This is a genomic window from Ruegeria sp. HKCCD6119, assembly GCF_013110585.1.
Lineage (GTDB): Bacteria > Pseudomonadota > Alphaproteobacteria > Rhodobacterales > Rhodobacteraceae > Ruegeria.
The window spans coordinates 1-56479 of sequence record NZ_WVQV01000008.1; the positions used below are offsets into that span (position 1 = coordinate 1).

Consider the following 56479-nt stretch of genomic DNA (forward strand, 5'->3'; position numbering starts at 1 on the left):
CACCTTCTTCCTTGCGGCGCTTCTGCATCGCCCAAGCCAACGAGGCCTCGACCGGCGAGGTGCTCTGGTCGATGTCATTGCCATAGAGGCACAGCCCGGCCTCAAGCCGCAGGCTGTCGCGCGCGCCCAGACCCGCCGGTTCGCACTCCTCATGCGCCAGGAAGGCCCGTGTGATCTCGATCGCCTTATCCTCGGGGATCGAGATCTCGTACCCGTCCTCGCCGGTATAGCCCAGGCGCGAGATACGGCATTCAACGCCGTTGATATCGGCCACGGTGGTTTCCATGAACTTCAGATCGCGGGCAGCGGGGCAGAGTTCCCCGACTACATCTTCGGCCTTGGGGCCTTGCACGGCCACCAGCGCGCGGTCGAAGATCTCGGTCACCTCAACCCCGTCCAGATTGTCGCGCATATGCGGAATGTCCTGATGGCGCAGCGCCGCGTTCACCACCACAAAGTAGTGATCCCCCGCATTCGACACGATCAAATCGTCCATGATCCCGCCTTCGGCATTGGTGAAGAACCCGTACCGCGCCTTGCCTTCCTTCAGCGTCGCATAGGCCTGCGGGCACAGAGCTTCCAGCTTCTCACCCACATTCTCACCGCGCAGGATCACCTGACCCATGTGAGACACATCAAACAACGCCGCCTTCCCCCGGCACTGCTTATGCTCTCCCATGATCCCCAAAGGATACTGAACAGGCATCTCCCAACCCGCAAAATCAACCATCTTGCCGCCAAGCTCGACGTGAAGGTCATACAAGGGCGTGCGCTTCGGTGTGGTCATGATCCGGTCAACTTCCGATTATCCAAAGGTCAAAATGCATAACCGTCAGTCTGCCCCAAGCCGCATAGAATGCAATGATTCCACCCGGTTTTTAGTGAAACACCGATCCGTAGAAGAGGCGGTATACAGACGCATGCACCATGAATGTTCCTATAGGAAACTTTTTTCCGTTAGGCAACAATCCTTGTTTCCATCGCGTGAATTCCCTGGCGTCCGACCGGATACCAGAGGGAAGGATTTCACCGTCGATACATACCTTCTTCGGGATTTCTCGGCGCAAAGTGACGTTCAGACAGAGAGGGACCGCACCGCACGCACCAGAACTTCGAGCCCGGCAATCAAATCGACCTCTGCCGTATCTTCTGCAAAATCATGGCTGATACCGTCGATCGAGGGCGTGAACAGCATCGCGACCGGCATCAGGCGAGACACATTGGTGGCATCGTGCAAGGCCCCCGAGGGCATCCTGCGCCACCGACCCGGTGCGACCTGTTCTGCACCGCGTTCAAGAGCGCAGCGCAAGGTCGGATCCATGGCAACGGGATCCAGCCCCAGCATGGGGCCGTAATCCAAGCTCATCCCCATTTGCTCAGCGGTTTCTTGTGCTGTCGCCCGAATGATCTCCTCCATCCGGGCCAAACGGTCTGCATCAGCATCGCGCCATTGCATCGAGAACCGAACCCGTCCCGGCACGATGGACGAAGCGTTTGGATGCAGGTTGACCCGCCCGATGGTCCAGACCGTCTGCGGCGTGACGACATTGCGAAACCTCTCATTGAGCCGGGTGTTGAACAGGGACAGGGCCTGAAAGGCGTCGCGGCGCAGGTGCATGGGGGTGGTGCCGGCGTGATTCTGCTGACCTTCGAATGTGATCGACATATCGCGGATGCCAACGATATCGGTGACGACTCCGATTTGGTCTCCGGACGCGTCCAGAGAGGGGCCCTGTTCGATATGCATCTCTATGAAGCCATTGAAACGGGACGGGTCCACGAATCCGTGGGACAGATCTGCCATGGACGATCGGGCCTGGCCAAAGCTGACGCCCGCCCCATCGGTCAACACATCGGCTTTTTCCAGAGACAAACCGCCCGACCAGACAGCAGAACCTGTGGTCACGCCAAACCGCCCCTCTTCGTCCTGAAAGCTGACAACTGAAATGGGACGGTCGACGGAACGTGCAACTTCCAGTGCGGCGATGACGCCAAGGGCGCCGTCCAGCCAACCGCCTTCGGGCTGACTGTCGGAATGTGATCCCATCAACAGCGAAGGGCCGGACGCCAATCCGAACAGGTTTCCCACCGGGTCAAACTGCGGAGTCAGGCCTGCTTCACGCATACGTCCGGCAAGCCACTGGCGCGCAGCGATATCCGCGTCGGAATAGGCAGGGCGGACAACCCCCTTGCCCACTCCTGCGGCACCAAATGCACGCAACTTATGCAGGTCGGTCAGAAAACGCGTGTGATCGACGGTCATATACCCCTCCGGAGGTTTGTTCGGGGCGAACCATAGCCAGAAACAGAAAAGGAGCGAGGTTTTTTTCGACAGGCGTGAAACCCCTCTGGCACCAGAGGGGAACCTGCCCTAAGACTTCGGCGCAAGAGGGACCGACATGTCACATATCACATTGGTGCGTCACGGGCAGGCAAACACAACGGCGCGGGACGAGGCAAGTTATGACAGGCTCAGCGACTTGGGGCATCAGCAGGCGCGTTGGCTGGGGGCGCATCTGCGCGACACCCGCAGCCACTATGCCCGGGTCTATTGCGGCACCCTGACCCGTCACGCCGAGACAGCGGACAGCATGGGATTGCACGATCCAATCCGTGACGCGCGACTGAACGAGATCGAGTATTTCACGCTGGCGCAACTGTTCGAGGACCAACACGGCGTCGCGATCCCCACCGACCGCGAAGGTTTCGTCGAACACCTGCCCAGAACATTTGCGGCCTGGGCCAATGGCGAAATCAAGAACCCGCCGGAAACCTTCGAAGAATTCGAGACGCGCGTGCGCGACGCGCTGCACGAGATCGGGACCGAGGGCGGACCGGCCATCGTCGTGACCTCGGGCGGGTTGATTTCGATGGTGGTGCGGCAGGCGATGGGGTTGGATATCCCGTCAATGGCACGGGTGGCCCTTGCCATCATGAACACGTCGATGCATCGTCTGCATCCGATTGGCGCTCAGCTGAGCCCGGTTCTTTTCAATGCCGTTCCGCATCTGGAAGCCCCTGATCGGCAGTTCGCGCAGACCCACCTGTAACCAGATCGGAGACGCCTGATGCAGCTCTACTATGCACCCCGAACCATCTCGGTCGCTGTCGCGATCGCACTGGAAGAGGCCGGGCTGGAATACGAAGCGATCAAACTCGACTTCGCCGGGGGCGAACAGACGAAACCAGCTTACAAGCAAATAAACCCCAAAGGCCGCGTTCCGGCGCTGGTGGTGGATGGCGGCATCCTGACTGAAACCGGAGCCCTGCTGGAATTCGTTGCGGCCAAGGCCCCCGAGGCCGGGCTGGTGCCGGCTGATCCGGTGATGGCTGCCCGGATGCGCGAAGTGATGTTCTACCTTGCCTCGACCATGCATGTGAACCACGCGCACAAGCTGCGCGGGCACCGCTGGGCCGACAAGAAATCCAGCTGGAAAGACATGAAAGACAAGGTCGCGCAGACGATGACCGCGTCCTGCGATTATATCTCGTCGAACGGCCTGCGTGGTCCATTTGTGCTGGGCGAGGCGTTCTCGCTGGCCGATGCCTATCTGTATGTGGTGTGCAGCTGGCTGGAAGGCGATGGTGTGGACGTTTCGGCCTTTCCCAAAATCGTCGCCTTCCGTGAGGCGATGGAGGCACGCCCTTCGGTTCAGGCAGTGCGTGCTGCCGGAATGCTCTGACAAAAGGAAATAAGATGACACATCTCTGGGTCCGGGCAGAACAGCGCCCGAACGAAGAACGGGTTGGGCTGACGCCGGAAGGTGCCGCCGCGCTGATCGCGGCCGGCATCCGCGTGACGGTCGAGGAAAGCCATGCCCGCGCCATTCCACTGGACGGCTACAAGGAAGCAGGCTGCGAGATCGCGCCCGAGAATTCCTGGCCCGAGGCCCCGCTGGACGCGATCATCTTCGGCCTCAAGGAACTGCCCGAAGACGGTACACCCCTGCCCCACCGCCACATCATGTTCGGCCATGCCTTCAAGGGCCAGCATTCGGGCCGGGCTCTGCTGGAACGGTTCAAGGCGGGCGGCGGCACGCTATATGATCTGGAATACCTTGTGGATGAAGATGGTCGCCGGGTCGCCGCATTCGGCTATTGGGCAGGCTACGCGGGCGCGGCGGTGACGCTCAAGACCTGGGCGGCGCAGCAACGGGGCGAGATCTGCGGCCCTGTCGGCGTCTATCCCGGCAAGGACGCGCTGAACGCCGAACTTCTGGCAGAATTGGACGCCACAGGCGCGCCCCGGCCCCGCGCCATCGTCATCGGAGCTTTGGGCCGTGTAGGCACCGGCGCCGCAGACCTGTGTGAGGCGATGGGCGTCGCGGTCACCAAGTGGGACATGGCCGAAACCGCGCGCGGTGGGCCTTTCCCGGAAATCCTCGACCTTGATCTGTTCCTGAACTGCATCTTCGCGCGCCCCGGAACGCCTGTCTTCGTCCCGCGCGAGGCACTGACCGCCCCGCGCAAGCTGACCGCCATCGGTGACGTGGCCTGCGACCCGGACAGCGATTACAACCCGGTGCCCGTCTATGACCGCGCCACCACGTGGCAAGAACCCGCCCTGCGCGTGGCCGCCGACCCGGTGATGGACGTGATGGCGATCGACAACCTGCCGTCGATGCTGCCGGTCGAAAGCTCGGAAGACTATGCCGCGCAACTGCTGCCGTCCTTGCTGACTCTGACCGATCTGGACAGCGGTGTCTGGGGTCGGGCAGAAGCAACTTACAAAACGCATATTGAAGGACTCTGAACGATGACCATTCATTGGTGTGGCACCGGCCTCTCGGCCATTCCCGGCCTGCGTCGCCTGATCGAAGGCGGCCACAAGGTCACCGTGTGGAACCGGACCGTCGACAAGGCCAGGGCCGAGGTCGGAGACCTGACCGACGACATCCGCGCCTTCGACATCGACGCGCTTGGCGCCGTACTGGAGAAGGGCGATGTGATCGTCTCGATGCTGCCGGGCGACTGGCATGTACCGCTTGCGGACCTGGCGATTTCGAAACAGGCCAATTTCGTCTCGTCCTCGTATATCGCGCCCGAGATGCGCGCGCTGGACGACAAGGCGCGCGACGCCGGCGTCGCACTGGTCAACGAGGTCGGGCTGGACCCGGGCATCGATCACCTGATGGCGCATGCGCTGGTGGACGACTACCGCGCCTCCGACGCCTTCGACCCGAAAAACCACCTGAGCTTCATTTCCTATTGCGGCGGCATTCCCAAGAACCCCAACCCGTTCCGCTATAAATTCAGCTGGTCGCCGCTGGGCGTGTTGAAAGCGCTGCGGTCGCCGTCGAAATCGATCCGCGATTACGCGCCGCTGGACGTTGCCCGCCCCTGGGATGCGATCAGCAGCTATGTCGCGCCGCTGCCCACACCGGAGAGCTTCGAGGTCTATCCGAACCGCGATTCGATACCCTTCATGGCGCAATACCATTTCGAGGATCACTGGCCGGTCAAGGAATTCGTCCGCGGCACGCTGCGTCTGAACGGCTGGGCCGACGCGTGGTCGGATGTGTTCACCGAGATCGAAACCCTGTCCGGCCCGGAAGGGGATGCGCGTCTGAAAGAGATGTCGGACCAGTTCTGGGAGGAAAACGCCTATGACGAAGGCGAGCCTGATCGTGTTGTGTTGTGCGTGGGATTGAAGGCCGAGAAAGACGGCGTCGAAGTCTGGCACAAGACCTATGTCATGGATGCCTGGGGCGACGAGCGTGGCACGGCGATGGCGCGTCTGGTGTCGATTCCGGTCTCACTCGCGGTCGAGGCCGTATTGAACCGCGCCATCCCGGCCGGTGTTCACGCGGCCCCCAGCGATCCAAAGCTGGTGCAGGGATGGATGGGTGAAATCGACAAGCTGGCCCAGCATCTGCAAATCGTCGATCACACGGCCTGAATGCAAAAAAGCCATTCCAGACTGCCTGGAATGGCTTTCATTGTTCCACTTTACGCATGTTGTCCTCGTTCGGGTTTCCCTCACCCGGACTTCAGATATACCGCTGGATGGTATCTTCGATATCACTGCGGTTGATGCCCAGCTCGGACAACTGATGATCGGTCAAAGCATTCAGATGCTGGGCTGCGCGGACAATATCAGGGCTGATCGAACGGATTCGCATGGCACGATCGAACAGCAAAAGCGCGCTGGCGGCCGGAGCCGGTTGGTTGGTGGGCGGTACGACGTCGAACATTCTGGTAACCTCGCTAACATGCTTTTGGGGATTGTCTCAGTTCACGCTGAATGCTTGATCACTGCCGGTATGGCTTGTTGTGATACACACTTTCATATGCGCGTCTTTTGATCTGATCCCGCTGGATGCCGATGTCGGCCAGTTGTACGTCATCAAGCTTTTCCAGATCCCGCACGGTTTTCGAAAAAATCCGGCGGCGGAAATGCTCGACCTTTGCTTCTGCATAGTTTGAAAACAGACCGTCAAGCAGGCCACCCCGGCCTTCGAATGTTTGTGTATGTGCCATGTCTTTCTCCTCCTGAACTCAATGTCTTTGTCTTCATGACATCAGATTTGGGAAGGCTGCCTTAACGTTGCCAAACCGGTTCATTAAGGTTTGTTAAGACTGTATTGGAGGGAAAGTTCGGGCTGGACCGGCGCGTTAATTGCAAACTTCGATCCAGGCCCGCGACATGTCTTTTCAGTGGCGGATCAAAATAATGCGAATATCGACCCGTCGCAGAAACCGCCCCTTTGCAGGCAAGTCACATCAGATCGTTTTCAACGTCCTCGGCTGATATCCCCAGCGCGTCCAGACCGTTCTCAAGGTGGTCTGACATGTGCGGAGTGCCGATCAGGTAGTCGGCACAGGGGGTCGAGGCCTCGGCCTTGGCAGTGGCAATCGCTTCGGCCAGATCCTCGGCGAAAAAGCTTTCGCGGCCGATCCACATGATGGCAACCAGTTCGGCTTGCTCGTCTTCGCTCATACGTTCGATGAAGGCGCGCATTTCACCTTCTGCCCGGTTCAGCTCGCGCCCCATCATGGCAATCTGAGCGACCTTTCTTGCCGATATTTCCAACATGCATCAGCTCCTCGTGTTCGCGGTTGTTGTGCCATCACAATCACCGAACGGGGGGCGAGTCTTTGATCTTACGCAAACAACGGCCCTCGTTCCGCGCACGCGAAATCGGCCGGTCCGGTACCGGTTGCCTACGAAACGGGCGAAAGGTGGCTTTTTTCAACCACAGCCTGAAAGCCTGCCAGACGATCAGTGCAAAGGTTCTCCGGGCGCCGAATGGCCGCCGCAGCAAGGACCACAGAATCACGCGGTTCGTCAGGGGTTGCCGCGGGCCGGTCAGCGTCGCGATCAGCCCACCATCAGCGCGCCCGTAATCAATCCAGACACCGACGCGATCCGCGCGATAGTCGAAGCGGAACGTATAGCTGCCTTCGATTTTCTGAAACGGTGAAACATGCATCAGCTTGTCCGCCACCACCCTGTCAGTCGGTTCGATGACCGAGAAATCGGGTTTGTGACACAGGTAACTGTGACGGGTGCCATAGGTATTGGTGACCTCGGCCACCACCGCATAAAGGTGATCGCTGTCGTCAAAACAGAACCAAAAACTGACGGGATTAAAAACGTGCCCCAAAACGCGCGGTTGCGTCAGCAACTTGAAACGCGCCGGTTGTTGCACCGACATTTCATCAAATCGCGCGCGGAGCCACTGGGCCCCTTCCCCGTGACCCGGCTCTCCCCCATGGTCGGTGGTGCGCCAGTTCGTGACATTCGCGCGATCAACCGAAAACAGCAAAGGGGTGTCCAGCTCTGCTTCGGGGTCCAACAGGATGTAATCGACCGAGTATCGGAATGCGTTTTCAATCGCACCCTTGCGCCCGTGATAGGTATGACCCGCGATATGGTCTATTTCCTGCGTCATCCGCTGCTTTCTGGCCTTCCCGTAAACGCCTTGAACTGCACTGATTTCCCTCAGATGGTGGCAATTCTGATACGGCAATTTGCACAATTTGGATCATAATGTCCCGATAAAGTGATCCGGCTTGGGGAACGCGCCGTAATGAGGTTATGTTTACCGAGATCGATACCGTGACCTTGGACGAACCTGCGGCTGAACCGGCCGCCCTTCAGCCTCGGCGCGAAAAGAAACGCATCAAGGGTAGACGGGTGAACGGAAGTAACGGCGGGCGCGAGACCAGAACCGAATGGGTGGATCACGTCAGGCGCATCCGCGACGCGCAGGACCAGGCGGCATTTGCCGAACTGTTCCAGCACTTCGCGCCACGGATCAAGGCGTTCCTGATGAAGTCAGGATCAGACGCCACGATGGCCGAGGAGTGTGCGCAGGAGGTGATGGCGACCTTGTGGCACAAAGCCCATCTGTTCGACCCGGCGCGGGCAACAGTGGCTACTTGGGTATTCACGATTGCTCGGAACAAGCGCATTGACGTTCTGCGAAAGCAACGCCGCCCTGAACCCGAAGAATTGTGGTGGGGTCCCGAGGCCGAGCCTGAGCAGGACGATGTCATCGCGCTGCAACAGGAAACCGCGCAGCTTCGCACCGCTTTGACAGCGTTGCCAGACGCGCAGAGAGAACTGATCGAAAAGGCGTATTTTGGTGATCTGAGTCACCGCGAAATTGCGTCTCAGACCGGGTTGCCCCTGGGAACGATCAAATCACGAATCAGGCTGGCGCTGGACCGCTTGCGCCATGCAATGAACTGAGATGAGTATGATGAGTAAGTCGATCAAACATCACCTGACAGATGACCTGCTGATGGCATACGCAGCAGGCAGTCTGCCCGAGGCATTCGACCTGATGGTCGCGACGCATCTGTCGCTCTGCGACCATTGCCGTGCGCGGGCGGAAAGTTACGATGCCGTAGGTGGGCATGTTCTGGAGGAACAGACTGTATCCATCGCCATGAGTGATACATCTCTGGCCGCGACTATGGCGTTGATCTCCAAAGGTGCGCCAGCGGCCAAACCGGCGCGTCCGAACTGTTCGGTATTGCCGGCCCCGTTGCAGGATTATGTCGGCGGTACGGTTTCAGATATCCGATGGAAACCGATCGGCATGGGTGTGAAACAGGCCATTCTGCCGACCACAAGCGAGGCCTCGGCCCGGTTGCTGTTCATTCCAGCCGGAACGGCTGTACCAGATCATAGTCACAACGGTATAGAATTGACGATGGTGCTTCAGGGCGCATTCTCGGACGAAGTGGATCGCTTCGCCCGTGGCGACGTCGAGATCGCGGACGAGGATTTGGAACACACGCCTGTGGCGGACATTTCGGAAGATTGCATTTGTCTGGCGGTTACGGATGCACCGTTGAAATTCACCAAGCTGATGCCGCGCCTGTTCCAACCCTTCCTGCGCATCTGAAATTGCCCGCGAGGGCCGCGAGCGGCGTGTTTGAAAGGAATGATCATGTTCGCAAGACTTGCTGTATGCGCCCTTCTCGTTGCTGTCGCGCCCGTCGTATCGGCCCAAATGTCGGCCGAGGTTCAGTTTCAGCCCGGCAATTTTGGCACCATGGTCAGCGGAACCATCTCAGGAGATGAGTACTTCGACTATTCGCTGGGCGCCAAAGCCGGGCAGGAGATGTTTGCCGATCTTCAGGTCAGCGACACCAATGGTAACGGCGTGATCTATTTCAACATCCTGCCGCCGGGCAGCGACGGTGTGGCGATTTATAACGGGTCGATTGACGGCAATACGGCTCGGATCACCCTGCCCGACGATGGAGACTATACGATCCGCGTCTATCTGATGGGCAATGACAGGGATACCGGAAAAACCGTGGGGTACAATCTGGACCTGTCCATCCAGTAGATTTCAACCTTCGTGACGAGCAAGGGGCACAACGCCGTTTTCGGCCTTGGTCTCGATTTCTTCAAAGTCGAAATTGTCCAAACGCTGCGCGCGGCGGCCAGCCTTTTCGGCGCTGATCTTGATTTCCGAGATATCCTTGGCCGCCTGCCCGAAATGACGATCCAGGTTCGAGACGCGATCACCCAGGCGGTCCACATCCTTGTGCAGCAACCCCAGCTCTTTGCGGATCGCGCCGGCCTGTTCGCGCATACGCGCGTCTTTCAGGATCGCCCGCATGGTATTCAGCGTGGCCATGCACGTCGTCGGGGACACGATCCAGACCCGCGCGGCGAACCCTTCACGCACGACATCAGGCAGACGCGCGTGCAGTTCGGCGTAAATCGCCTCGGAAGGTACGAACATCAAGGCGCCGTCCGCGGTTTCCCCGTCCAGGATGTATTTTTCGGAAATCGCCTTGATATGCACTTTCACCGCAGCGCCGAAGGCCCGCAGGCATCTCTCGACATCCGCCTTCGTCTGCGCAGCGGCCAACGCCTCGAAATCCTCCAACGGGAACTTTGCGTCGATCACGATCGGTCCCGGCGGGTTCGGCAAGTGAATCAGGCAATCCGCCCGCCTGCCGTTCGACAAAGTGGCTTGCAACGAATAACTGTCAGCGGGCAGCGCCTTGGACACGATATCGTTCAGCTGGATTTCCCCGAACATCCCGCGCCTCTGCTTGTTTGACAGGATATCCTGCAAAGACAGCACATCGCCTGACAGTTTGGTGATATTGTCCTGTGCCTTGTCGATGGCGGCCAGACGTTCCTGCAATTGGGTCAGCGAGGTCGCCGTCTGTTTCGACGAGCCATGCAACGTTTCTTTCATCCGTTCCTGCATCTCGGCCAGCGCACGCGCCGATTTCATCGCATTATCCGCCAACCGGTCATTCATCTGTTGCTGGACCGAAGCCAAACGCGCCTCGACCGTCTGAATCACCTGCATCTGCGCGTTGGCCTGAGTGTCTGAGACATGCTGAAGCCCGCCGCGCAACTGTTCTTGCCCCTGGCCCAGTTGCTGAACATGCTGACCCAGATGCGCCATCTGCCGCGCCAGAGGTTCCGCCATCCGGGCCGAGCGGTTGGCCGCCCGCAACGAAAGGAACAGCAGCAGCAGAATCAACGCCACCACGCCACCCACGGTCAGTATCACGGGATCATTCAACGCCATCTCAGTGCCTGCAATCTGGATCATGGGGGTCAGTTTGTTCTCGTTTTGTTTCTATCTTTTTAAACCGTGTTTGAAACCAGATCAACTGCGTCCGAACAGGCGTTCGATATCGCTGAGTTTAAGTTCCACATAGGTTGGTCGCCCATGGTTGCACTGGCCGGAATGCGGCGTCGCCTCCATCTCGCGCAGCAGGGCATTCATTTCCTCGGCCCGCATTCGACGGCCGGATCGGATCGACCCATGGCAGGCCACCCGGCTGAGGATCGCCTCGATCCTTGCCTGCACCATCTGGCTTTCACCCTGATCGGCGAGTTCATCCAGGATGTCGAGGATCATGGCGCGCGCATCGACTTCGCCCAGAATGGCGGGGGTTTCGCGTACGGCAATGGCGCTTCCGCCGAAGGGCTCGATGGTCAGGCCAAGGCGCGTCAAGTCATCTGCGACGGCCATCAGGCGGGCGCAATCCCCGTCGGACAATTCCACGATTTCCGGAATCAGCAGGGCCTGCGCCGCGACGCCATTCTCGGCCATCTGCGTTTTCAGCTTCTCATAAACCAGCCGTTCATGTGCTGCATGCTGATCTACGATCACCATGCCATCGGCGGTCTGGGCAATGATGTAATTCTCGTGCACCTGTCCGCGGGCTGCACCAAGCGGCAGATTCTGCGCCTGAGGCTGCTCCTGCATCTCGGCGACCTGCGCAACCGGGGTCGGCTCGACAATGCTGCCGCTATAGTCATTGGCCAGCTCGGCAAAACCCGGAGCCTGCGCGCGATACGCCGCCGTGCGCGCGGCAGGCGACGGACGATCCATCTGGTAAACCCGCGCCGGAGCAGGCTGTGCAGGTTCTGGCCGCATCGCGCCCAGCGTCGCATTCGCCACGGTCGAGGATGCCCTGTGCCCGGCTTCCGCCAAAGCATGACGCAGACTGGACACGATCAGCCCCCGCGCGACGCCGGGATCCCGGAACCGAACCTCGGATTTCGCGGGGTGGACGTTCACGTCAACCAGCGTGGGGTCGCAGTCGATGAACAACGCCGCAGCCGGGTGGCGGTCGCGGCTCAGGAAATCGAAATAGGCCGCCCGCAGCGCGCCGGTCAGCATCTTGTCGCGCACGGGGCGTCCATTGACGAAAAGATACTGTGTTACGGCAGCCCCCCGCGAGTAGGTCGGCAGGGCGGCATAGCCGTACAGCCGGATGCCATCACGCGAGGCATCAATCTGCAAAGCGTTTTCTGCGAATTCGCGCCCGATCACGCGGGCCAGTCGGGCGTGGAGCGCATCAAACAGATCTCCGTTCTCGCGATCCGCGCGGAAGGTCACGCGACCCTCTCCGCCGCCGGATACATCCCGCAGAGCGAATGTCACGGAAGGTTCGGCCATGGCCAGCCGTTTCACAATATCGGTGATCGCCTGCCCCTCGGCCCGGTCCGTGCGCATGAATTTCAGGCGGGCCGGTGTGGCGTAGAACAGATCGCGCAGTTCGACCACAGTCCCCGCGCGCAGGGCGGCGGGTTTGACCGCATCCATCTTGCCACCCGCGACGTGCACCTGCGCCGCATCCGCGCCGGGAACACGGCTGGTGATGGTCAGACGCCCAACAGCACCCAAGGATGGCAGCGCCTCGCCCCGAAAGCCGAAAGTGTGGATGTTCAGCAGGTCCGAACCGTCAATCTTTGACGTGGCATGGCGGGACAAGGCCAGCGGCAGATCTTCCGCCGCGATACCGCAGCCATCATCCGTGACCCGGATCAGGGTCTTGCCGCCATCCGCGATATCGATGGCGATCCGCGTGGCCCCGGCATCGATTGCATTCTCGACCAGTTCCTTGACCGCCGAGGCCGGTCGTTCCACCACCTCACCAGCCGCGATGCGGTTGATTGCGGCATCGTCGAGCTGCCTAATTACGGGGCGTTTTTCGCCGATATTGGGGTTTGTCTGCGCCATACCCCTACACCTAGCATAGTCGCGCACGATTCTGCCACCGGTTTGAACCGCAGATTCTAAAAGAGAGGGGGCGCCCGGGTATCCGCGAACGAGAACTCATTCCGGATCACCCGGACGTGCCAAGTGAGTGGTGTGTTTCAGCTAATTTGTGAGACCGCATGTATCACGCACCTGTCGGAAAATCTGTTTAAGATTCTCGGGCTCAGTTTCTTGGCAGAGATTGGCCGATGACGTGTGGGCCTGTGTGGCGAAAAAATGCCTGATCAGGCAGATATGCGCGCACCGATCCTGCCCCGGCAGGGTCCGAACATCGCTGCCGCCGCAAGAATCAGGCCTGACATCGTGGCGATCATACCCGCCGCGCTGACGGCATCCGCGCCGCCCAGCCACAGCGGGCCATAACCTGCCAGCACATAGCCCGACACCGCCGAGGCAATGGCGAACACAACGCTCCAGGCGATCTGCGCTTCCAGCCGGTTGGTCAACATCCGCGCCGCGGCAGGCGGGCAGATGAACATGGCGATCACGATGATCGAGCCCACCGCGTCAAAGGCCGCCACCGCCGCGATGGCCGCGGTGATGACCAATGACATGCCCAGAACGCCGGTGCGAATGCCAATGGTCCGGGCAAAGCCTTCGTCGAAGGTAGAGATCTTCAGCGGCCGCCAGAACAGCCAGGTGAACAAAGACACACCGAGCAGTGTCAGCGCTATGCGGGGTAATTCCGGGGGCAGCCCGGACAGCGCCTCTGTGTCCAGCAAGGACGACCATCCGGTGGCGTCCAGCCAGATCAGGCTTTCGAGATTGCCGTAAAGCGCATGTTCCACATCCAGATGCACCGTCGACGTATCCGTCTGCTCAAGCAGCAGGACGCCCACAGCGAACATGGTGGTAAAGACCACGCCCATGGCGGCCCCGGGTTCGATCTGACCCAATCGGCGAATGGCTTCGATCAGCACCACGGCCACAACGGCAGCGCCTGCCGCGCCCAGCATCATCGGCCAGGTCGATATCGTCCCTGTGATCAGAAACGCCACGACGATACCCGGCAGCACCACATGGCTGATCGCGTCTCCGATCAATGCCTGTTTGCGCAACACCAGAAAATTGCCGGGCAACGCGCAGGCAATGGCCGCAAACGTACCGATCAGCAACGGTGTCAGAGACAGAGGGACAAATTCTTCACCACTCATACCGGCACCCCCATTGGCCCGCCGATGCGGCGGTCTATCTCGGCGATCTGGTCGCGGGTCAGGACGGTTTCGATGTCCCGTAACCCGTCATAAAGCGCGGCTGTTGCCTCATGCGCCTGATCTGCGCGCACGATTTCCCAGCGCTTTTCGTCCCGCAACGCCTTGGCCGCGCGGGCTTTGCCGATATCGGTCGCAACGCCGTCCGCGCGCACCAGCCCAGCGCGGCGCAGCAAGCGCAGGGTCAGGGGCTCGTAGATCTTTTGCCCCTGCGCCAAGGCCAAAAGACCCTGACGAATATGCACCCGACGCTGAAAGCGTAAATGGCGCAGCACCGCCGCCAGAACGCCACGTATCGGTGCCAGAAACAAAGACACGACAAAAAAGGCAAAGCTGACCAGAACGATAATCGGCCCGGTCGGAAGGTTTGGCGCCGAGGCCGAAATGGCCGCGCCAATGTACCCCGCCAACCCGCCGGCCAATCCCGCAAGCAGAACCACATGGTCCGAGCGTTCGGACCAGAACCGCGCGGTCACGGCGGGAATGATCAGCAAAGCCACGATCAGAATCAGACCTACGATTTTCAGGCCGACCACGGTCACGGCCATGACCAAACCCATCATGGCCAGATCGATCCTGTGCACCGGCAACCCGCGTGCTGCGGCATATTCAGGATCGAAGGCCACAAGAATCATCGGGCGACGAATGATCATGACCAGCAGCAGCGTCGCAGCGCCGCCGACCGCAATGATCATCGCATCAGCCCAGAGCATCCCGGCAGTGGACCCCAAAAGGAAGCCTTCCAGCCCGGCCTGACGGCCTACGCCCATCGTCTGAATGACCGTCAGCAACACGATGCCAAAGCCGAAGAAGACCGACAGGACCGCTCCGATGGCGGCATCTTCGGCCAAACGCGTGTGACGCGTCAGCCAGTTCATGCAGAGAAGGCCGATCCAGGCCGAGATGGCCGATCCTGCCAACAGGCCCAGCAGGTTGCGCCCGTCTCCTCCCAGTGCGACCAATACCATGAAAGCCAGACAGACGCCCGGCAGGGTTGCGTGGCTGATTGCGTCACTGACCAAAGCGCGCTTGCGCAGAAACAGAAACGTCCCCGTCACACCGGCTGAAACACCCAGCAAAGTTGCACCGATGGCGACCAGCGTGGCGTTGTAGCCAAGTTGCAGGGTCAGAGCATCCCAAAGCATGCGTTACCCCAGCGCGCGCGATATCTGATCGATCTGCGCGGTTGCCAGTCGACCCCCATATGCTGATTGCAAGGTTTCCGCCGTGAAGGCCTCGGCCACTGGTCCCTCGGCCACCTTGCGGGTGTTGATCAGGAAGACATGGTCGAAATAATCGGTCACGGTCGCAAGGTCGTGATGCACCACGACAACCGTCTTGCCCGCCTCTTTCAGGGATTTCAGCACCGAGATGATGGCTTTCTCGGTGGCGGCATCGACACCTGCAAAAGGTTCGTCCAGAAGATACAGATCCGCGCCCTGCGCCAGCGCGCGCGCCAGAAAGACACGTTGTTGCTGCCCGCCGGATAGCTGCCCGATCTGGCGATCCGCGAAATCCCGCATTCCCACACGGTGCAAACAATCCATCGCGCACGCCTTGTGGCGGGCACGCACGCGGCCCAGCAAGCCAAGTTCGCGCGACAGGCCCATCAGAACCACGTCGATGACACGCGTTGGAAAATCCCAATCCACGCTGGCACGCTGAGGAACATAGGCAATGCGCGCGCGCTGCGTGTCCAATGGCTGGCCAAACACGGTCACTTGACCTGACAAAGGGGAAACGATGCCAAGCGCCGCCTTGAGCAATGTGGATTTCCCGGCCCCGTTCGGCCCGATGATCGCCGTCATCGCCCCGGGCTGTACGGTCATGTCGACTGAAAACACCGCAGGTTTCTGCCCGTATGAAACCGTCAGGCCGCGCAGGGCAAGGGGGCTGTCGGCCAACCCCTTGTCACCCACGGTCACGCCTTCATTGCTGATCAGGCCCAGCATCGATCAAAACCCCGCCGACAGTTTTCCGTCCATGCCACGATCTGGCACATCGCCACCCAAAGCACTGGCAATGACCGTGATGTTATGGTCCAGCATACCAAGATAGGTACCTTCATAGGTTCCTTCTTCACCCATGGCGTCCGAGAACAACTCGCCCCCCACGTGCACTTCATGACCCTTGGCGGCCGCGCCCTCGATCAGCGCGCGGATCGAACGATCCGAGACCGAGCTTTCGACGAAAACAGCCGTGATCTTGCGGTCAACCAGCAGATCGACCAATTCGCCTATCCGGTTCAGTCCTGCCTCGGACTGGGTCGAGATGCCCTGAATTCCCAGAACCTCGAACCCGAAACTTTCACCAAAATAACCAAAGGCATCATGGGCGGTTACAAGAACCTTGTTGTTGTCGGGAACGGACGCCAGAACTTGATCTGCATAGGCTGTCAGACGATCGATATCTGCCAGGTGGGCCTGCGCATTCGCTGCAAAAACCTCGGCCTCGTCAGGACGCACCTCGGTGAGGGCTGCCTGCACTTCAAGTACCACGTCCCGCCACAACTCGGGCGTCATCCAAACATGCGGATCATATTTGTCGGCGTAATCGTCATGGGCGCGCAGCTTCGACGTGTCGATACCTTCGGCAACTGCAACTACGGTTCGCTTGCGTTCAAGGTCACGGAAGAAATCTTCCATCTGCGCCTCGAGGTACAAACCATGCCACAGGATCAGATCCGCACGCGTCATCGCCACGATATCGCTGCGGGTCTGACGATAGGCATGCGGGTCGACGCCCGGCCCCATCAGCCCCTTGACGTCTACCTGATCACCACCGACCTGACGTGCCGCGTCAGCAATCATGCCCGTCGTGGCCACAACCTTGAGGGGTGCATCGGCCCAGGCCGTGACCGGCAGGGAAAAGGCCAGCGCCAATACCGCAAGAAAATTCCGGCGAATCATCTTCTACCTCAGTTTTTGCTTCTCGTTCGATCTGAATATGAGAACCATTCGCAAGTAAGTCAACGCTAATGCGAATTATTCGCAAGAAAGCGGTTACATTTTGTCCATTTGGTCAAAAATTATCCAAACATTGCCCGCCTGCATCTTCCATTCCCCGGTCTCCCGTGCGATTTTGTCGCAAACCTCCCAAAGGACGTGACAATGGATACGCAGAGCTCAGAAAGCCCCGTGCGCACCGCGCATCTGCCGCAAGTGACCGAAGCCCGGAATCCCGGCATGGATCTGGACCTGGACTGGGTGCGCGCCGTGCAGGCCAACACCTCGGCCATTGAACGCCGGGCTGCGACCCTGCCCGGGCGCCGGTCGGTGAAAAAGGAACATCAGGCCGCGTGGCTGCTGAAGGCAATCACCATGATCGACCTGACCACCCTGTCGGGCGATGACACCGAGGGCCGCGTGCGCCGCCTGTGCTCCAAGGCCCGGCAGCCCGTGTCGCCCGACCTGCTGAAGGCGCTGGACATGCCACCGATCACCACCGGCGCGGTCTGTGTCTATCACGACATGATCGAAACGGCGGTGGATGCGCTGACAGGCACCGGCATTCCGGTCGCGGCCGTCTCCACCGGCTTTCCGGCGGGCCTGTCGCCCTTTCACCTGCGCGTGGCCGAGATCGAGGAAAGCGTGAAGGCCGGGGCCGAAGAGATCGATATCGTGATCTCGCGCCGCCATGTGCTGAAAGGCGACTGGCAGGCGCTCTATGACGAGATGAAGGCATTCCGCGACGCCTGCGGCGAGGCGCATGTAAAGGCCATCCTGGCCACGGGCGAGCTGGGCAGCCTGCGTAACGTGGCGCGTGCCTCGCTGGTCTGCATGATGGCGGGGGCCGATTTCATCAAGACCTCGACCGGCAAGGAAAGCGTCAACGCCACCCTGCCCGTGTCGCTGGTGATGATCCGCGCGATCCGTGACTATTATGACCGCACCGGCTATCGCGTGGGCTACAAGCCCGCGGGCGGGATTTCCAAGGCCAAGGACGCGCTGGTCTACCTGTCGCTGATCAAGGACGAGCTGGGCGACCGCTGGCTGCAACCCGACCTGTTCCGGTTCGGCGCGTCGTCCCTGCTGGGCGATATCGAGCGGCAGTTGGAACATTTCGTCACCGGGGCATACTCGGCCGGCTACCGGCACCCGATGGGCTGAGGACAGGAAAAATGACAGTCAAAGAGATTTTCGAGACCATGGAATACGGACCCGCCCCGGAAAGCGCCGCCGAGGCCCTGGCATGGCTGGTCGATCAGGGCGACACGTTCGGCCATTTCATCGACGGCGCCTTCACCAAGCCCGGCAAAGGGTTTGAAAGCCGCAACCCGGCCACGGGCGAGGTTCTGGCCAAGCTGACCCAGGCCACACAGGCCGATGTGGACGCCGCCGTTGCCGCCGCCCGCAAGGCCCAGCCCAAATGGGAAAAGCTGGGCGGCCCCGCCCGCGCCCGATACCTCTATGCCATCGCGCGGCTGATACAGAAGCATGCCCGCCTGTTCGCAGTGCTGGAAACGCTGGACAACGGCAAGCCGATCCGGGAATCGCGCGACATCGACATTCCGCTGGTGCAGCGGCATTTCTACTATCACGCGGGAATGGCCCAGCTGATGGAAACCGAGCTGCCCGACGCACAGGCGCTGGGGGTCTGCGGCCAGATCATCCCGTGGAACTTCCCGCTGCTGATGCTGGCGTGGAAAGTGGCCCCAGCGTTGGCCATGGGCAACACGGTGGTTCTGAAACCGGCCGAATACACCTCGCTGACAGCGCTGCTGTTTGCCGATATCTGCATGCAGGCTGGCCTGCCCAAGGGCGTGGTCAACATCGTCACCGGCGACGGCGCGGTGGGCGAGATGATCGTGGCCGCAGACGTGGACAAGATCGCCTTTACCGGCTCGACCGTAGTGGGCCGCCGCATCCGCGAGGCCACCGCCGGGTCGGGCAAGTCCCTCACGCTCGAGCTGGGCGGCAAGTCGCCCTATATCGTCTTCGACGATGCCGATATCGACAGTGCCATCGAAGGTCTGGTCGATGCGATCTGGTTCAATCAGGGCCAGGTCTGCTGCGCGGGCTCGCGCCTGTTGGTGCAAGAGGGCATTGCCGAGCGCTTCTATGCCAAGCTGCGCGCCCGCATGGACACGCTGCGCATCGGCAACCCGCTGGACAAATGCATCGACGTGGGTGCCGTGGTGGATCCGGTTCAGTTGCAGACGATCACCTCCATGGTCGACAGCAATACGGTGGGCCATGTGCATCAGGCTGCCTGCGAATTGCCCGCAAATGGCTGCTACTACCCGCCGACGCTGATCACCGGGCTCGAAACCTCGGACCCGTTGATGCAGGAGGAGATATTCGGCCCGGTTCTGGTCTCGTCGACCTTCCGCACCCCGGCCGAGGCGGTCGAGCTGGCCAACAACACCCGTTATGGATTGGCGGCCACGGTCTGGACCGAAAACGTCAACCTTGCGCTGGACATCGCACCCAAGCTGGTCGCGGGCGTGGTCTGGGTCAATGCCACCAACCTGTTCGACGCGGCCGCGGGCTTTGGCGGCGTGCGCGAAAGCGGCTTTGGCCGCGAAGGCGGCTGGGAAGGGCTGGCCGCGTATACCAGACCTAAGGGCAAGGCCAAGCCGCTGACAAAGGTCGAGGCAGCCATGGGCGAAGGGGCACCGATCGACCCGATTGATCGCACCGCCAAGATGTATGTCGGCGGCAAGCAGGCGCGACCCGATGGTGGATATTCGAAACCGGTCTGGGGCAAGGCGGGCCTGCTGGGCCATGTGGGTCTGGCCAACCGCAAGGACGTGCGCAACGCGGTTGAGGCCGCGGCGGGGGCCAAGGGCTGGTCCAAGACCACCGGCCATCTGCGCGCGCAGATCCTGTATTACATCGGCGAGAACCTGTCGGCCCGTGCTGACGAGTTCGCCGCGCGTATCGACGCCATGACCGGTCGCAAGGACGGTGCGAAAGAGGTCGACGCCGCGATCCAGCGCCTGTTCACCGCCGCCGCCTGGGCCGACAAGTATGACGGCCAGGTGCATGGCGTTCCGATCCGGGGCGTGGCGATTGCGATGAAGGAACCGGTGGGCGTGATCGGCGCGCTGTGCGCCGACGAGGCGCCGCTGCTGGGTCTGGTCTCGGCCATGGCCCCGGCGATCGCGATGGGCAACCGGGTGGTTCTGGTGGCGTCCGAGCCCTACCCGCTGGCGGCGACCGATTTCTATCAGGTGCTGGACACCTCGGACGTGCCCGCAGGCGTGGTCAACATCCTGACGGGCAGCCACGCGGAACTGGCCAAACCGCTGGCCTCGCACCTGAACGTGGACGCGGTGTGGTCGTTCTCATCGACGGACCTGTCGGCGCAGATCGAGGTCGTCTCGGCCGGGAACCTGAAACGGACCTGGGTGAATAACGCGACGGCATTCGATTGGGGCATGGACCATTCCCGCCGCTTCCTTCAGGCTTCGACCGAAGTGAAAAACATCTGGGTGCCCTACGGCGAGTAGGGCTCCCGCCAAGGGAGGCCTACATGGATTTTTCGGGAAAAACCGTCATCGTCATCGGTGGCACCAGTGGCATCAACCGGGGCATCGCCGAGGCCTTCGCGGCCTCGGGCGCGAAACTGGCCGTGGCCAGCCGCTCGCAGGACAAGGTGGATGACACCGTCGCTGCGCTGAAGGCGGCAGGCGCGGCCGAGGCGATCGGCGCGGCCTTTGACGTGCGTGATGCCGAAGCGGTCGCGGAGGGGCTGAAACAGTTCCACGCGGCGCTCGGTGATTTCGACGTGCTGGTTTCGGGGGCGGCGGGCAACTTCCCGGCGCTGATGGCGGAAATGTCGGCCAACGCCTTCCGCACCGTGGTCGAAATCGACCTGATGGGCACCGTGCATGTGCTTAAAGGCGCCTATCCCTATCTGAAACGGCCCGGCGGCAACATCATCAACATCTCGGCGCCGCAATCCTACCTGCCCTACGAGGGCCAGGCCCATGTCTGTGCCGCCAAGGCGGGCGTCGATCAGATCACCCGCACCCTGTCGATGGAATGGGGTGTGGAAGGCATCCGGGTGAACTCGGTGGTGCCGGGCTTCATCGAGGGCACCGAAGGCGCGAAACGGCTGGCCCCCACCCCAGACGCGGGCGAGCAGCTGCGCCGGGACGTGCCGCTGGGCCGCTGGGGCACCCCGCAGGACGTAGCCAATGCCTGCCTGTTTCTGGCCTCGGACATGGCCAGCTATATCAGCGGTACGGTTCTGGCGGTGGACGGGGCGTTGTATCAGCGCGGCTCGGGCCAGTTCGGCCAGATGATGGGAGACATGCTGCGCAGCATGAAAAAGGGGTAAGCCGCAGCTTACCCCCGAAAGGTTCAGTTCGTTGTTTCCAGGCCCACCGGCTTGCCAACGACGACAAAGTGCAGACCGTCCGGGTCAAGCAGTTCGGCAGCAACGCGGTTGACATCTTCCAATGTCACCGCGTTCACCTTGTCATTGCGGGTGGCGATATAGTCGATCGGCAGGCCTTCCATCTGCATTCCGACCATGATCGAGGCAATCTGACCATTGCCATCGAACCGCAGCGGATAGGCGCCGGTCAGATAGGTCTTGGCGTCGTCAAGTTCCTCTTGCGTCACACCCTCAGTGGCCGCGCGCGCCCATTCATCGCGAATTACGTCGACGGCTTCGGCGATACGGTCATTGGCCGAGGACACGGACCCGAGATAGACCGAAGCCAGATCCTTGGGCACCAGATAGGTCCCGACCCCATAGGTCAGGCCGCGCTTTTCGCGCACCTCCTGCATCAGCCGGCTTTCAAACCCGCCCCCGCCAAGAATGTGGTTCAGAACGAAGGCCGCAAAGAAATCCGGGTCATCCCGATCAATCCCGGCCTGACCGAACAAGGCCACGGACTGAGGCGTGTCGAATTCGACAACACTGACGCCGCCGGGAATGTTCACCTCGGCCTTGCCCGGGATGGGCTTGCCGGTGTCCGGCAAGTCGCCAAGCAGGGTATCAAGCAGGGTACCCAGTTCCTCAGCCGTGATATCGCCGACGGCCCCCACGTACAGACGATCCTTGGCGAACACGCCTTCGTAAGCCGCGACCACGTCATCGCGGGTCAGGGCCGAGACGCTTTCGATGGTGCCTTTCCCCTCGGATCCGTAGGGGTGATCGCCGTAGGCCATCTGCGCAAAGGTGAGGCCTGCGAGTTCGTTCGGGTCAGTCTGGTCCGAGCGCAGGCCCGACAGAACCTGCGCGCGCACGCGGTCAACCGCATCCTGATCAAAACGCGGTTCGTGGATCGTCGTGCGCAGCAAATCGACCACTTCATCCCGGTTTTCGGACAGAAAACGCGCGGAAATCGAAACTGAATCGTCGCCGGCATTGTATCGGAACGAAGCCGCCAGAGCCTCCAGCTCGCGGGCATAGGTCCGCGCATCCATGTCGCCCGCGCCTTCTTCGATCAGCCCGCTCATCAGGTTGACCGCGCCGCGTTTGTCAGGGTCGTCCAGCGACGTGCCACCACGGAACCGCAACTCCAGCGCGGTGAATGGGATGGAATGATCCTCGACCAGCCAGGCTTTGATACCACCGGGCGAGGTCACTTCTTCGATCTCGATCTCGGCCAAAGCCGGCAGGGCGACCAGGCAGGCAATCAGCGTTGCAACAAACCGTTTCATTGCGTCACCTCGTCATCGCGCATCAGCCAGCCTGTGACCGATGCCTCGGGTTGCAGAACTTCGCGGGCCGCGGCGATGATCTCATCTCCGGTCACGGCCTGAAGGATCTCGGGCCAGGCCTGAACATCTTCGACCGTCAGGCCGCTGGTCAGGGCCCGGCCATAGCGGTTGCCGATGCCGTCCACGTTGTCGCGCGCATAGGTCTGGGCGGCGCGCAGCTGCATCTTGATGCGCTCAAGATCGTCTTCGTTCACACCTTCGGCGATGAAGTCGGCCACGGCCTGGTCCATGGCGTCTTCGGCCTCTTGCAGGGAAACACCCTCGGCCGGAACGACGATCAGATCAAAGGTCGTGTCATCCAGCGAAACACCGCGATAGAACGCTCCGGCATAGACGGCCTTTTGCTGATCAAACTGCAACTTTTCGTTCAGGTAAGACGTCGTGCTGCCGCCCAGCAACTCGGCCAGCAGAAACAGAGCCGCCGCTTTTTCCTGTTCGCCCGGATCGCGTTCCGGGGCAAGATAGCTGCGCTGAACGTAAGGCTGGGCCACGCGCGGGTCTTTGAAGGTCAGGCGACGCTCGGCCGTTTGCGGCGGCTCTTGGGACCGAACCCGCTCGGGCAGGTCCGGGTTGGCGGGAATCACACCGTAATACTGATCGGCAAGCGAGCGGACTTCAGCGGGATCGACATCGCCCGTGACCACCAGAATGGCGTTGTTGGGCGCATAATGGGTCTGGTAGAACGACAGCGCGTCCTCCATGTCCAGATCCTCCATCTCGTGCATCCAGCCGATGATCGGCACGCCGTAGCGGTGGTTCAGATACTGGGCCGCGCTCATCTGTTCGCCGAACAGGGCGCGCGGGTTGTTTTCGGTGCGCTGGTTGCGTTCCTCGAGAATCACGTCGCGTTCGGTCAGAATGTCCTCTTCGCTCAGCCGGAGGTTCCACATCCGGTCGGATTCCATCCGCATCATCAGCTCAAGCCTGTCGGCGGCGACACGCTGAAAATAGGCGGTGTAGTCATACGAGGTGAAGGCGTTGTCGTTGCCGCCATTGGCAGCAACGGTGGCAGAGAACTCTCCCGGGGCCAGCGTGTCGGTGCCTTTGAACAGCAGGTGTTCCAGGAAATGCGCCACGCCGGATGATCCGATCGGCTCATCAGCGGATCCGGCCCGGTACCAGACCATATGCTGCACGACCGGGGCACGGTGGTCTTCGACCACGACGACATCCATGCCGTTGTCCAATGTGAATGTGGTGACCGCTTCTTTCCCGTCCTCGGCAAATACCGGGGCGGCAGCGATCAGGGCAGCCGACAAGGCCAGGGCCCGAACCATAGGGCATCCTCCGTTTCGTTTCTGGTATTCAAACTACGGTGACGTGGCCCGGGTTCAAGCCCGATGACGGAAAGTTAAGAATTATTCACCCGGCGGCGAAGAAGGGGTTTCGATCCCGGCCCGACGGGCGGCTTCCGTTTCCGCGAACGGATCGATCGATTGTTTTTCGTAAACCTGACCATAGCGGTCGACCGGGAACAGACGCAGGCCGGTCCAGCGCCCCCGGCGTTTGCGGAACGCGGCGTCATCAGCCTCGACCACCTGCCGCGCATCGGGAGAAACACCATATCGACTGGAAGCCGTGACAAGCGCTGCATCCGAGGATGGCACAGACGCGTTCGGATTCAGCGCAGCAGCATTGCCGCCCAGCGCAGCCACCGCATCGGCATTTGGGTTCGGATCCGTCAGATTCGCGCCACCCGGCGTGGGTGCAGGCAAGAACGCATAGTCCTGAGGTTGGGTCAGCGGCTTGACCGGCAGCACCGAAAACTCATCCGGCCCCGGGCCCGGAGGCGCCAGATCCCGCAAACCGGGATTCGAACACGCCGCAACCGCAGCGGCAACAGTCAAAACAAATAGGGCGCGCGGCATCCGCATTGGTGTCTCCAGCCTGTTTCAGGCGCTTTTATCGCATATCATTCCGCGCGTCACGAGGCCTTTTTGCCGTCAAACAGCACCAGCCCGATGGCTCCTGCAAATATGAAGACATCTGCGAGGTTGAAAACAAACGGATTGTTGATGCCGCAACAGGACATGTTCAGGAAATCCAGAACAAAGCCGTAAAGAACCCGATCCACCACATTCGCCAGCGCACCGCCGATCAGCAGGCCGCCGCAAAACAGCATCAGCCCCGAATGGGCTGCGCGGCTGAGCCAGACAAGCACGCCGACACAGATCGCCACGGAAATACCGATCAGAATCCAGCGCGCAGCCTCCGAATTTCCTTGGAACAGGCCGAAATTGATTCCCCGGTTCTCGCCGTATTTGAACACCAGAAGCGGTGGCACAACATCAATGCCGCCGGGCTGATCGGCCACGCGCATGACATGAACGACCAGATATTTGCTGATCTGATCGATCGCAAAGGCGGCCAGGGCCGCCCAGAGAAGCAGGCGTGACCGCATCAGTGACGGAAATGGCGCATGCCGGTGAAGACCATGGCCAATCCGGCCTCATCCGCAGCGGCGATCACTTCGTCATCCCGCATGGATCCGCCCGGTTGAATGACGCAGGTTGCACCTGCCTCGGCCGCTTCCATCAGCCCGTCAGGGAAGGGGAAGAACGCGTCCGAGGCCACGGCAGAGCCGATGGTCAACGGTTGGGCCAAGCCCAGCGCGTCGGCCATGCGCTCGGCTTTCTTGGCGGCGATCAGGGCCGAGTCCACACGGCTCATCTGGCCCGCGCCGACGCCGACGGTGGCGCCGTCTTTGACATAGACGATGGCGTTGGATTTGACGTGTTTGGCCACTTTCCACGCGAACAAAAGGTCACGCATCTGTTCGTCGGTCGGGGCCTTCTTGGTCACAACCTTCAGATCATCCAAGCCGACAAAGCCGTTGTCCTTGTCCTGCACCAGCAACCCGCCAGCCACCTGACGCACGGTTTTCCCGCCGGCGGCCACATCCGGCAAAGCTTCGGTTGTCAGCAGGCGCAGGTTTTTCTTGGCGGCAAAGATTGCCTTGGCCTCATCCGATGCGCCGGGAGCGATCACGACTTCGGTGAAAATCCCGGTGATCTCCTGCGCGGTTTCGGCGTCCAGGGGCTGATTCAACGCCACGATCCCGCCAAAGGCCGAGGTGCGGTCGCAATCGAATGCCGCCTTGTACGCCTCAAGCAGGGTTGCACCCCTTGCCACGCCACAGGGGTTGGCGTGCTTGATGATGGCACAGGCGGCGCCCTCAGTGGGGTCAAACTCGGCCACCAGTTCAAAGGCCGCATCCGTGTCATTGATGTTGTTGTAGCTCAGTTCCTTGCCCTGATGCTGGATCGCGGTCGCCACACCGGGCCGATTGGTGCCGTCGGTGTAGAACGCAGCCTGCTGATGGCTGTTCTCGCCATAGCGCAAGGTCTGTTTCAATTCACCGGCAAACGCGCGGCGCTTGGGGGCTTCAAGCTCCAGCGCATCGGCCAGCCAGTTGGACACTGCCGTGTCATAGGCGGCGGTACGGGCATAGGCTTTCTGCGCCAGCTTGCGGCGGAATTTCGGACAGGTCGCGCCGTCGTGCTGATCCATATCGCCCAGCAGTTTTTCGTAGTCTTCAACATCCACGACCACATTTACGAACGCATGGTTCTTGGCCGCCGCGCGGATCATCGCCGGACCGCCGATGTCGATATTCTCGACGCACTCATCGTAACCTGCGCCTTTGGCCACGGTTGCTTCAAACGGATAGAGGTTCACAACCAGCAGATCGATTGCACCGATGCCGTGTTCGTTCATGGCTGCAACATGGGTGTCGTTGTCGCGCAGGGCCAGCAGCCCGCCATGCACCATCGGGTGCAGGGTCTTGACCCGGCCATCCATCATCTCGGGGAAGCCGGTGATCTCGCTGACATCCTTCACCGCAAGCCCTGCATCGCGCAGCGCCTTGGCCGTGCCGCCGGTCGACAGCAGCTCGACCCCGCGTTCGGCCAGCGCCTTGCCCAGCTCGATCAGCCCGGTTTTGTCGGATACGGAAAGCAACGCGCGGCGCACGGGGTGAAGATCGGTCATGGGTCCAAAGGTCCTTTTGGCGTCAGTCTAACTCGGGCTCGTCCCGGTGCGTATCGCGCACGGCATAGGCTGTGTCCTGTGCCTTGCTCAGAGTCCACCGGGTGCGCGTCGCATACTCCATTGCGCGCCCGGATAGAACGATCTGTTTTGTCGCGCGTGGCTTCAAACGCCCTTTTTCAAGGTAAACGCTTGGCTCGACAGACAATTTTCCAACGCCGTCATGTCGGAAAACCCAGATTTCACCGCTTTTGAGCGCCATCGACACTGCCGCCCCGCCCAAATCCAGCGCCGCATCGACATCCGGATGCAGGTGAAACCGGATGTCATAGCCAATGCCTTTGAGGCCCGAAGCGTCCATCGCCTTGTCAAATTGACGCTTTGCCTTGTCGGTCGCCGTCAGCAGAATATCCTCGACCGTCAGCTCGCGCCCGTCAAATCGCAACTCAAAGGTCCGCGCATGGGTCAGACCAAAGACCTTTGCGTATCCATCGTGCCCCGCCATGAAGCGGATGCCCTCGAACGCATCCTCGAAATCAACGGGCACCTCCTGTGGTGCGTCCACCAGCGCCTGCGCTTCACGCCCCGGCATCGGTTTGGCCAGCCGGGCGCTTGAGAACCCATCCAGGCAAAGCGTCGAGTGCGACGGCGTCGCCCGTCCTGCGCGGCGCCATTCCAGCCCGAAACTGGCCCCCGACCCGCAATTCACGATCAGCGGCCGCCGCCCCGAGGTCAGCTCAAACGCCAGAGTAGAGGCATGCGCATTGTACGAGGCCGCCCCCGACGGCGGTATGCTGGCATCCACGATCACCGTGGTGCGCGCCGCAGACAGACGGGCATAGCCCATTGGCAGTTCGGTCGCTGCCTTGTGCTTGACGCCGCTTTGCGCAAGGGCCTGTTCCAGTCGCCCTTCGACACCGCGCCCACCGCCATGGAACCGCGCCAAGGCCCCATCCGCATGGCGCAGGCTGCGCAGGGTCGGCGCGATCCGTTTGATCGCATTGGCCTGAGCGGCAGGCGTCCCGCGACCAAGATCATTCAGCGCAGCCGAAGTCCAGCTGAGCAGCGTGAACACCTCGAGCAATTCTTCCGGATTGCGGGTTGGAATTCCGCCCTGCGCATCCACCTGACGGTCGCATTCCCCGGCCAGGGCGCGCAGGGCCGGGTCGGCCATTCGCTCCAGCCCCTCCAGCGCCAGCCCGGCCTGCACCAGTCCGGCCAGCGCCTCGAACCGGGGCAGTCCCGGGGTCGCGGCATGCCAGCGTTTGGACAGGAACCATGTTTGCTGGGCCAGCGAGCGGAAAAACAGTTTGCTTTGTTTTTCATCCGCCCCTCGCAGCAGAAAAAGCGCATGGTTGATCCAGCGCATCACCCGACGTCCGGTCAGATCAGGCGCCCAGCCGGGCCCTTGCCCGCGGCCATGAGATTCGATCCATCCCCACACCCAGCGCTGCGCCTTTTCCCGCGCACGCATGTCTCCGACCGCCGCCAGATCATCCAGCCACGCAAAGCCGTGACGTTCTTCGTCAAAGCCGGCACTGGGGGCGGTGACGTCCCAAAGCCCGGTATCTTCGGCCTCGACCAGATAGCCCGCGAACAACAGATTTCCGGCAACCAGTTGCCGGCCACGTGCGAACGAACCCACCGAGCGCGGATCCGGTTGCGCAACAAACCCTGTGACCGCCTTTTGCCGCTGGCTCAGGCGCGCATAGAAACGGTTCTGAAACCGCATCCACCGACTGGCCATGGTGTCTGAATTCGACATGACGCGTGTTACTCTGCCCCTTGCGCTCTGCTGGCGCTTGAGACCCAACGATAGACCGCGCCGATCGTCAAGTCACCGAAAAGCGTGCGTTCAGACGGATTTGATCAGACACGCGATATAGAACCCGTCCATACCACCCCGATCCGGCCAATAATCCGGTCGCAATCGCAAGCCGCCTTCTTCGGTGATCCAATCCGTTTCGACACCGGGTACGTTCAGCGCGTCGCGATCCACGCTCATGTCCGAATACATGCCCAGCGCCTCTTCAACCTGAACTTCCCCCTCGTCCGGCAGCAGGGAACACGTGCAATAGGCCAGGCGCCCACCGGGTTTGAGCAAGCCCCACGCATGGGCCAACATGCGCGTCTGGAGCTCGATCAGGCCGCCGAATTCCGAACCGTCCTTGGCAAACGGCAAGTCAGGATGCCTGCGAATCGTACCCGTGGCCGAGCACGGCGCGTCCAGCAGGATCGCGTCGTACCGGTCTTCGTGTTCCAGCGCATCGCCCACGATGACCTTCGCCCTGAGGCCGGTCCTTGCAAGGTTCTCGCGCACCCGTTCCATCCGTGATTCCGACACGTCTAGCGCCGTGACATCAGCCCCTGCGGCCGCAAGCTGCATCGTTTTCCCACCCGGCGCCGCACACAGATCCAGCACTTTCTGGCCCGACTTCGGGGCCAGAACGCGAACCGGCAATGCGGCCGCCGCATCCTGCACCCACCAGTCTCCGGCCTTGTACCCCGGCAGGGTCGAGACCTGACCCGCATCGTGCAACCGCACCGACCCGGTCGGAAGGATCTCGCCTGAAGGGCCTTCCGCCCCGGGTTTCAAGGTAAGGTCCAGTGGCGCACCCGCGAAATGTGCCTGCTCCATTCCGGTAACGGCATCCGTGCCCCACGCTGCGATCAGCGGTTCACGCAACCAGTCCGGCAAACGCGGAACGCGCATCTTCGGCCACGCCTCGGGGCCTTCTGCCGCAACCTTGCGCAGAACGGCATTCACCAACCCCTTGAGGCGACCATGCTTGCGCGAACGGCTGACGATCTCGACCATGGAATTGACGACGCCATGGGCGGCTTCGCCGTTGCAAAGTTCGACCGCACCCAGTCTCAGCGCGTTGTGGACCGTCAGAGCGGGTGTTCGGTTCAGGTGGTTGGCCAGCAGGCGGTCGGCCCGTTCCAGCCCACGCAGTGTTTCCAACGCCAGTCGCTGGGCACGCGCGCGATCCTCGGGTTCCAACCGATCCACTGCGCCCGCCGCCAGACACTCGGCCAGCAGGCGACCTTCGCCCAGAACCTGATCCAGAAGATAGATTGCGCTGCGCCGTGCTGCTGTCGCGCTGTTAGACATGGTACCGCCTTCATGTGACCTGCGTCCGCATTGCCAATAGCGGACGCGGGCGTATATCAAGACTGCGCAAGGAAAGGAACCCGATGTCATGAGTGACGACCGCAAAGACTTGCCCGCCGCCGCCCAGCGCGCCCTGGCCGAAGCGGAAGAACGCCGCCGCAAAGCCAAAGCCGAGGCCCGGGAATTGCCGAAAGAGCTGGGTGGCCGAGACGGACCGGACCCGGCCCGCTACGGTGACTGGGAAAAGAAGGGCATCGCCATCGATTTCTGAACGGTCAACCACGCAGCGCCTTGAGGAAATCCTCGATCAGCGCCCGTTGTTTTCTGGACTTCGCCCGGTCTTCAGGCCAGGTCAGCCAGTACCCGTCTTTGGTGTGCAATTCGGGTAAATCCAGCCGCCGCAACCGACCCTCTTGCAAGTCGGCAAGGGCCAAGGGCACCGATCCCAAAACCACACCCATGCCGCGCTGCGCAGCCGAAATCGCATGTTCCATCGAATCAAAACTGATTTTTGATTGCGGCAGGTCCTGCTGGCCGTTTTTCTGGCTCCACTCTCTCCAGCCGGGGCGTTCTCCGCGCAGGTCAATCAATTGGGCGCCCCAGTCGACACCCGGCGGCGCCATGGGGGCAAGGACCTCAGGCGCGATCAGGGCGGCATCACGCCCGGCCCAGATGCCCCGACCATATCGGATTTGCAGCCAGGTTCGTTCTTCGTCCAAAGACGACCGGCGCGCGACCGAGTCGGTCATCACCCGAACCCCTGGCTGCATCTCGTGAAACCGGGTCAGCGCCGGCAGAACCAGTGCGTGGATGTTCGACGACAAGCCGGCCACGCGCAACTCGCGCGGGGATTTGCCAAACAGGTCCTCGGTATTGCGCTCCAGCGCGCGAAGGCTGTCCTGCACCAAAGGCAGATAGCTTTCACCTTCGACCGTCAGCGACACGCCCCGCGCCTCGCGCACGAACAAGGATCGGCCCAGCCAGGCTTCGAGGTTGCCGATCCGCTGGCTGACAGCGGCCTGCGTCAGCCCGAATTCCTTGGCTGCTGCCGAGAACCCACCAAGACGCCCCGCGGCCTCGAACACGCGCAGCCAGTCCAGTGGCGGTAGCCCGATCTTTTTCTTAGCCATTAGATTTTCCAAGCCTCAGCCGAAATAAGGATTAATTGTCGTAATGCCATGAACGGCGTATCTGCTCAACCAAAGCTCGCGCCGAACAGGAGACCCCAAATGCTGCGCACCGCCACCCATGACACTTCGATCGTCACCGTCGCGTTCGACACAGGAACGCAAGCCCGCTTTCACGCCGTCTGGTTGCGCGACAACGCGCTGGACCCGGAAACCCGCGCCCCGGGCAACGGCCAGCGGCTGATCACCATCGGCGATATCCCTGCTGACATCTCGGTCAGTTCAGCCGAGGTTGTCGCGGGCGGCCTTCAGGTCACGTTCCAGCCCGAAGACAAAACCGTTACCTTCCCGGCCGAATGGCTGGTCGAACACAACTATGATTGCGAACGGGACGATACGCTGGGCCGCACCGCCCCCGGCATCATCACCTGGGAAGGCGGGATCGCCGCACCCTCTGGCGATTGGAACGAGGTTCATGCCAGCCCTGCGGCCAAGCGCAACTGGCTGGCGTCTGTGGCGAGTTACGGCTTTGCCAAGCTGACGGGCGGGCCTACCGAACCAGAATCGCTTTTGAAAGTGGCCGACCTGTTCGGCTATGTCCGCGAAACCAACTATGGCCCTTATTTCGAGGTTCGGACGGAAGTGAACCCGACCAACCTCGCCTATACCGGGCTTGGCTTGCAGGCCCACACCGACAACCCCTATCGCGACCCTGTGCCGACGCTGCAAATTCTCTATTGTCTGGAAAACAGCGCCGAAGGCGGCGACTCGATCGTGGTCGACGGCTTTCGCGCTGCCGAAAAACTGCGTGCGCAGAACCCCGAAGGTTTTGCGCTGCTGGCAGGCTACCCGGCGCGGTTTGAATATAAGGGGTCAGACGGTGTCTGCCTGCGGTCTCGCCGTCCGATGATCGAATTGTCGCCGGATGGAGAACTGGTTGGCATTCGCTTCAACAACCGTTCCTCAGCGCCATTCGTGGACGTGCCTTTCGACAGGATGGAAGCCTATTACGCGGCTTACCGCCAACTGGGCGAGATCATCGACGACCCGGCCATGGGCGTGTCGTTCAAACTGGAGCCGGGCGAAAGTTTCATCGTCGACAACACCCGTGTCCTGCATGCACGGCTGGGCTATTCCGGTGCCGGTTCGCGCTGGTTGCAGGGATGCTATGCCGACAAGGACGGGCTGCTGTCCACACTGGCGGCGATGAAGATGACGCAGCCGGAGGCAGCGGAATGAAGCCCGATTTCTCGACCCTGAACCGGGACAATATCGTCGCCTTCATCGGGGATATCTTCGAACGCCGCGGCGGTGAGGAATATCTTGGCGAACCCGTCACCATGGCCCAGCACATGCTGCAAGGCGCCACCATCGCCGAACAGAACGGCCAGCCTGAAGAGATCATCGTCGGCGCCTTGTTGCATGATATCGGCCATTTCACATCCGAGTTCGGGACCTACCACCCCGATGATACCGAAGATCGCCACCACGAGGACGCAGGTGCGGAAGTTCTGGAACAGTTCTTCCCTTCGGTCATCACCGATTGCTGCCGCTATCACGTGGCCGCCAAACGGTATCTCTGCGCCACCAAGCCCGAATATTTCAACCGCCTCTCTGCCGCCTCGGTCCATACCTTGGAACTGCAAGGCGGCCCGATGAGCGCCGAAGAAGTCGCCGCCTTCGAATCCAATCCAAACCTGAAAGAGATCATTCAAGTCCGGTACCTGGATGAGGCCGGCAAACGGGCGGACATGGAGACACCGGATTTCGCCCATTTCGCACCGATGGTGCAGCGCATGGTCGACAAGCACCTGGGGGCATCATGACCGCACCCGAGTACATCTTCGAGGCCAGTTCCAAGCCATCCCTGCCGTGGCACGAGGTTCCCCTGATCCGGGCGACGGACAACACGGTTAGGGGGTACGGCTGTTTGGTCGACGACCCCGAGACCTTTGAAATCGAGATCGTACGCTGGCCGCAGCAGGGCTGGCGACCGATTGACGACGGCACGGGTGACGAAGGCGGCTGGGTTGAAGGCACGTTCAAATGCGATTGGCAGGGTGACGTGCTTTACGGTGAGAACGAGGCGGTCAAAGGCCATTACGTGCTGGGTTGGTCCGCCGACCCTCAGCACGCGCAAACCGACCGGCAAACGGCCCCGCGGGATCAGGTGTTGCTGTGGCATATGAATTATCACCCCGATGGCGGGCAGATGTTCTGGCCGCTGGACAACAAGCCCTTCATCGTGCCCGCGGCCCTGCCTGGCGACAATCTGACCCCGGACAAGGTGGTGGCATTCTGGTGTGACGGGTCAAAGGGGCTCTATATCCATCCCGGCATCTGGCACGAGGGGATTTTCCCGGTCGAGGACAACCAGCGTTTTCTGGATCGTCAGGGCCGGGTCCACGCGCGGGTCAGCGCCGATATCGGCAAAGAGTTCGGCGTTTATCTGGCCTGCCCGCTGCGGGCGGACAAAGCCAGGGATTTGTGACCAACGCCCCCTGATGCCTCTGGCGCCGGCGCGCAATCCAGATCTGCACGGCCAGCAGATAAGGCACAAAGAACGCGAAATTCTGCACCTGATCAAAAGGGCCCGAGAAATCGGGCTCTGACCCCACCCCTCCGGTCAGCAGATACCAAAGCGTATAGTGGACTCGGTAAAGCCACGACCCCAACGCCAGCCAGAACAGCCGCAATCCCCATGCCCAATGGCCTGCGCGATCCCCTTCCAAAGCCCTGCGCGCCACCATCAGCGCAGCCGTGAAAAGACACAGCCCGTACAGAAAAAAGGCGGCAGACATCAGCGGCCCACCGATGGTTCCGCGCAGGGGAATATAGCTCATGCCCGCCAGCCCGGTGATCCATGCCAGCGCCACCAGACAGGCTCCCAACATGCGGTGAAATCGATTGTACTTGAGCCGCAGCCCCTTCAACAGTTGAAGCGGGACGAGTGCGACCAGAAAAGTACCAGCCAGAATGTGTACCAACATCGCGGCATTGCCGACATTCTCACCATCAGCGAACAAGTAACTGTGCCGGGCAGCGTCCTGCGACAGGCCTTTGCCGATCATTCCAACGCCATGCGCAACGAATGGCAACAGTGTCAGGTAGAACACCGCAAGCAAAATGCCGGTTGCCAGTCCAGAGCGCCGAATCCTCATGAATCAAAGCTTAGCGTCGGCGACCGCTTCGTCTATGGCTCACAGACCCAGCACATCCACCATGTCATATTGGCCGGGTGCCTTCCCCTGCCCCCACAGCGCCGCCTTCAGCGCGCCGCGGGCAAAAATCGCGCGGTCGCTGGCCAGATGGCGCAGAACGATGCGCTCGCCGGGCGCGGCGAACAGGACGTCATGTTCACCAACGATGTCTCCGCCGCGAATGGCGTGGAAGCCAATGTCACCACGCTTGCGCGCACCGGTGATGCCATCCCGCCCCCGGTCGGCCACATCCGACAGTTTGACGCCACGCCCCTCGGCGGCGGCCTCGCCCAGCATCAGCGCGGTGCCGGATGGTGCGTCCACCTTGTGATGGTGATGCCCTTCGATGATTTCGATATCAAAATCCTCATCCAGTGCAGCCGCGACTTTCTTGGTCAGTTGCACCAGCAGGTTGACGCCAAGGCTCATGTTCCCTGCCCGCACGATCACCGCGTGGCGCGAGGCCGGTTCCAGCGCGGCGATCTGCTCATCCGTCATGCCGGTCGTGCCGATCACATGCACGCAACGCGCCTGCGCGGCCAAAGCGGCAAAGTCCAGCGTCGCCTCGGGCGCGGTAAAGTCGATCACCGCCTGTGCCTGCGCAAAAGCTTCCAGCGGGTCATCGGTAACTTTGACGCCCAGCGCCTGGCCACCCATGGCTTCGCCCACATCCTGACCGACCCAGTCATGCCCCGTGCGCTCGACCACGCCGACCAGACGCGCCTGATCACTGTCGGTTACGGTCTTGATCAGCATCTGCCCCATACGGCCCGAAGCCCCTGTGATGACGATACCCGGAATATGGGTCATGACGGTATTCCCTTGCTGCAAACTGCTCAAAGCCTCCTACCCCGTTCGCGCCCGCTTGGCAAAGCCCCGGTTTGCGCTTAGATCGGGGATTATGGCAAAGAACAAATTCCACGATGGCCCCGGCCCGTCCCAACGACAGCTGCGCGTCGGCGAACTGATCCGCCGCACCCTGTCCGAGGTTCTGGCGCGCGGAGATGTCCACGACCCCGACCTGAACCGCATGTCGATCACAGTGGGTGAGGTGCGCACCTCGCCCGATCTGAAAATCGCCACCGCCTATGTGCTGCCCTTGGGCGGCAAAGGGCAGGAGGACGTGATCGATCTGCTCGCCCGCAACAAAAGTGAACTGCGGCGCATGGTCGGCAAAAAGGTCGGCCTGAAATTCTCGCCCGATCTTCGGTTCCGCCTGGATGACACGTTTGACCGTCTGGACGACACCCGCCGCATGTTCGAACAGGACGCGGTGCGCCGCGATCTGGACGAGTGATCCGGGCATTCGTCACATTGGGCGCGGTTGTCTGGGCCGCACAAGCCTCTGCGGTCACTTGCGAAAAGCTGACCCATGATGAGAAGCGCTATACCGTCTGCGAGGTCGACGCGGAAAACGAAGACCTGCGCCTGTTTCTCAACGACGAAAACGGAGATCTGCTGGGGCATTTCTCGTCGGTGAACGAGGCGCTGGCCCCCGGCGGCAAGCGTCTGGCCTTTGCCATGAACGCGGGCATGTACCACGATGACCGTTCGCCCGTGGGCCATTATGTCGAGAACGGCAAAGAGGTCATGCGGGTGATCTCCAACCCCGGCCCCGGCAATTTCGGCCTGCTGCCCAACGGCGTGTTCTGCATCCGCGAGGGCCGCGCTGACGTGTTCGAGACGCTGGATTTCATCGACCGGGCCCCCGACTGCCGGTTCGCCAGCCAATCCGGCCCGATGCTGGTGATCGATGGTGACCTGCACCCCCGGTTCCTGCCCGATTCGACTTCGCTCTATCTGCGCAACGGGGTGGGCACCAGCGCCGATGGTACCCGCGCGGTGTTCGCGATTTCCGAAGATTACGTCACATTCCACGAATTCGGCCGTCTGTTCCGCGACGTGCTGGAAACTCCGAATGCGCTGTTCTTCGATGGCAATATCTCTCGCATGTATGACCGCGCGAACAATCGGTCCGATGTCGGGTTTTCGCTGGGGCCGATCGTGGGTGTGGTCGAAGACGCACCTTGAAATTGACAGGACGATGGCGATCCGCTAGGTCGCGCGCCTCAGCAAGATTGAAGGTGCTATATGGGACGCAAACGCAAGGGTCGCGACATTTCCGGCTGGCTGGTGGTGGACAAGCCCGCGGGCATGACGTCGACCGCTGTGGTCAACAAGGTGCGCTGGGCGATGGATGCCAAAAAGGCGGGCCATGCGGGTACGCTTGACCCCGAAGCGACCGGCGTTCTGGCCGTGGCTCTGGGTGAGGCGACCAAAACCGTTCCCTACATCACGGACGCTCTGAAAGCCTACACCTTCACTGTCCGTCTGGGCCAGGCCACCAACACTGACGATGCCGAGGGCGAAGTGATTGCCGAAAGCAATGCCCGCCCGTCGGATGAAGACATCAAACAAGCATTGACCCCGTTTCTGGGCGACATCATGCAGGTTCCGCCCAAGTTTTCCGCCGTGAAAATCGACGGCCAGCGCGCCTATAAACTGGCCCGCGACGGCGAAGACGTGGAACTGACAGCCCGGCCTCTTTGGGTCGAGGAACTGATCCTTGTCGACCGCCCCGACGCAGATCACGTGGTGTTGGAGATGACCTGCGGCAAGGGCGGTTATGTCCGCTCGATCGCCCGCGATCTGGGTGAAGCGCTGGGATGCCACGGCCACGTCCGGGAACTGCGCCGGATCTGGTCCGGACCGTTCGAGGCCGAAGACGGGTTGAGCATCGAACAGATCGACGAAATGGCAAAGACCACGGCGCTGGACGACTATCTGCACCCGCTGGAAGCCGGCCTGTCCGACCTGCCAGAGCTTAAATGCACCCCCGAAGGCGCAACCCGCCTGCGCAATGGCAACCCAGGCATTGTGTTGGCCTCGAATGTTGAATACGGCGACGAGGCATGGGCCTCGCTGGATGGCAAGGCCGTGGCCGTGGGTGTTTACAAATCGGGCGAATTGCATCCCAGCCGGGTGTTCGCCGCCTGAACCACGTGTTAGGCGAAAGGCATGATCACCCGAACGCACACCAAGGGCGATGCGCCCTCGACCGCCATTTACTCCGACTGCGAGAAATACCGCTATAGCCTGACCCGCGTGTGGGACCCGGCAGGGCGCAAGGCGCTGTTTGTCATGTTGAACCCGTCTACCGCGACCGAAGTGCAGAACGACCCGACGGTTGAACGCTGCGAACGTCGTGCCCGAGCGCTGGGGTTCGGCGCGTTTCAGGTGACCAACATCTTTGCCTGGCGCGACACCGATCCGCGCAAGATGCGCGCTGCTGCCGATCCGGTAGGCCCGGAAAATGACACCGCCATTCTGGAAGGTGTTCGGTGGGCTGATCAGGTCATCGCCGCCTGGGGCACCCATGGTGCGCATCTGGACCGGGGCCCGGCGGTGGAAACCCTGCTGCGCCGGACCGGCCAGCCGCTGTTCCATCTGGGCTTGACCAAAGACGGTCACCCCAAGCACCCGCTTTATATCGCCTACAGCCAACAGCCCGAGCAATGGTGATAAAGTATTAACCATTTCAATAACTTGACTTTGACCCGATTGCCGATTGCATGGGATGTTCACCCTCGGAGCATTCTGCGATCGGAGAGGTGTCATGTTTCTGGCCGGATTGATCGGACTCGCCGCCATCGGCGGTGCCGCATACGCGATGAGCGACATGCTGATCGAAGACGAGGACGTTTCAGAGGACGGGCCCAACGAGGCCCCGGAAACGGAACCCTACACCGGAGAGTTTCTTGAGATTGGCGAAAACGTCGAAGACCCGGTGAATCCCGACATCGAAACCCAGTCCACTGGCACCCTAATCTCTGAATTCGAAGGAGACCTGGTGATTGCCGGCAGCGATGGCCCTGACCAGATCACCGGTCAGGACGGTGTTGACCAGATCAACGGGTTTGGCGGCGATGATACCATCGACGGCGGCAAGGGCGATGACGTTCTGCACGGGGGCGAAGGTACGGACACGATTTCGGGCGGTCAGGGTGATGATGTTCTGCACGGAGAGGCGGATGACGACATTCTGTTCGGCAATGAGGGGGACGATGCCCTGTTCGGCCATTTCGGGGACGACACCCTGGATGGCGGCGAAGGCGAAGACGAACTTTATGGCGGTCAGGGCGACGATACTCTGACGGGCGGGGCGGATGATGACGCGTTGCAGGGCGGGTTCGGAGACGATGCCCTGAACGGTGGCGCAGGTGAAGATACGGTCTTTGGCGGCGACGGCGATGACTTTGTCTTTGGCATCGAAGAGGGCGCAGCCGAAAAGGACTTCCTGAATGGCGGCGCCGGTGACGACACCATTGTGGCAGGCGGCGGGGATGTGGTTAACGGTGGTCAAGGCGCCGATGACATCGTGCTGAGCCCGGGTGACGAAGACGTGACCGTCATGGGATTCCAACCCGGTGAGGACAAGCTGCTTGTCACCTGGGAGGATGAGGCCGACCCGGAGATTGAGGTGGAACCTGACGCTGAAAACGCCAATCTGACCCGGGTGATGATCAACGGTCAGGAAGTGGCGCAGGTATACGGGGCTCAAGGCATGACGGTGGCCGACATTCAATTGATCACCGAAGCGCAACTGGCCCAGTACGGGCAGATGGTCTGAGCCCGCAAATTCCCTTTGCCATTTGGTGAAAATACTCTTATACGCGCCCATCCGCATCGGAATCGGTGCGGTTTTCTCCATGGGCCTGTGCTGGACGACATCCCGGCCTGCGCCATCAACTCTAACCTTTGAAGGAGACCCCGATGTCGATCACTGCTGAAGAAAAAGCACGCGTCATGAAAGAATTCGCAACCAAAGAGGGCGACACCGGTTCGCCTGAAGTACAGGTTGCCATCCTGACCTCGCGCATCACCACTTTGACCGAGCACTTCAAGACCCACAAGAAAGACAACCACGGTCGTCGCGGTCTGCTGAAGATGGTTGCCCAGCGCCGCAAGCTGCTGGACTACCTGAAAGGCAAAGAAGAAGCACGTTACCAGGACCTGATCAAAAAGCTGGGCATCCGCCGCTAAGCGCTTTTTTGCAGATGACCTGAAACCGGGTTTTCCGGTTCAACGCCCGCCAACCGGCGGGCGTTTTCCGTTGGATCCGCCGCAAGCGATACATCCCCCTTAACTTGCCAGAACAGCAGAGCATTCGGTGGCGATCAGGGAATGCCGCGGCCGTCAGGGATTGTCCGTTGCGGCACTTGGTTCTAAGCTTTCTGCGTGTTTTCCCAGCGCGTGGCATAGTCGCTTTGCGACACACTTGCACTTGTCTTGGTGCCGGCAACTGGTTTTCGAACCACATAATCCAGAAGGACAGGCAATCCCGGACCAAAAGTTCCCAGCGGTCGCGGACGTTTCTTTGTCTTGTTGGGATTCGTCATCTTCACCACGTCACGGGCGGCATATGGCCTTAACGGCTGCCACACACATTTCAGAGCCTCATAGTTCATGGCGTTGACCCAAAAGCCGTACACGATCTCTGGGCAAATCTGATAGAAGCCGTGATTGATCCAGTTGTTCGATGGCGAATGTGCGATAAACACACCCCCGGGCTTCAGCATCTTGTCGATGTTCCGGTATGCGGTCGGCAAGTCGAACACGTGCTCGCATGTTCCACCGTCATAGATAACGTCAAACCGACCAACCAGGTTTTCAGGCAAATCCCCCGCGAGATCCTGAACGATGCTCGCACCTTCGAAATCCGAAAAATCCAGCGAATCCACTTCCGAGAACCCAAGTTTCCGAAAGAATGTTTCCGAATATCCATCATCCGGGTTGCAAAGGTCAGCTTCGGCCACTCCGGGCAGGTATTTCTGCAAGGTTTCCCTGAACAATGCGGCGGACGCAGACCGGCGCGCACCGATCCAATCCTGCCGCCCAAGCATCAGAAAGCTACCTGACAGGTCATTGGATTTGACATCTTCAATCAGGCGCGCAGCCAGGACATCAACAATTGACACTCATTCCTCCGGGGTGGTCGACAGCAGATCGTTTTGCAGTACAAATCCTGTTCCGACAGTTCAATGTCAACGCAATAGCAGCGCCGAAGAACACTCGACAAGGCGGGCAAGTTCCCTGTTTGGGCAAGGATGGAATCGTCCCTGCCTCAACAGTATCTTGCAGCCATGGTTATTGGCATCTGGAAACACTCGCTGCGCCAGCCACAAGCCTTGGCACATCATCAGAACCAGCGGCTTTACCGGTATCAATTCCACACCACAGCGCCCTGCAGGGAGGCTGGACTTTCTAGTATGAACCGGAACACAAAACCGACACCACCCAATGCCCAGCTTGATTGTTAAACGCAAATGAGCTTTGTGCTAACTCAGGCTTATACAAAATTCAGAAAATTAGATGACCAGCTTCAGCATATCAGACGGTAACAGTACCACATATACAGATACTTCTCCCGGTGGCGGTGTCGTTATCGATTTCGATACGCTCGACAACAGCTTCAGTGCTCAAATCAACGGTGTTGACCTGTTTGTGGGCGGACCCGGATCTTCGCCCAATGAACTTCAGTTCCAGATTTCTGGAACCTCGGGGCAAACAGTTCGGTTTGCCGACGGTCAGAGATATGAAGTCAACACGCCAGCTGTTTGGCAGTTGGGGAATACAAACGGTGATCCCGTGGTCCGCCTGATGATCAATCCGGATGGGACGGTCGAACTCTACGGTGTGAAGACAAACAATGGTCCGCTTGAACCTCTAGAGCTGTTCAACGGAATGACAGTCAATATCGATGCGATTGCAGCGGCCTGGAACGACAGCGGTACCAATACTATTGAAATTGACCAGATTTTAACCGGCCCGACCAACGCAAGCGGTGAGTTTGTGGACGTTCTGTGCTTTGCATCTGGGACAATGATTGAAACACGCCACGGATCAGTGGCGGTCGAAGACCTGGAGATTTCAGATCAGGTGTTGACCTTTGACAATGGCTACAAACCTATTCGATGGATCGGTACGCGACGCCTCAGCGCTGCCGAGCTTCATGCGCAGCAAAGGCTAAGACCCATTTTGATCCGCACCGGAGCTTTAGGCGACGGATTCCCCAAACAGGACCTTGTCGTCTCACCGCAGCATCGCGTTCTTGTGTCGTCGGCAGTTGCACTGCGGATGTTCGATTGCAAGGATGTGCTGATCCCCGCAAACAAGTTGTTGCCACTGGACGGCGTGGGCATTGTGCAAGACACAACTGACGGTATTGAGTATTTCCACTTGCTGTTCGATACCCATGAAATCATCTGGTCCAATGGGACACCGACAGAAAGCCTGTTTACCGGCCCCGAAGCACTCAAATCAGTCTCGGCTGACGCGCGACAAGAAATCATGGACTTGTTTCCAGAGTGCTGCGCTCCGCAGTTTCAAGCAACTTCTGCGCGTTTTATTCCGCAACGGGGCAAGCTAATGCGAAAACTGGTTCAACGGCATCAGGCAAATCGCAAACCCCTCTTGGAAAATGTTCACAGGTAAACGCCCGTGCCCATCTTTACTTGGAGTTACGAGTAACGAAGGTCCAGGATTTCTTAAATCGACCCGAAAAAACGCCCACCATGCGGCAGGCGTTTTTTGGGGATTCGGTGTATAATCTACATCTTTGCCCGCTCAGATTTCAACGCCAGCCACAGGCAGTAGCACATTATCAGAACCACCAGCGTAAAGGGGATGCCGGTTGAAACCGCCGCGCCCTGCAATGCGGAAAGACCGCCTCCCAACAGCAATGCGATGGCAACCAGGCCTTCCAAAGTGCACCAGAACACGCGCTGAACCACGGGTGCGTCCATCTTGCCGCCTGCAGTGATCGTGTCGATCACCAAAGATCCGGAATCAGACGAGGTGACGAAGAAGATCACGATCAGGACTAAGGCGATCGGGGCTACGATGCTGTACAGCGGCAGCTCCTTCAGGAAACCGAACAAGGCTCCCTCGGGGGCGTAGCTGTCGATCACGGTCGCGCGGACGCCTTCCGCTCCGCCTGCGTTCAACATGTCGATGGCAGCGCCGCCGAAGGTCGACATCCACAGGGCACAGACGGCAGTTGGCGCAAGCAGCGCACAGATTACGAACTCGCGCACTGTACGGCCCTTTGAAATGCGGGCAATGAACATCCCAACAAACGGTGACCATGCGATCCACCACGCCCAGTAGAAGGTCGTCCAACCGTGGAAATAGCTGGTGTCTTCCCGTCCGAACGGGTTCGACAGCGCGGGCAGGTGCAGCACGTAATCAGTCATCACGTTGAAATACCGTGCGATGGCGGTGCCAATGCCCGTTACAGCGATGACGAAAAGGAACAGCCCCACGGCCATGATCATATTGATCTCACTCAGCCGTTTGACGCCCGCATCCATGCCCAGCAAAACCGAGCCCAGCGCGATCAACGTAATGCCAATGATCAGCAGAACCACGACGGTGGGGCTGGGTTCGATGCCGAAGACCTCGTAAAGGCCAGCGGCAACCTGCTGAGCACCCAGACCGAGCGATGTGGTCAATCCGAACAACGTGGCAAAAACCGCCAACGTGTCGATGATATGGCCCCACCAGCCCCAGACCCTTTCACCCAGAATTGGATAGAAGGCCGAACGCAAAGTCAGGGGCAGGTTCAGATTGTAGCTGAAGATCGCCAGGCTCAGGCCGACCGCGGCGTAAACCGCCCAGCCTTCCAGCCCCCAATGGTGAATGGTACCGACGATGCCGATATACTCATTGCCAGGGACAGCGATATCGATTCCCAGTGGGCGCGCATTCCCGTCTTCGGCAAAGTTGTAGTAGACCGGCTCCATCACCCCGAAAAACAACAGGCCGATACCAATACCGGCGGCGAACATCATCGCGATCCATCCGGCGTAGGAATAATCAGGCGTGGCGTCCTTGCCGCCGATCCGCACACTACCGACGGGCAGGATGATCAGTACCAGACAAAACAGGGTGATTGCATCTACCGAAAGGACCAGAAACCAATCGAACGTGCTGGTTAGCCAAGGTCGGAGCCAGCCGAAAAACGTAGCTGCGGCCTCTTGGTTGGCCAATGCGATCAGAACGAACGCAAAGATCATGATACTCGAGATCAGAAAGACCGGGTTGTGAATGTCCAAGCCAAACGGCCGGACGTTATCCTGCCCCAGTTCATATTCCGTTTCGAAGTCGTAAATCCGGGGGTCCGGATCCAGCATCTTCTTTGTTTGTGCCATTCGATTGCCCTTCTGTTCGCTGTCTGCAAACGCCAAGGTATTCGGTCGGCGGACGGGAATGAGTTAGTTAACCCCCTTGGCGCGTTTCCGTCATTTCGACCGCAGGCTTAATGGTAAGAGCTTATACTGCCTTCATATTTTTACAAAATGCATTCGACTGCAGATATGTTAGCGCTACAGATTGATCTGTGTTCCCGTAATCCCGCTCGTGAAAAACGAACCGCGACTTGATAAGTTGATCGTTGTTCGGGCTTGAATCTTTTGCACCCGGTGGCAGCACAAGCCAGTCCCGGCATGAAACGGCCATCCGATGCAGTTTCTCTTTCCTTCCAACGCATTCTCATGTATGCGCGCGGTATCTGAGACGTTGTGCCCTGACCTCGGCACTCGAATGGAAGATAAATTGGGGTCGGCGGCAATGGGGCCGCCACGCAAAACGGGAGACCCGCAGGGGCGGGAGTGCTCCCATCTAGGATACGCATATGTTTGATGTAACGAAGAAATCGATGCAGTGGGGCGAGGAAACGCTTACACTGGAAACCGGCAAGGTTGCCCGTCAGGCTGACGGCAGCGTGATTGCCACCCTGGGCGAAACCAGCGTCATGGCCAACGTGACCTTCGCCAAGGAACAGAAGCCCGGTCAGGACTTTTTCCCGCTGACCGTGCATTACCAAGAGAAATACTATGCCGCCGGCAAGGTTCCGGGTGGCTTCTTCAAGCGCGAAGCGCGCCCGACCGAAAAAGAGACGCTGACCGCGCGTCTGATCGACCGTCCGATCCGTCCGTTGTTCGTTGACGGCTTCAAAAACGAAGTCCTGGTGATGTGTACCGTGCTGAGCCACGATCTGGTCAACGATCCCGACATCGTTGCGATGATTGCTGCTTCGGCTGCTCTGACCATCTCGGGCGCACCGTTCATGGGCCCGATCGCGGGCTGCCGCGTGGGATACACCGACGGCGAATATGTCCTGAACCCGACCGTGGACGACATGCAGGACCTGCGCCTGAACCCCGAACAGCGTCTGGACCTGGTTGTTGCCGGCACCAAAGACGCCGTGATGATGGTGGAATCGGAAGCGTACGAACTGTCCGAAGCGGAAATGCTGGGTGCGGTGAACTTTGCGCATGAGCAGATCCAACCGGTCATTGACCTGATCATCTCGCTGGCGGAAGAAGCCGCGAAAGAGCCGTTTGACTTCCAGGCGCCGGATTACTCCGAGCTTTACGCCGCTGTCAAAGCCGCCGGTGAAGAGCAGATGCGCGCCGCCTTCGCGATCACCGACAAGCAAGAGCGCACCGCCGCTGTTGCCGCTGCCCGCGAAGCGATCAAAGAGGCGCTGACCGAAGAGCAGCTGGAAGACGGCAACCTCGGTTCCGCGATGAAAAAGCTGGAAGCCGGCATTCTGCGCGGCGACGTCGTCAGGGGCGGCAAGCGGATCGACGGTCGTTCGACCACCGATGTCCGCTCGATCGTTGCAGAAACCTCGATTCTGCCCCGGACTCACGGTTCTGCCCTGTTCACCCGCGGTGAAACTCAGGCGCTGGCCGTGACCACGCTGGGCACCGGCGACGATGAGCAGTTCATCGATGCGCTGCACGGCAACTTCAAATCGAACTTCCTGCTGCACTACAACTTCCCTCCGTATTCGGTTGGTGAAGTGGGCCGCGTGGGTTCGCCCGGTCGTCGCGAAATCGGCCACGGCAAGCTGGCATGGCGCGCACTTCAGGCGGTTCTGCCTGCGCCGACCGACTTCCCGTACACCGTGCGCGTAGTGTCGGAGATCACTGAATCCAACGGCTCGTCCTCGATGGCTTCTGTCTGCGGCGGTTCGCTGTCGATGATGGATGCGGGTGTTCCGCTGAAAGCACCGGTTGCCGGTGTGGCCATGGGTCTGATCCTGGAAGATGACGGCGAATACGCTGTTCTGACCGACATCCTGGGTGACGAAGACCACCTGGGCGACATGGACTTCAAGGTTGCGGGTACTGCAAACGGCATCACCTCGCTTCAGATGGACATCAAGGTCGCGGGCATCACGCCTCAGATCATGGAAACCGCCCTGGCACAGGCCAAGGAAGGCCGGATGCACATTCTGGGCGAGATGGGCAAGGCCCTGTCCGAGACCAACGAGTTCTCGGTCCACGCGCCGCGCATCGAGACCATGAACATTCCGACCGACAAGATCCGTGAAGTGATCGGTTCAGGCGGCAAGGTCATCCGCGAGATCGTCGAGGTTTCGGGTGCCAAGGTCGACATCAACGACGACGGCGTCATCAAGATCGCCTCGCCCGATGGTGAATCGATCAAGAAAGCCTATGACATGATCTACTCGATCGTGGCCGAGCCGGAAGAAGGTCAGGTTTACACCGGCAAGGTGGTCAAGATCGTCGATTTCGGCGCCTTCGTGAACTTCTTTGGCAAGCGCGACGGTCTGGTCCACGTGTCCCAGATCGAAAACCGCCGCCTGAATCATCCGTCGGATGTTCTGAAGGAAGGTCAGGAAGTGAAAGTCAAACTGCTGGGCTTTGACGATCGCGGCAAGGTGCGCCTGTCGATGAAAGTCGTCGATCAGGAAACCGGCGAAGAGATCGTTCCGGAAAAGAAAGAAAAGAAAGAGGAAAACGCAGAGTAATCTGCCCCTCTGACAGACAGCGGAAGGCCCCGGTTTCATCCGGGGCCTTTTTGTTTGCGCGGCACAGGACGGTTAACTGCGCCGCAACTTTGGTAAATCAATTATTAACACTTATTGCGTGTATTAGCTCAACCTTAAGGGGGATATTGCCGTTTTCAAGGAAGCTGTTCGACCGTGGCATCGATTACTGTTTACGAAATCAGCGCAGACCCGTTCAGCAACCGCAGTGTTGATATTACTGCTGCGTATTCGGTCGAAGTCACGGATAATGACGCCCTGCTGCAAGATCCCGACCCGGATGGCAGCTCGCAACTTGACCTCGGGTCTCTTCCCGGCTTTTCCGGCTCGACCCAGAATTTCAGTACTTTCGAAAACTACACAGGAACGGTCGATGGCGCGCCGGTCACGTTCATCCTGATCCAGTTTTCAAACCCGCGTTACATCATAGTCACTTCGGGTCAGGCCGAACTGAATGACACGATTTCAGATACCAGTTTTGCCGGCACCGCGCCGTCATCCGCGTATGACACTTTGCCTTCTTTCGTGTGTTTCACCACAGGATCTCTGATCCAGACACCGACTGGGCTGCGCAGGGTCGAGGCGCTGGAGCCCGGCGACCCGGTCATCACCGCCGGCGGCCATGCACGCCCGGTCCGCTGGATCGGCAAGCGTCGGTTGTCCGCGGCTGAGTTGCGGCGAAACACGCACCTGTCCCCTGTACGGATCAAGGCGGGCTGTTTCGGGCCGAACAGCCCAAGCCGCGATCTCGTCATTTCCCCACAGCACCGGATTGCCGTGACCTCGACCATGATGGAGCTTATGCATTGCGAGCCGGCGATGCTGGCCCCCGCAAAGGGGCTGATCAATGGGCATACCATCGTTCAGGAAACGCCCGCACATGGGGTGGAGTACATTCATATCCTCTTTGATCAGCATGAGTTGGTGAATGTCGAAGGACTCTGGTCCGAGTCCTTTTACCCCGGTGACACAAGTCTTAGGGCAATGGCACCCGCCACACGAAGCGAGCTGTTCGAACTGTTCCCGGAACTGGCCAATGGTGAAGGCTGTTACGGTTCGACCGCATTGCCGGTCCTCAAACCCTTCGAAGTCCGGGTGCTGTCGGCGGATCTGGCGGTTCCGGGCTGGAAGATCCGCCCCGATGAATCCGCGAAAGCCGCCTGACCGCAGGTCAGTGCGCGACGCCACCGGGGCCATGTTTCAACAGGTGCCACTGGCCGTAGCTGTCTTTCAGATCCAGTTTGATCGCCGCATAAGCTCGGGTCGAGGCGCTGCCGATCTCGGCAATGGTGAATTCGATCCCGCCGGGAATATCGATGCGTACACGGTGTTCGCCGCCACCATGCGGGGCCTGAATCGGGCGCCCGGTCGACTTTAGAACGTCGCCAACGGCAACGCTGGCCGTTCGTCCTTCGATATCCATCTTAAGCTCGATCGGCAGGTACAGCGTGTCGTGCACCGTCTCACACATGGCTCGGAACACGTACCAATGGGTTGCCATCTCTTCGGTTTCTTCGCCGTGAAAGACTTTTTCCAGCGCATCGCGCTGCGCCGGTGAGGCCGCGGGGTCGACGATCACCTGCATTTCACCGCCACCCTCGAATATTGGCCCGGGCCATGCATAGATCAACGCAGCCTTGGTTCCACTCAGATCCGTTTCGCCAAAATATCCGGTGGATATTTCAAGCACCTCGAAGCCGCGGCAATCGCCATGCGTCGGCAATTCCTCGAACTGGCAGGGGCAGGCATAGCCGCAGTTGCAGTTTCCGAAGCTTTCTCCCTCGACGTACCAATCTGTAAAAGCCATGGTTTTCTCCTGTTCAGGACAGTCAGAAAGCCCGACATCGTTGGTCCCATGCCCGTATGTTTCCGCAAAACAAACTAGCACAACTTGATTGCAATCTGAACCTGACGCGCGCAAACGGCTGCGAATGGCCTAAACCTTGGTTCTATTCACCCTGTTTCAACCAAAAACCAATCGCAGGGCGCCTCTGCCATCCCCAGTTCCACTGCATCGCCACAACGCAAAAAGGAGATGCGATATGGAAACCTTGAAACTGCTGACACTGACGGGATTGATCGCAACCGCACCAGTTCTTGCTTTGGCCAATGTCGGACTGGGCGACAAATTGGGCACAAGCGAAGCCGATATCCGCGCGGCGCTTGAAGCCCAGGGGTACCAGATCGAAGAGATCGAATTCGAAGGTGGGAAGATCGAGGTTGAACTCACCAAGGATGGCGTGGAAACTGAACTGGTTCTGTCTGACACGGACGGGGTGGTGACAGCCATCGAGCTCGAAGAGGACGACGACTGAACCCGCAACGTCCATGGGGCCGCATGAAAGTTACTCAAACGTCTTTGCTCTGGCTTCTTCTGGTGGTGCAGGCCCTCTGCGCCGCCTTTTTCATGACGGATGCGCTGCTGGATTGGACAGGCGGCGACGGCGCGGGATTTCGTCACCTTCATTCGTTCGAGCTGTTTTTGTCGCTGGCGCTTGTCGGCGGCCTGAGCGCCACGATCGCCCTGATCCGTTCCCAGTCCAGACGGGTGCGCGACATGCAGCGGCAACTGCAAGTGGCGCAAGGGGCTTTTGCCCAGGTCATCGAAACCCAGTTCAGCGCGTGGCAGCTTAGTGAGGCTGAGCGTGACGTTGCCATGCTGACGATCAAGGGGCTTTCCATCGCGGAAATCGCCGGAATGCGACAGACGAAAGAAGGGACGATCAAGGCCCAAAGCGCTGCGGTCTATCGAAAGGCGGGCGTTTCCAGCAGGGTGCAGTTGCTCAGTTTCTTTGTCGACGAACTCCTGTCAGAACCGTTGGTCAGGGATGTGCCCTGAAACAGTGGCAGAGCCTCGTGCCTATTCACTCACACATTCCTAAAAACCTGTGAAACGAAGTGAAGGCCCGGCGCCTTTCTTTTTGGGCCAGCCTCGTCCACATCCATGGCATGCGGACTTTGGAACACTGGAGATGGTTATGTTCACGCGCCTCATTCTCGCCTCTTCGGCTCTGGCGATCAGCGCAACGGCGCTTGCCGCGCAGAGCCTGGGCGACGGCACCTATATTCACGGCTTCATCGGCTACAGCCAGCTACAGGACAGCGATTTCACCGGGACGATCGGTGGCGCGACGCAATCGGTCGATACCGAATTCGACGCAGGTTTCGGACTGGGCCTCGCGGTAGGCAAGGAAATCCCGCAATGGTCCAACGATATCATCGGAACGCGGATCGAGCTGGAACTGTCATATCGCGACAGTGACGTGGATGGTGTAAACTTTACCGGCAATGGTCCGGGGCCCGAGGGCAATATCTCGGGCGACGTCACGCAGACCTCGTTATTTGCCAATCTGCTGTTCGATTTCAAACAGGCCGGCGCGCTGACACCGTTTGCCGGGTTTGGGCTGGGTGCCACCTATTCGAATCTGGATTTTTCTTACGGGCCGGGTGTGGCGCTGGACGACACCGACACCACCTTGGCCGCCCAGCTGATCGCCGGTGTGGCATATGACATCAACCCGTCGACAGCGTTCACGATTGACGCCCGTTACGCCCGCGCCTTTGATGTTTCGTCGCAGCGCCTGGCCCCCAACGGAGCTTTGACCGGCAACGTAGAGGACGATCTGGATACTTTCAGCATCAATTTCGGACTTCGCCATAATTTCTGATTGCTTCGGGTGTCAGGTTTCTCTCCGGTTTCCTGCACCTCTTTGCCCTCGCGCCTCAGGCGCGGGGGCACCCGGAAAACCCCGAAAAATGCAGTACGCGCAGGACATCTCGGTGGTCGCTCGACCTGCAACAACCGCCTGCTTCATCTGGCTAAAAATATCCTCGGGGGGAATCGTGCCTGCGGGCACGATGGGGGGCAGACAGCCCCCCTGACCCGGCAACCGGCTTACGACGGCGCTTTGGTCTTGCGCAGATAGGGGAAGATCGTTTCGAACTCGCCAAACTTGGCCTTGGCGTCTTCGTTCGACACGGTTGGCGGGATGATCACGTCTTCACCCGGCACCCAGTTGGCAGGTGTCGCAACGCCCTTGGCCGACATCTGCAAACCGTCAAGCGCGCGCAGAATTTCGGCAAAGTTCCGGCCCACGGTCATCGGGTAGGTCATCGACAGCTTCAGCTGCTTGTCCGGTCCGATGATAAAGACGGAACGCACCGTGGCACTGTCAGCCGGTGTACGGCCGTCGGGCAGATATGCTTCGGCGGGCAGCATGTCGAAAGCCTTGGACACAGCCAGACCGTCGTCGGCGATGATCGGAAAGCCGGGTTCGGCCTTGCCGTATTCCTCAATGTCCTTCTTCCACTTTTTGTGGTCTTCGACACCATCGACCGATACGCCGATCACCTTGGTGTTGCGCGCGGCCCATTCGTCATTCAACTGCGCAACGGCCGAAAACTCGGTGGTGCATACAGGTGTGAAATCCTTTGGGTGCGAGAACAGAATGGCCCAGCTATCGCCAATCCAGTCGTGAAACTGAATGGTGCCCTGATCCGTTTCTGCCGTGAAATTCGGAACGGTGTCGTTGATACGCAAACCCATGGGGCATCTCCTTCTCTGTGAAAAACCTGAATCGGTTGTTTGGAACCTAATCACTTTGTGTGCAGGTTAAACCGTCCATCGCGCTTGAGGATACGGATTTCGTGGGCATTGCCAGAAAATAATTTGATCAAATTCACTATTGCTCAGCCTGTGCATGGGTGACAGAGTGGCCCCGAACAGCCGATTTCAGGCAGACCTTCAGGAGGGCTCAGGATGATCGAAAAGCGGGATTTCTATATTAATGGTCAGTGGGTGGCCCCATCGCAGCCCAATGACTTCGAGGTCATCAACCCGTCAACCGAAGACCCCTGCGCCGTGATCTCGCTTGGCGCCGAAGCCGACACGAATGCGGCCGTTGCCGCGGCCAAGGCCGCCCTGCCGGGCTGGATGGCCACGCCAGTGGAAACCCGCATCGCGCTGGTGGAAAAACTGGTCGAACTCTATGCAGCCCGGGCAGAGGATCTGGCGCAGGCGATGTCACTGGAAATGGGCGCCCCGATCGATCTGGCGCGCTCGGCGCAGGCGGGTGCCGGCATCTATCACCTGAAGAACTTCATCCGCGCCGCCAGGTCGTTTGAATTTGAACGCCCGCTGGGGGATCATGCGCCGAATGATCGCATCATTTACGAGGCGGTAGGCGTTGCCGCTTTGATCACGCCGTGGAACTGGCCGATGAACCAGATCACGCTCAAGGTTGGGGCTGCTGCGATTGCGGGCTGCACCATGGTGCTGAAACCGTCGGAACAAAGCCCGCTGAACGCCATGATCTTTGCCGAGATGATGGGCGAGGCAGGCTTCCCGCCCGGTGTGTTCAATCTGGTCAACGGCGACGGTGCGGGCGTTGGTTCGCAACTTTCGGGCCATCCGGATGTAGACATGGTCAGCTTCACCGGCTCGACCCGCGCAGGCACCGCGATTTCCAAAAATGCGGCTGATACCCTCAAGAAAGTACATCTTGAGCTAGGAGGCAAAGGGGCCAACGTCATCTTTGAGGACGCGGACGAAAAAGCGGTCAAGCGTGGGGTGCTGCACATGATGCAAAACACCGGCCAAAGCTGCAACGCCCCCAGTCGGATGCTGGTGCAGCGCCCGATCTATGACAAGGCTGTGGAAACCGCGGCCGAGGTCGCAAACATGGTCAAGGTTGGCCCTGCCTCAGAGGAAGGCCGCCATATCGGACCGGTGGTGAATGAAGTTCAGTGGATCAAGATTCAGGACCTGATCCAGAAGGGCATCGATGAAGGGGCGCGGCTGGTCGCAGGCGGCACCGGACGGCCAGAGGGGCTGAACAAGGGCTACTATGTCCGCCCCACGGTCTTTGCAGATGCAAACAACCAGATGACCATCGCCCGCGAAGAAATCTTTGGCCCGGTTCTGACCATGATCCCCTTCGACACCGAAGAAGAGGCTGTCGAAATCGCCAATGATACACCCTATGGCCTGACCAACTATGTTCAGACGCAGGACGGCGCGCGTGCCAATCGCATGGCGCGGGCGCTGCGGTCGGGCATGGTCGAAATGAACGGACAATCGCGCAGCGCGGGCTCACCGTTCGGCGGCATGAAGCAATCCGGCAACGGGCGTGAAGGCGGCGTCTTTGGGCTTGAGGACTTCCTCGAGATCAAAGCTGTCGGCGGTTGGGCGGCAGAGTAACTTACCTGCAAAGCAGACAGATCGGGCGGGGCAACGCGGTTGGCCCCGCCCGCAACCCCCTATAGGGGCCGCACCACAAGCTGGGGTACGCCATCGGACGTGCGGCGCTGGGATTGACCGTCCCACCCAATCTCGCCGGTGACGCGCTGTCGAAATGCAGAAAAGCTGTCAAAGCGCACCACATCGACCGGCGTATCGAAATGCAGGGTCACTCGGCGACGCGCGCCATCGCCAAGCATGGTCAGACCGCGAATTTCGGCCGTGAACGCCTGACCCAGATAGCGCCCTTCGACCCGATCACCCACGCGCAGATGCATCCGGTTTCCGGCCATTGCGTGCAAGGTGTTCCAGTCTCGAACGCCATGCTGATGGGCCAGCAGTTCCAATGCCGCACTGTGCGACAGCGAAACGCCCTTCGTTTTCAAGTCTTCCCGCAGGCGTTTCGCCTGCGCTTTCAGCTCTTCAACCGGAGCAACGGTTTGGGATCGTATCATCATGTGCCTCGTGTCCTTGAACGGGCGCGAAGTCAGGACGGGGCTCGCATTTCCATCCGCGCGCCGGGAAAGGGCAACAGATGCTTTTCAAACCGGGTTTCACCAAAGCCAATGGCCGCGAACGGCAGGGGACCCGAACCTGAGGTGCCTTTTGGCAGCGGCCGGGCCGTCTGTCAATCAGGCGTCTGCCTGCGCCGCCTCATAGGCCAGCATGGCACGCTTGACAGGCAAGCCCCAGTGATAGCCCCCCAGACCACCTGATTTGCGCAATGCCCGATGGCAGGGGATCAACCAACTGACCGGGTTGCGGCCAACTGCCGTTCCCACGGCGCGAACGGCTTGCGGCGAGCCGACTCGCTGGGCGATCTCGGAATAGGTCGTGACCTGCCCGGACGGGATATGCATCAGCGCTTCCCACACCTTGATTTGCAAAGGTGATCCGATCAGGAAAAGCGGTGTCGGCTCCAACCGGTCGCTGGCAGCGCCAAAAGCACTCAGCGCCCAAGGACGCAGACGCATCGGATCTTCGACAAACGTCGCCTTGGGCCAGCGCGAGATCATGTCTTCCATCGCGGCCTCTTCGCCGGTCTCGGCGCCGAAGGCAATGCCGCAGATGCCCTTGTCGGTCCCCATGACCAGCGCAGGGCCAAAGGGGCATTCGAACCACCCCCAATAGATCGTCAGACCTTCGCCTTTGCGGGCATATTCGCCGGGGCTCATGGATTCCCACGTCAGGAACAGGTCATGCAGACGTCCGCTGCCGGACAGGCCCACATTGTGGGCCGTTTCCAATGTCGTAAACCGTTCACGCAACAATGCCTTCGCATGGCCCAGCGTCAGGTATTGTTGATACCGTTTCGGTGACACTCCGGTCCAACGCGAGAACAAACGCTGGAAATGGGCCGGGCTCATATCCATCTGGCGTGCCAGTTCATCAAGGCTCAGGCCTTCACCACCCTGATCGATCAACTCGATTGCCCGGCGCATGACGTTGTAATGATAACCGCTTTCTGGGGTCTGGACGTTCATGGTTCCACCTCATCTTCTGACAAAACCATAGCGCGCTGGCCACGCTGTCGCGACCCGGAACTTGCGCATTGGCTTTGTGCTTGTGTCAGGGCGCGGTGGACGGCATTAAGGCCCGGATGGCAAAGCAACTCGACTATCATACGATCCGCGAGATTTTCACGCGCTTTCAAAAGGCCGACCCGGAACCCAAGGGCGAGCTGGAGCATGTGAACGTCTATACTCTGGTCGTCGCCGTGGCCCTTTCGGCGCAGGCCACGGATGCGGGTGTCAACAAAGCGACGCGCGACCTGTTCAAGATCGCCGACACGCCGCAAAAGATGCTGGATCTGGGCGAGGACGGCCTGATCGAGCACATCAAGACCATTGGCTTGTTCCGCCAGAAGGCCAAGAACGTCATCAAGCTCAGCCGTATCCTGGTTGACGAATATGGCGGCGAGGTTCCCAATTCCCGGGCTGCCCTGCAATCCCTTCCGGGTGTGGGCCGCAAGACGGCCAACGTGGTTTTGAACATGTGGTGGCGGCAACCGGCGCAGGCGGTGGACACCCATATCTTTCGCGTCGGCAACCGCACCGGTATTTGCCCCGGCAAGGATGTGGACACGGTCGAACGCGCCATCGAAGACAATATTCCCGCTGACTTTCAACTTCATGCGCATCACTGGCTGATCCTGCATGGCCGGTACCACTGCAAGGCGCGCAAGCCGCAATGCCCGACCTGCATCATCCGTGATCTCTGCCAATTCGAGGACAAAACCCTATGAAGACTTATCAACTGACCGGCATCGGAAATGCCGTTGTGGACGTGATTTCCCAGGCCGATGACAGCTTTCTGGAGCTGATGGGCATCGAAAAAGGCATCATGCAGTTGATCGAACAGGAACGCGGCGAGGTGCTGTACGCCTCGATGGAAAGCCGAGTTCAAACGCCGGGCGGCTCGGTGGCCAATACCATTGCGGGCGCAGGCGCGCTTGGGTTGGATGCAGCATTCATCGGCCGGGTACACGATGACGCTCTGGGCCGGTTCTATGCAGATGCGATGAATGAAGATGGCGTCGACTTCGTGAACCCGCCTGTTCCGGGTGGCGAATTGCCGACGTCACGCTCGATGATCTTTGTGTCGCCTGATGGCGAGCGGTCGATGAACACTTATCTGGGCATTTCCTCGGAACTGTCGTCTCAGGACGTTCCGGATGAGGTCGCAGGAAACAGCCAGATCATGTTCCTTGAGGGGTATCTGTTCGACAAAGAGAAGGGCAAGGCGGCATTCCTTGAGGCCGCACGTGCCTGTCACAAGGGTGGCGGCAAGGCCGGGATCGCCATTTCCGACCCGTTCTGTGTGGAACGGCACCGGGTGGATTTCCTGCTGCTGATTGAAAACGAGCTGGATTTCGTGATCGGCAACGAGGCCGAGATCAAATCCCTGTTCGAAACCGACGACCTGGAAGAGGCGCTGCGGCGCACGTCGGCGATCTGCCCGCTGGTGGTCTGCACCCGGTCGGGCGACGGGGTGACGGTTATGAACGGCGACGCTCGCATTGACGTACCGGTCGAGAAGGTCGTCCCCGTTGATGCAACAGGTGCGGGCGACCAGTTTGCCGCCGGGTTCCTGTTTGGCATGGCAACCGGCCGCGATTTCGAGACCTGCGCCCGTATTGGCAATGTCTGCGCCCGCGAGGTCATCAGCCATATCGGCCCGAGACCCGAGGCGGATATGCTGGAATTGCTGCAGGAGGAAGGGCTGCTTTGAGCCCAAACCTACCAAGGTTGGCTGCCCCGGGAACTTCCTTCTTAACACCAACGGTAGTTCAGCTAGATAGTTCGAAACTGTCTAAACACAGATGGATATCGGGGGGCCTATTTTGGATAGAAGCGCTTTGATTGGGTCATGGAAAATGCATGCGTGGACGCGGCAGTCGGTGGCAACGGGAGAAATTACCGATGCACTGGGGCCCGACCCAATCGGCTATATTGCATACCACGCAGACGGTCGGATGATGGCCACTGTTTTCAGGCGCGATCGCCCGAACTCAGGCCGAAATGGTTGGACCGAAAGCGAAAAAGCGCAGCTTTTCGACGACATGCTTGCCTACGTCGCGTCTTATTCACTGGAAGAAGACCGCGTCGTTCATCATGTTGATGGGTCTTGGAATCCAAATTGGCACGGCGACCTTTCGCGTCCATTTGTACTCGAAGGTGATAGATTGGTGATTAGTGGTGCTCCCGGAATCGATCCCATGACGGGCGAAGAAGTCGTCTATCGGATGGAATTTACGAAGGTATAGGCGCTTTAACGACAGAACCGCCAAACACCGGCTGGTATTGGTTTTGGTATACATGCCGACCAATACGAACGGCAGATTTGTCCGCCTAGCGGATCAATCTGAAACGCAACCCAAGCGATCAGAATTCGCTTAGATAGTCGGAAAAAGCCTCGACCACGCGCTCATACACCTCGCGCTTGAAGGGCACGATCTCGGCGATCAGCCGGTCTGGCTCCTGCCATTTCCAGCAGGTGAACTCGGGGTGGTCGGTTTCGATGTCGATCTGATCGTCGGTTCCCAGATACCGC

General features: G+C 60.1%; 58 protein-coding genes and 1 pseudogene (1 of these 59 cut by a window edge). 30 read left to right on the forward strand and 29 right to left on the reverse strand.

Translation table 11 applies throughout. From position 1 onward, the window contains the following. Positions 1–790 (reverse strand): glycine cleavage system aminomethyltransferase GcvT (gene gcvT, locus GS611_RS15855; protein ID WP_171637470.1); only part of this gene is annotated, 790 nt, incomplete at its 3' end. 285 nt (positions 791–1075) lie between these two features. Next, the gene (locus GS611_RS15860) at positions 1076–2263 is read right to left on the reverse strand and encodes a Zn-dependent hydrolase (RefSeq protein WP_171637246.1); all 1188 of its coding nucleotides are present in this window, start codon (positions 2261–2263) and stop codon (positions 1076–1078) included. Positions 2264–2399: 136 nt separating this feature from the next. Between GS611_RS15860 and GS611_RS15865 the strand changes: the two genes are divergently transcribed. The 4 genes from GS611_RS15865 to GS611_RS15880 are packed head-to-tail and all read left to right on the forward strand — an operon-like array spanning position 2400 to position 5899. Next, on the forward strand, positions 2400–3050 hold the full coding sequence (locus GS611_RS15865; protein WP_171637248.1) for a histidine phosphatase family protein: 651 nt from the start codon (positions 2400–2402) through the stop codon (positions 3048–3050). A gap of 18 nt (positions 3051–3068) precedes the next feature. Next, positions 3069–3683 (forward strand): glutathione S-transferase family protein, encoded by a 615-nt coding sequence (locus tag GS611_RS15870; RefSeq protein WP_171637250.1) that lies wholly within the window; start codon positions 3069–3071, stop codon positions 3681–3683. Positions 3684–3697: 14 nt separating this feature from the next. After that, a complete protein-coding gene (locus GS611_RS15875) occupies positions 3698–4753 on the forward strand; it encodes a saccharopine dehydrogenase (protein WP_171637252.1) in 1056 nt (351 codons plus the stop codon). Between the two features lie 3 nt (positions 4754–4756). After that, positions 4757–5899 carry a saccharopine dehydrogenase family protein gene (locus GS611_RS15880; RefSeq protein WP_171637254.1) on the forward strand — a complete coding sequence of 381 codons (1143 nt, stop codon included), beginning with the start codon at positions 4757–4759 and terminating at the stop codon, positions 5897–5899. Positions 5900–5990: 91 nt separating this feature from the next. On the opposite strand, the gene GS611_RS15885 is transcribed toward GS611_RS15880, so the two are convergent. The 4 genes from GS611_RS15885 to GS611_RS15900 all read right to left on the reverse strand — a co-directional run bounded on the left by GS611_RS15885 (position 5991) and on the right by GS611_RS15900 (position 7895). Next, complete coding sequence (locus tag GS611_RS15885; protein WP_152459347.1) at positions 5991–6194, reverse strand: DUF1127 domain-containing protein; 204 nt, start codon at positions 6192–6194, stop codon at positions 5991–5993. 58 nt (positions 6195–6252) lie between these two features. Next, entirely contained in the window at positions 6253–6480 is a 228-nt protein-coding gene (locus GS611_RS15890; RefSeq protein WP_171637256.1) for a DUF1127 domain-containing protein, read from the reverse strand. A gap of 238 nt (positions 6481–6718) precedes the next feature. Next, positions 6719–7036, reverse strand: coding sequence for a DUF3775 domain-containing protein (locus GS611_RS15895; protein ID WP_117871872.1), 318 nt, complete (start codon positions 7034–7036; stop codon positions 6719–6721). A 40-nt stretch (positions 7037–7076) separates the two neighbouring features. Further along, complete coding sequence (locus GS611_RS15900; protein WP_171637258.1) at positions 7077–7895, reverse strand: DUF1365 domain-containing protein; 819 nt, start codon at positions 7893–7895, stop codon at positions 7077–7079. A gap of 146 nt (positions 7896–8041) precedes the next feature. On the opposite strand from GS611_RS15900, the gene GS611_RS15905 reads away from it, so the two are divergent. Genes GS611_RS15905 through GS611_RS15915 form a run of 3 tightly spaced genes read left to right on the forward strand, consistent with a single transcriptional unit; the run spans position 8042 to position 9809 of the window. After that, positions 8042–8698: a sigma-70 family RNA polymerase sigma factor gene (locus GS611_RS15905; RefSeq protein ID WP_171637260.1), complete on the forward strand. Its 657-nt coding sequence runs from the start codon at positions 8042–8044 to the stop codon at positions 8696–8698. Between the two features lie 10 nt (positions 8699–8708). Continuing rightward, positions 8709–9359, forward strand: coding sequence for a ChrR family anti-sigma-E factor (locus tag GS611_RS15910; RefSeq protein ID WP_171637471.1), 651 nt, complete (start codon positions 8709–8711; stop codon positions 9357–9359). Between the two features lie 45 nt (positions 9360–9404). Next, complete coding sequence (locus tag GS611_RS15915) at positions 9405–9809, forward strand: hypothetical protein (RefSeq protein WP_171637262.1); 405 nt, start codon at positions 9405–9407, stop codon at positions 9807–9809. Positions 9810–9812: 3 nt separating this feature from the next. Here the strand turns inward: GS611_RS15915 and GS611_RS15920 are convergent, their stop codons facing one another. From GS611_RS15920 to GS611_RS15945, 6 genes are all read right to left on the reverse strand, one after another. Further along, a complete protein-coding gene (locus GS611_RS15920) occupies positions 9813–11042 on the reverse strand; it encodes a DNA recombination protein RmuC (protein WP_171637263.1) in 1230 nt (409 codons plus the stop codon). Positions 11043–11099: 57 nt separating this feature from the next. Further along, a complete protein-coding gene (gene mutL / locus GS611_RS15925) occupies positions 11100–12965 on the reverse strand; it encodes a DNA mismatch repair endonuclease MutL (RefSeq protein WP_171637265.1) in 1866 nt (621 codons plus the stop codon). Between the two features lie 263 nt (positions 12966–13228). Beyond that, positions 13229–14158 carry a metal ABC transporter permease gene (locus tag GS611_RS15930; protein WP_171637268.1) on the reverse strand — a complete coding sequence of 310 codons (930 nt, stop codon included), beginning with the start codon at positions 14156–14158 and terminating at the stop codon, positions 13229–13231. Further along, entirely contained in the window at positions 14155–15360 is a 1206-nt protein-coding gene (locus tag GS611_RS15935) for a metal ABC transporter permease (protein ID WP_170346667.1), read from the reverse strand. The genes GS611_RS15930 and GS611_RS15935 overlap by 4 nt, the downstream gene beginning before the upstream one ends. Before the next feature lie 3 nt (positions 15361–15363). Beyond that, positions 15364–16167, reverse strand: a complete 804-nt coding sequence (locus tag GS611_RS15940) for a metal ABC transporter ATP-binding protein (RefSeq protein WP_152459357.1) — start codon at positions 16165–16167, stop codon at positions 15364–15366. A gap of 3 nt (positions 16168–16170) precedes the next feature. After that, on the reverse strand, positions 16171–17124 hold the full coding sequence (locus GS611_RS15945) for a metal ABC transporter solute-binding protein, Zn/Mn family (protein ID WP_171637270.1): 954 nt from the start codon (positions 17122–17124) through the stop codon (positions 16171–16173). A 201-nt stretch (positions 17125–17325) separates the two neighbouring features. Here GS611_RS15945 and deoC point away from each other — a divergent pair, with 201 nt between their 5' ends. Genes deoC through GS611_RS15960 form a run of 3 tightly spaced genes read left to right on the forward strand, consistent with a single transcriptional unit; the run spans position 17326 to position 21502 of the window. Continuing rightward, positions 17326–18324, forward strand: coding sequence for a deoxyribose-phosphate aldolase (gene deoC, locus GS611_RS15950; protein ID WP_171637272.1), 999 nt, complete (start codon positions 17326–17328; stop codon positions 18322–18324). An 11-nt stretch (positions 18325–18335) separates the two neighbouring features. Continuing rightward, the gene (locus GS611_RS15955; RefSeq protein WP_171637274.1) at positions 18336–20669 is read left to right on the forward strand and encodes an aldehyde dehydrogenase family protein; all 2334 of its coding nucleotides are present in this window, start codon (positions 18336–18338) and stop codon (positions 20667–20669) included. Positions 20670–20692: 23 nt separating this feature from the next. Next, complete coding sequence (locus GS611_RS15960) at positions 20693–21502, forward strand: SDR family oxidoreductase (RefSeq protein ID WP_171637275.1); 810 nt, start codon at positions 20693–20695, stop codon at positions 21500–21502. A 23-nt stretch (positions 21503–21525) separates the two neighbouring features. Here GS611_RS15960 and GS611_RS15965 read toward each other — a convergent pair whose 3' ends face one another. The 7 genes from GS611_RS15965 to GS611_RS15995 all read right to left on the reverse strand — a co-directional run bounded on the left by GS611_RS15965 (position 21526) and on the right by GS611_RS15995 (position 29998). Further along, a complete protein-coding gene (locus tag GS611_RS15965) occupies positions 21526–22836 on the reverse strand; it encodes a pitrilysin family protein (RefSeq protein ID WP_171637277.1) in 1311 nt (436 codons plus the stop codon). Then, positions 22833–24173: a pitrilysin family protein gene (locus GS611_RS15970; RefSeq protein WP_171637279.1), complete on the reverse strand. Its 1341-nt coding sequence runs from the start codon at positions 24171–24173 to the stop codon at positions 22833–22835. The genes GS611_RS15965 and GS611_RS15970 overlap by 4 nt, the downstream gene beginning before the upstream one ends. 81 nt (positions 24174–24254) lie before the next feature. After that, positions 24255–24770 carry a DUF3035 domain-containing protein gene (locus GS611_RS15975; protein WP_171637281.1) on the reverse strand — a complete coding sequence of 172 codons (516 nt, stop codon included), beginning with the start codon at positions 24768–24770 and terminating at the stop codon, positions 24255–24257. Positions 24771–24820: 50 nt separating this feature from the next. Beyond that, positions 24821–25297 carry a signal peptidase II gene (gene lspA, locus GS611_RS15980; protein WP_171637283.1) on the reverse strand — a complete coding sequence of 159 codons (477 nt, stop codon included), beginning with the start codon at positions 25295–25297 and terminating at the stop codon, positions 24821–24823. Beyond that, the gene (purH, locus tag GS611_RS15985) at positions 25297–26886 is read right to left on the reverse strand and encodes a bifunctional phosphoribosylaminoimidazolecarboxamide formyltransferase/IMP cyclohydrolase (protein WP_171637285.1); all 1590 of its coding nucleotides are present in this window, start codon (positions 26884–26886) and stop codon (positions 25297–25299) included. Before purH ends, lspA begins: the two co-directional genes overlap by 1 nt. A gap of 22 nt (positions 26887–26908) precedes the next feature. Further along, positions 26909–28648, reverse strand: a complete 1740-nt coding sequence (locus tag GS611_RS15990) for a heparinase II/III family protein (protein ID WP_171637287.1) — start codon at positions 28646–28648, stop codon at positions 26909–26911. Between the two features lie 90 nt (positions 28649–28738). Then, entirely contained in the window at positions 28739–29998 is a 1260-nt protein-coding gene (locus GS611_RS15995) for an RsmB/NOP family class I SAM-dependent RNA methyltransferase (protein ID WP_171637289.1), read from the reverse strand. Between the two features lie 88 nt (positions 29999–30086). Between GS611_RS15995 and GS611_RS16000 the strand changes: the two genes are divergently transcribed. Beyond that, positions 30087–30269, forward strand: a complete 183-nt coding sequence (locus GS611_RS16000) for a DUF1674 domain-containing protein (protein ID WP_171637291.1) — start codon at positions 30087–30089, stop codon at positions 30267–30269. Positions 30270–30273: 4 nt separating this feature from the next. On the opposite strand, the gene GS611_RS16005 is transcribed toward GS611_RS16000, so the two are convergent. Then, complete coding sequence (locus tag GS611_RS16005; RefSeq protein WP_171637293.1) at positions 30274–31128, reverse strand: LysR family transcriptional regulator; 855 nt, start codon at positions 31126–31128, stop codon at positions 30274–30276. 99 nt (positions 31129–31227) lie between these two features. On the opposite strand from GS611_RS16005, the gene GS611_RS16010 reads away from it, so the two are divergent. Genes GS611_RS16010 through GS611_RS16020 form a run of 3 tightly spaced genes read left to right on the forward strand, consistent with a single transcriptional unit; the run spans position 31228 to position 33616 of the window. Continuing rightward, positions 31228–32364 carry a TauD/TfdA family dioxygenase gene (locus tag GS611_RS16010; protein ID WP_171637295.1) on the forward strand — a complete coding sequence of 379 codons (1137 nt, stop codon included), beginning with the start codon at positions 31228–31230 and terminating at the stop codon, positions 32362–32364. Then, on the forward strand, positions 32361–32951 hold the full coding sequence (locus GS611_RS16015; protein WP_171117191.1) for an HD domain-containing protein: 591 nt from the start codon (positions 32361–32363) through the stop codon (positions 32949–32951). Before GS611_RS16010 ends, GS611_RS16015 begins: the two co-directional genes overlap by 4 nt. Next, positions 32948–33616, forward strand: a complete 669-nt coding sequence (locus GS611_RS16020; protein WP_171637297.1) for an ureidoglycolate lyase — start codon at positions 32948–32950, stop codon at positions 33614–33616. The genes GS611_RS16015 and GS611_RS16020 overlap by 4 nt, the downstream gene beginning before the upstream one ends. Here the strand turns inward: GS611_RS16020 and GS611_RS16025 are convergent. Both GS611_RS16025 and dapB read right to left on the reverse strand, forming a co-directional pair. Next, entirely contained in the window at positions 33540–34286 is a 747-nt protein-coding gene (locus tag GS611_RS16025; RefSeq protein ID WP_171637299.1) for a DUF2306 domain-containing protein, read from the reverse strand. The two genes, GS611_RS16020 and GS611_RS16025, sit on opposite strands and share 77 nt — an antisense overlap. 39 nt (positions 34287–34325) lie before the next feature. Further along, positions 34326–35135 (reverse strand): 4-hydroxy-tetrahydrodipicolinate reductase, encoded by an 810-nt coding sequence (gene dapB / locus GS611_RS16030; RefSeq protein ID WP_171363421.1) that lies wholly within the window; start codon positions 35133–35135, stop codon positions 34326–34328. A gap of 91 nt (positions 35136–35226) precedes the next feature. Between dapB and rbfA the strand changes: the two genes are divergently transcribed. From rbfA to rpsO, 6 genes are all read left to right on the forward strand, one after another. After that, complete coding sequence (gene rbfA, locus GS611_RS16035; RefSeq protein ID WP_152459376.1) at positions 35227–35622, forward strand: 30S ribosome-binding factor RbfA; 396 nt, start codon at positions 35227–35229, stop codon at positions 35620–35622. Next, positions 35619–36356 (forward strand): phosphodiester glycosidase family protein, encoded by a 738-nt coding sequence (locus GS611_RS16040; protein ID WP_171637300.1) that lies wholly within the window; start codon positions 35619–35621, stop codon positions 36354–36356. The genes rbfA and GS611_RS16040 overlap by 4 nt, the downstream gene beginning before the upstream one ends. Before the next feature lie 60 nt (positions 36357–36416). After that, the gene (gene truB, locus GS611_RS16045; RefSeq protein ID WP_171637301.1) at positions 36417–37322 is read left to right on the forward strand and encodes a tRNA pseudouridine(55) synthase TruB; all 906 of its coding nucleotides are present in this window, start codon (positions 36417–36419) and stop codon (positions 37320–37322) included. Positions 37323–37343: 21 nt separating this feature from the next. After that, a complete protein-coding gene (locus GS611_RS16050; RefSeq protein WP_171637302.1) occupies positions 37344–37847 on the forward strand; it encodes a DUF1643 domain-containing protein in 504 nt (167 codons plus the stop codon). 94 nt (positions 37848–37941) lie between these two features. Then, positions 37942–38955, forward strand: a complete 1014-nt coding sequence (locus tag GS611_RS16055) for a calcium-binding protein (RefSeq protein WP_171637303.1) — start codon at positions 37942–37944, stop codon at positions 38953–38955. Positions 38956–39098: 143 nt separating this feature from the next. Further along, positions 39099–39368: a 30S ribosomal protein S15 gene (gene rpsO, locus GS611_RS16060; RefSeq protein ID WP_152459381.1), complete on the forward strand. Its 270-nt coding sequence runs from the start codon at positions 39099–39101 to the stop codon at positions 39366–39368. A gap of 182 nt (positions 39369–39550) precedes the next feature. On the opposite strand, the gene GS611_RS16065 is transcribed toward rpsO, so the two are convergent. Further along, positions 39551–40303: a class I SAM-dependent methyltransferase gene (locus GS611_RS16065; protein WP_171637304.1), complete on the reverse strand. Its 753-nt coding sequence runs from the start codon at positions 40301–40303 to the stop codon at positions 39551–39553. A 394-nt stretch (positions 40304–40697) separates the two neighbouring features. Between GS611_RS16065 and GS611_RS16070 the strand changes: the two genes are divergently transcribed. Then, positions 40698–41819: a Hint domain-containing protein gene (locus GS611_RS16070; RefSeq protein ID WP_253285082.1), complete on the forward strand. Its 1122-nt coding sequence runs from the start codon at positions 40698–40700 to the stop codon at positions 41817–41819. A gap of 116 nt (positions 41820–41935) precedes the next feature. On the opposite strand, the gene GS611_RS16075 is transcribed toward GS611_RS16070, so the two are convergent. After that, positions 41936–43537, reverse strand: a complete 1602-nt coding sequence (locus tag GS611_RS16075) for a BCCT family transporter (protein ID WP_171637305.1) — start codon at positions 43535–43537, stop codon at positions 41936–41938. A gap of 482 nt (positions 43538–44019) precedes the next feature. Between GS611_RS16075 and pnp the strand changes: the two genes are divergently transcribed. Beyond that, positions 44020–46170, forward strand: a complete 2151-nt coding sequence (pnp, locus tag GS611_RS16080) for a polyribonucleotide nucleotidyltransferase (protein WP_171637306.1) — start codon at positions 44020–44022, stop codon at positions 46168–46170. Positions 46171–46713: 543 nt separating this feature from the next. Next, positions 46714–47145 (forward strand): annotated as a pseudogene (locus tag GS611_RS21195) (Hint domain-containing protein); the annotation flags it as partial. Positions 47146–47359: 214 nt separating this feature from the next. On the opposite strand, the gene GS611_RS16090 reads toward GS611_RS21195, so the two are convergent. Continuing rightward, complete coding sequence (locus tag GS611_RS16090) at positions 47360–47995, reverse strand: DUF1326 domain-containing protein (protein WP_171637310.1); 636 nt, start codon at positions 47993–47995, stop codon at positions 47360–47362. Positions 47996–48230: 235 nt separating this feature from the next. On the opposite strand from GS611_RS16090, the gene GS611_RS16095 reads away from it, so the two are divergent. The 3 genes from GS611_RS16095 to GS611_RS16105 all read left to right on the forward strand — a co-directional run bounded on the left by GS611_RS16095 (position 48231) and on the right by GS611_RS16105 (position 49856). Continuing rightward, on the forward strand, positions 48231–48503 hold the full coding sequence (locus tag GS611_RS16095) for a PepSY domain-containing protein (protein WP_171233448.1): 273 nt from the start codon (positions 48231–48233) through the stop codon (positions 48501–48503). 23 nt (positions 48504–48526) lie between these two features. Next, positions 48527–49027, forward strand: a complete 501-nt coding sequence (locus tag GS611_RS16100; RefSeq protein WP_171637312.1) for a helix-turn-helix transcriptional regulator — start codon at positions 48527–48529, stop codon at positions 49025–49027. Positions 49028–49166: 139 nt separating this feature from the next. Beyond that, positions 49167–49856 carry an outer membrane protein gene (locus tag GS611_RS16105; protein ID WP_171637314.1) on the forward strand — a complete coding sequence of 230 codons (690 nt, stop codon included), beginning with the start codon at positions 49167–49169 and terminating at the stop codon, positions 49854–49856. A 227-nt stretch (positions 49857–50083) separates the two neighbouring features. Here the strand turns inward: GS611_RS16105 and GS611_RS16110 are convergent, their stop codons facing one another. Further along, positions 50084–50734, reverse strand: a complete 651-nt coding sequence (locus GS611_RS16110) for a peroxiredoxin (protein WP_171637316.1) — start codon at positions 50732–50734, stop codon at positions 50084–50086. A 213-nt stretch (positions 50735–50947) separates the two neighbouring features. Between GS611_RS16110 and GS611_RS16115 the strand changes: the two genes are divergently transcribed. Beyond that, positions 50948–52387, forward strand: a complete 1440-nt coding sequence (locus GS611_RS16115; protein WP_171637318.1) for an aldehyde dehydrogenase family protein — start codon at positions 50948–50950, stop codon at positions 52385–52387. A gap of 59 nt (positions 52388–52446) precedes the next feature. Here GS611_RS16115 and GS611_RS16120 read toward each other — a convergent pair whose 3' ends face one another. Both GS611_RS16120 and GS611_RS16125 read right to left on the reverse strand, forming a co-directional pair. Continuing rightward, positions 52447–52884, reverse strand: coding sequence for a glyoxalase superfamily protein (locus GS611_RS16120; protein ID WP_371732282.1), 438 nt, complete (start codon positions 52882–52884; stop codon positions 52447–52449). 174 nt (positions 52885–53058) lie between these two features. Beyond that, positions 53059–53910 (reverse strand): bifunctional helix-turn-helix domain-containing protein/methylated-DNA--[protein]-cysteine S-methyltransferase, encoded by an 852-nt coding sequence (locus tag GS611_RS16125; RefSeq protein ID WP_171637321.1) that lies wholly within the window; start codon positions 53908–53910, stop codon positions 53059–53061. Positions 53911–54026: 116 nt separating this feature from the next. On the opposite strand from GS611_RS16125, the gene nth reads away from it, so the two are divergent. The 3 genes from nth (at position 54027) to GS611_RS16140 (ending at position 56192) form a co-directional block, all read left to right on the forward strand. Beyond that, complete coding sequence (gene nth, locus GS611_RS16130; RefSeq protein ID WP_171637323.1) at positions 54027–54671, forward strand: endonuclease III; 645 nt, start codon at positions 54027–54029, stop codon at positions 54669–54671. After that, on the forward strand, positions 54668–55657 hold the full coding sequence (locus GS611_RS16135; protein WP_171637325.1) for an adenosine kinase: 990 nt from the start codon (positions 54668–54670) through the stop codon (positions 55655–55657). Before nth ends, GS611_RS16135 begins: the two co-directional genes overlap by 4 nt. Before the next feature lie 112 nt (positions 55658–55769). Beyond that, on the forward strand, positions 55770–56192 hold the full coding sequence (locus GS611_RS16140) for a lipocalin-like domain-containing protein (protein ID WP_245223618.1): 423 nt from the start codon (positions 55770–55772) through the stop codon (positions 56190–56192). Between the two features lie 118 nt (positions 56193–56310). Here GS611_RS16140 and GS611_RS16145 read toward each other — a convergent pair whose 3' ends face one another. Continuing rightward, on the reverse strand, positions 56311–56479 hold the 3' end of the coding sequence (locus GS611_RS16145; RefSeq protein ID WP_171637326.1) for an RNA pyrophosphohydrolase. 323 nt of this gene lie beyond the right edge of the window; the window shows 169 of its 492 coding nt (coding positions 324–492); the start codon falls outside the window, past its right edge; the stop codon is at positions 56311–56313.

Coding starts and splice junctions, on each gene's coding strand:
- GS611_RS15860 (WP_171637246.1), bottom strand. CDS start 2,263: ATGACCGTCGATCACACGCGTTTTCTGACCGACCTGCATAAGTTGCGT.
- GS611_RS15865 (WP_171637248.1), top strand. CDS start 2,400: ATGTCACATATCACATTGGTGCGTCACGGGCAGGCAAACACAACGGCG.
- GS611_RS15870 (WP_171637250.1), top strand. CDS start 3,069: ATGCAGCTCTACTATGCACCCCGAACCATCTCGGTCGCTGTCGCGATC.
- GS611_RS15875 (WP_171637252.1), top strand. CDS start 3,698: ATGACACATCTCTGGGTCCGGGCAGAACAGCGCCCGAACGAAGAACGG.
- GS611_RS15880 (WP_171637254.1), top strand. CDS start 4,757: ATGACCATTCATTGGTGTGGCACCGGCCTCTCGGCCATTCCCGGCCTG.
- GS611_RS15885 (WP_152459347.1), bottom strand. CDS start 6,194: ATGTTCGACGTCGTACCGCCCACCAACCAACCGGCTCCGGCCGCCAGC.
- GS611_RS15890 (WP_171637256.1), bottom strand. CDS start 6,480: ATGGCACATACACAAACATTCGAAGGCCGGGGTGGCCTGCTTGACGGT.
- GS611_RS15895 (WP_117871872.1), bottom strand. CDS start 7,036: ATGTTGGAAATATCGGCAAGAAAGGTCGCTCAGATTGCCATGATGGGG.
- GS611_RS15900 (WP_171637258.1), bottom strand. CDS start 7,895: ATGACGCAGGAAATAGACCATATCGCGGGTCATACCTATCACGGGCGC.
- GS611_RS15905 (WP_171637260.1), top strand. CDS start 8,042: ATGTTTACCGAGATCGATACCGTGACCTTGGACGAACCTGCGGCTGAA.
- GS611_RS15910 (WP_171637471.1), top strand. CDS start 8,709: ATGAGTAAGTCGATCAAACATCACCTGACAGATGACCTGCTGATGGCA.
- GS611_RS15915 (WP_171637262.1), top strand. CDS start 9,405: ATGTTCGCAAGACTTGCTGTATGCGCCCTTCTCGTTGCTGTCGCGCCC.
- GS611_RS15920 (WP_171637263.1), bottom strand. CDS start 11,042: ATGATCCAGATTGCAGGCACTGAGATGGCGTTGAATGATCCCGTGATA.
- mutL (WP_171637265.1), bottom strand. CDS start 12,965: ATGGCGCAGACAAACCCCAATATCGGCGAAAAACGCCCCGTAATTAGG.
- GS611_RS15930 (WP_171637268.1), bottom strand. CDS start 14,158: ATGAGTGGTGAAGAATTTGTCCCTCTGTCTCTGACACCGTTGCTGATC.
- GS611_RS15935 (WP_170346667.1), bottom strand. CDS start 15,360: ATGCTTTGGGATGCTCTGACCCTGCAACTTGGCTACAACGCCACGCTG.
- GS611_RS15940 (WP_152459357.1), bottom strand. CDS start 16,167: ATGCTGGGCCTGATCAGCAATGAAGGCGTGACCGTGGGTGACAAGGGG.
- GS611_RS15945 (WP_171637270.1), bottom strand. CDS start 17,124: ATGATTCGCCGGAATTTTCTTGCGGTATTGGCGCTGGCCTTTTCCCTG.
- deoC (WP_171637272.1), top strand. CDS start 17,326: ATGGATACGCAGAGCTCAGAAAGCCCCGTGCGCACCGCGCATCTGCCG.
- GS611_RS15955 (WP_171637274.1), top strand. CDS start 18,336: ATGACAGTCAAAGAGATTTTCGAGACCATGGAATACGGACCCGCCCCG.
- GS611_RS15960 (WP_171637275.1), top strand. CDS start 20,693: ATGGATTTTTCGGGAAAAACCGTCATCGTCATCGGTGGCACCAGTGGC.
- GS611_RS15965 (WP_171637277.1), bottom strand. CDS start 22,836: ATGAAACGGTTTGTTGCAACGCTGATTGCCTGCCTGGTCGCCCTGCCG.
- GS611_RS15970 (WP_171637279.1), bottom strand. CDS start 24,173: ATGGTTCGGGCCCTGGCCTTGTCGGCTGCCCTGATCGCTGCCGCCCCG.
- GS611_RS15975 (WP_171637281.1), bottom strand. CDS start 24,770: ATGCGGATGCCGCGCGCCCTATTTGTTTTGACTGTTGCCGCTGCGGTT.
- lspA (WP_171637283.1), bottom strand. CDS start 25,297: ATGCGGTCACGCCTGCTTCTCTGGGCGGCCCTGGCCGCCTTTGCGATC.
- purH (WP_171637285.1), bottom strand. CDS start 26,886: ATGACCGATCTTCACCCCGTGCGCCGCGCGTTGCTTTCCGTATCCGAC.
- GS611_RS15990 (WP_171637287.1), bottom strand. CDS start 28,648: ATGTCGAATTCAGACACCATGGCCAGTCGGTGGATGCGGTTTCAGAAC.
- GS611_RS15995 (WP_171637289.1), bottom strand. CDS start 29,998: ATGTCTAACAGCGCGACAGCAGCACGGCGCAGCGCAATCTATCTTCTG.
- GS611_RS16000 (WP_171637291.1), top strand. CDS start 30,087: ATGAGTGACGACCGCAAAGACTTGCCCGCCGCCGCCCAGCGCGCCCTG.
- GS611_RS16005 (WP_171637293.1), bottom strand. CDS start 31,128: ATGGCTAAGAAAAAGATCGGGCTACCGCCACTGGACTGGCTGCGCGTG.
- GS611_RS16010 (WP_171637295.1), top strand. CDS start 31,228: ATGCTGCGCACCGCCACCCATGACACTTCGATCGTCACCGTCGCGTTC.
- GS611_RS16015 (WP_171117191.1), top strand. CDS start 32,361: ATGAAGCCCGATTTCTCGACCCTGAACCGGGACAATATCGTCGCCTTC.
- GS611_RS16020 (WP_171637297.1), top strand. CDS start 32,948: ATGACCGCACCCGAGTACATCTTCGAGGCCAGTTCCAAGCCATCCCTG.
- GS611_RS16025 (WP_171637299.1), bottom strand. CDS start 34,286: ATGAGGATTCGGCGCTCTGGACTGGCAACCGGCATTTTGCTTGCGGTG.
- dapB (WP_171363421.1), bottom strand. CDS start 35,135: ATGACCCATATTCCGGGTATCGTCATCACAGGGGCTTCGGGCCGTATG.
- rbfA (WP_152459376.1), top strand. CDS start 35,227: ATGGCAAAGAACAAATTCCACGATGGCCCCGGCCCGTCCCAACGACAG.
- truB (WP_171637301.1), top strand. CDS start 36,417: ATGGGACGCAAACGCAAGGGTCGCGACATTTCCGGCTGGCTGGTGGTG.
- GS611_RS16050 (WP_171637302.1), top strand. CDS start 37,344: ATGATCACCCGAACGCACACCAAGGGCGATGCGCCCTCGACCGCCATT.
- GS611_RS16055 (WP_171637303.1), top strand. CDS start 37,942: ATGTTTCTGGCCGGATTGATCGGACTCGCCGCCATCGGCGGTGCCGCA.
- rpsO (WP_152459381.1), top strand. CDS start 39,099: ATGTCGATCACTGCTGAAGAAAAAGCACGCGTCATGAAAGAATTCGCA.
- GS611_RS16070 (WP_253285082.1), top strand. CDS start 40,698: ATGACCAGCTTCAGCATATCAGACGGTAACAGTACCACATATACAGAT.
- GS611_RS16075 (WP_171637305.1), bottom strand. CDS start 43,537: ATGGCACAAACAAAGAAGATGCTGGATCCGGACCCCCGGATTTACGAC.
- pnp (WP_171637306.1), top strand. CDS start 44,020: ATGTTTGATGTAACGAAGAAATCGATGCAGTGGGGCGAGGAAACGCTT.
- GS611_RS16090 (WP_171637310.1), bottom strand. CDS start 47,995: ATGGCTTTTACAGATTGGTACGTCGAGGGAGAAAGCTTCGGAAACTGC.
- GS611_RS16095 (WP_171233448.1), top strand. CDS start 48,231: ATGGAAACCTTGAAACTGCTGACACTGACGGGATTGATCGCAACCGCA.
- GS611_RS16100 (WP_171637312.1), top strand. CDS start 48,527: ATGAAAGTTACTCAAACGTCTTTGCTCTGGCTTCTTCTGGTGGTGCAG.
- GS611_RS16105 (WP_171637314.1), top strand. CDS start 49,167: ATGTTCACGCGCCTCATTCTCGCCTCTTCGGCTCTGGCGATCAGCGCA.
- GS611_RS16110 (WP_171637316.1), bottom strand. CDS start 50,734: ATGGGTTTGCGTATCAACGACACCGTTCCGAATTTCACGGCAGAAACG.
- GS611_RS16115 (WP_171637318.1), top strand. CDS start 50,948: ATGATCGAAAAGCGGGATTTCTATATTAATGGTCAGTGGGTGGCCCCA.
- GS611_RS16120 (WP_371732282.1), bottom strand. CDS start 52,884: ATGATGATACGATCCCAAACCGTTGCTCCGGTTGAAGAGCTGAAAGCG.
- GS611_RS16125 (WP_171637321.1), bottom strand. CDS start 53,910: ATGAACGTCCAGACCCCAGAAAGCGGTTATCATTACAACGTCATGCGC.
- nth (WP_171637323.1), top strand. CDS start 54,027: ATGGCAAAGCAACTCGACTATCATACGATCCGCGAGATTTTCACGCGC.
- GS611_RS16135 (WP_171637325.1), top strand. CDS start 54,668: ATGAAGACTTATCAACTGACCGGCATCGGAAATGCCGTTGTGGACGTG.